We start from the raw sequence: 57,526 nt of genomic DNA, 5'->3' as shown, positions 1-57,526 counted from the left end.
CGTTAATCTCCGAGGGAGTACCGCCCGTGACGCGGGTGATCAGCCGCTCTACAGTGTCCACATTGCGAAACGTCACCGTGCGATCGCCCGGCGAAAACCGCTCGAAGCTGTGGAACAGGTTACCGCCCTGCTGCGTGCCGCCCGTAATCTCAAACTCGTTGCCCTGGCGCTGCACCTGGGTCGGTGTGGGCAGCGTGGTGTCGCCGCGCACCTGGGCAGTGGTGGGCAGGGCGGCGCTGAGCCATAGCCCAAGGCACAGCCCAAGGCGAAGCGGCTGAACCGCAGAGGATTTCAGGAAAGAGAAGAAACGTGACATGATCCCCGGCACTGAATCCAGCCCTGTCAGGGCGGACGTTCCACACCATAGTATGGCAAGAGGGAAGCGAGGATCAGGGTGGGAGTCGGAATTCGCTTGCCTCAGAAGCAGCACCGTGAGAAGGGCAGGACTTTACCCCTAGCTCCACTTCCGCTTGCGGCTAAAGGGGATGCCGTGGCTGCTGTGAAAATCGTCCTGCACTTTGTGGGTGAGGCGGCGAGAAACCTGGCGCACAATCTGGTTCAGCAGGCGATCGCCCGTCGTTTGCACCAGCGCCTTGGGAAGCGCCTGGATAAAGCGAGGGAACTGAATCGAAACCACCAGGTCAAGCTCCCACTCTACGCGGGTTAGCACGGGTTCCGCAAGATTGTCCGTCGCTGCATCTGCGGGCTGAACCATGTGCAGCGCGGCCTGAAAATCCACCTCATAGCCCGGTGCAACGTAGTCCGGAATGTCGATCGTCTCAATCCGATAGAAGCCGCGTTGATCCTGAGGCAGCAGGTTCAGGCCAATTTTGGGTTCCACCTCATAGCCAAATGCGCCAAAGCGACCGATCGTTAGGGCATAGCCATTGTCTCCCAGAGGAGCCGCGTCCATCGGCTGGGCACAGCGGCGAAACCAGGTGCGGTGATCATCCAGGTAAGCGACAACCGTCGGCGCGTCAGCCAGCATTTCCATGCAGCTTGCGTAATGCCCGCGAAAATGAGTCGGTTCCATCGTATCGAGCGTTTCTTCGGTCGCCGACAGGCTGGCGCTGTCCACGAAGGCAGATGTCATCCCTAAAAGAGGGTTAGAAGCGTCGATGGACTGGTTGGTGGACCTTGCCTGCATAACGTGTGCGGATTGGTGAAAAAGTTGGCGAGGATCTGCCTGGGCACCCTGAGGGCGGCAAGCCGACGAGTCTACGGCAACTGTGCCAACGATTTTGCGGTTGGCGCGATCGCCAGGGCTGTTACCAAACTTAACCTAAACTGACCTAAAGTGCCAAAGCGAAAGCTGGAAATTAACGCTGGCTCTATAGTTCTGATCTCTTTAGATCTTTAGATCTTTATTTAGATTTCTATATGCTTAGAAGCTGACCAGATATCTACGATGATGGACATTTGTTTGCTGTCTAGGCTCAGCATAGCGGAAGGTTTTCGATGGCTACCATGATTGATTTACGGAAAGGTGTGCCGCTTTTGGGGACAAAGACAGGGGCGATCGCCCGAAATGCGGCAAACTCCAGCGAATCTACGCAAAGCCCACATAACGTTGGTTTAACATGAGTTCGATCGCTTAGAAGGCTGCCGGAAGGTTTGGCAAAAGTCATCAAGGTCATAGAAAACAGGACTTACGCAGTTGGACAATTTCTCGCGGGCGTAGCCCGCGAGAAATTGTCCGAAACCCAGAAAGCTTATTGCAAGTGCGTAAGTCCTGGAAGATTTGAGTGATTCATAGAAGATTTGGGTGATATGGAGGCGCGATACGACGGAGGTGATAGCTGATCTGTTTTAACTTCTTTAACTTCAGATTTAACTTTTTTAACTTCAGATCCAGTCTCAGAGGGTGTTTGAAAAGGTATCGCCTGTAATGTTAAGCACTCAGAGATCCCCCCTAGCCCCCCTTAACAAGGGGGGAAACCGCCTTAAAGTCCCCCTTTTTAAGGGGGACCTAGGGGGATCTTGCACGCTTTGCTACAAACAGTAGGACTTTTCAAACATCCTCTCAGCTTTTCCTTATAGACTTTTTCACCTTGTCGAACTCAGTTTATTTATTCCCCGCCGCCAATCCCACAGCCCTACCATGTCCTACTTCCGCCAGCAGCAAAACGTATTCTCCGACGACTATCTCACCGAGTTGCGGGGGCAGATTTGCGCCTGCCGCTATTTTGCAGTGAATAATTTGAACCGGGATTTTGTCGGCACGAAGGGGTTCTCGGTCGTGTTTCGCGGCGAAGGGCGATCGCACGTCGAAGCACAGTTTCCCTATTTCAAACCCTATCTGGACATCGCGCTCCAGCCCGACTGCAACGCCTTTTATCTGAATCCGCTGCTGCTCAAGGGCGGCTCGCGGGTCGATCCGCATATTGACCGATCGCTGCGATCCTATTGCAAGACCATCGAGCCGCCCGTCTGCGTCAGCGTGCTATATGTGCAAGTGCCGGAGCCGCTGCAGGGCGGGGAGTTGGTGCTGCGAAACCACCGCCAGCAGGTGGGGCAGATTCGCCCACGGGTGAATAGGCTGGTGTGGTTTCAGGGCAACCTGACGCATTCTATCAACGGTCTGAAAACCGAGGGCGATCGCCTCAGTTTGGTCTGCGAGCAGTACGCGCTGGAGGCGGACGAACTGCACAATATTCCCAAATTCACCATCGAGTCGCGGGCAAAGCTGGTGAAGCAGGCCTAATCCCGTATCTAGAATCAGGAGCCTTGCTAAGGGGTAGCATTGGCCGGACGCGGCGTGTCTAGAAAGCGGATATCGAGGCGATCGCCCACCTGCAAGCCCAGTTCCGCCGCTCGTCCTCCGGCTAGTTCAATCACCTGGTTTACCCGCTGACTCGTCGGGCCGTAGGTCGGACAGGGCTGGCTTTCACAGGGCGGCGCACTGGCGACAATTTCCTTCACCTCGCCATCCAGCAAAAACACCATATCCAGCGGAATCAGCGTGTTCTGCATCCAAAACTGAACGGGCCGCGCAAACTCAAACGGAAACAGCATTCCCCGATCGGGCGGCAGTTCGGTGCGAAACATCAGCCCCATCGCCTGCTCTTGGGGCGTGCGGGCCACCTCTAGCTGAATCTGCTCATCGCCAATTTCCACTTCTGCCGAAATCGGCAAAACCTGCCCCCGAAAGGGTTGGGTCGCCGTTTCCTGTGGGCCACCGCCGGAGGGCACCTCTGGCATCGACACCTCCGATGGGCTAGGGCTACAGCCCAGCAGCAGGGCGCTCAATCCGACTGCACTTGTCATACAGATCACGCGAAATCCCCGCTTCAGCCAGCGATTCATATCACTCATTTCCAACCTTTCCAACCTTTCACGCTTCTCGTAAAACATAACCAACGCCGCGCACCGTCTGGATCAACCGTTTTTCGCCTTCGTCTTCGATCTTGAGCCGCAGATAGCGCACATACACCTCAATTACGTTCGACTCCCCCATAAAGTCGTAGCCCCAGACGTTTTCTAGAATTTGCTCCCGTGTTAACACTTCTCGCGGATGCTCCATGAGGTATTTCAGCAGTTCAAACTCTTTCATGGTGAGGTCAATCACCCGATCTCGCCGCAGGGCGCAGCGGGTAGACAGATCCAAGACCAGATCGGCAAACCGCAGCTGCTCGCTGCCGGAGGTGTCTGGCTTCAGGTAAAGCTGAACCAGGCGCAGAAAATCTTCACTGCGATAGGGCTTGAGAAAATAGTCGTCGGCTCCGGCCTCTAGACAGGCTACCCGATCATCCACCAGATCCCGCGCCATCAGCAGCACCACAGGAACTCGCGCTCCACTGGCCCGTAGCTGCTGGCAGAGCGATAGACCCGACTCGCCGCCCAGCATCCGGTCAATCACAATCAGCGATGGCTGAAATTCGGTGGCCTGGCGAATCCCCGTGGTGTAGTCGTGGGCGATGGCGGTTTCGTAGCCCGATTCGCGCAGGTCATTGCTCAAGCTGTGGGCCAGGATCTCATCTGGCTCGACGAGCAAGACGCGGGGAGTAGGAGTTTGAGCCATAGGTAGCGCTATTTAGGTTGAGAGATTTTGGTAGAAGACTAGATTGAAGCGTAAGTGTTAGTGCCTATGAAAACAGCGGCGATTCTCATCCGTTTTAGCATGTGGGGCGATTGCCCGGTGCGTTTGGGGGATTTGGGTCATCCTGGGGCGATCGCCCCAAACTTTTAGCATTTATCTAGCATTTTGCCGTCCGCAAACCCACCGTGACTGATTAGATTAGAGGAGAAAGTTTACATAGCCCGTTACACATCCTGTTACGCATCAGGTTCGTGCATCCTACTGGGCATCTATTGGGCATTCATCGAGAGCAGGGACGGAAGATGAAAATCATGACGAAGCGAGGTGTTTACCCTGCTGCCATTGGCGTTGTGCTGTTGGGGTTGACGGTTTGGTTCCTGAGTCAGTTCCAAATTTCCATTCAGTATGAAGGCGTGCCGTCTCCGGTCGTCCCGTCTCCGGCTGAAGACGAACCTAGCTCGTCCGCCGTGCCCAGCCCTGCCCCCGCTGCCTCCCCTAGTGCTGCCTCCCCTAGTGCTGCCCCCACAGCCACACCCATTGCTGCGCCCGCTGCCCCCGCTCCTCAGAATGCGATCGCCCAGGCAGGGGCCCTGCGAGTCGGCAACCAGACCGACCATCTCGTGCGGGTCGCGCTGCTCTCTCGCCAGACGAAGACCCGCAGCGCAGATGGCTCCGAGCGTTATCTTGACCCTATCCATTGGGACTTTGCGCCGCAAGAAGGCAGCACCAAAGGTCTGCTGCTGGCGCTGCCCGAAGGCGAAGCGGATTTGCGGGTGCAGCCGGGTGACGTGATCACCGCCTTTGCCCAGGATGGATCGCGCCGCTACTGGGGCCCCTATGTGGTAGGTGAAACAGTGGCTCCAGTGTGGAATGCCACCAGCCAGGAGTGGGAGCTAGTGCTGTCCAAGTAGGCTGGATTAGATTTAGATAAGGAATTACGAAGTGCAAACTACTTCTTGGGGAACACCCAAAATGCCACACTCGGATCAGCCAGATGACGTGAGGAACGAGGCATGGTCGAGGAAGTCAAAGAGGCACTAGTTCAGGATAAAACGATCCAGGATAAAACCGCTTTAGCCGTGTCTCTGGCGACGAGCCTGTGGATTTTGGGCGTGGGGCTGCCGCTGGCGGGCTTTGGGCTGCTGGGCTTTGGCGTTTGGAAATTGGGTAATTTTCTCTGGGATGAGCCGATTTTGCAGGCCGTTCATGCGGCTAGTACGCCTGCGCTCGATCGGATTGCCCAGGGGATGACGCGGTTGGGGTCGCCCTGGATCTTGCCGCCGCTGGCGGGGCTGATGGCCATCGCCCTAGTTCCGCTGCAACGCTGGCGATCGCTCCTCTACGTGGTGCTGTCCCTGGCTGGCAGCACCCTGATTAACATTAGCCTCAAGGACTTGTGGAAGCGCGCTCGCCCCTTTTTGTGGGAGTCTGGCGCACCCCGTCCGCATGATTTCTCGTTTCCCAGCGGCCACGCCATGACGAGCGTTGCCATCGGGGTCGTGCTGCTGATCTTGCTGGGGGCATCGCGCTGGCGGCCGTGGGCTGCGTTGTTTGGGGTGCTATTCGTCTTAGCAATCGGCTGGACGCGGCTCTATCTGGGCGTGCATTATCCCAGCGATATTCTGGGGGGCTGGCTGATGGCGATCGCCTGGACGGTTGGCCTATCCCTGCTGATCCAGCCGCAGCGCGAAAAGTAGTTTAATTCCTCAGCCAATTTCTCAGCCAATTTCTCGGCTTTTGAGTCAACACCGCAGATTTTTACACGATTGGACAACTTACAGCATTTCCTTACCGATGGAAGCACGCGCTACGCCAGAGGCATAGCAGTTTCCCGGTCGCTCGCGCGCCTCCCTGGCTTTGGAAACACTGCAACGCAATTTTTATTGGACAGAAATCAGAAACAACCCGGAAAGCGTCTATTTTCTTGCCTTGGGGGTGTAAAGCAGTCCCGTAGATTCGCAGAAAGTTCGCAGGATTTTACGTGTTCATGCGTAGACTTTCATTTTTTGTGCATCTTATAATGCAAGCAAATCGAGATTTACTACGTGTAAGTACTGCTGTAGCCCGCCGCTTGTTGTTGCTGTGTCGTAACTGTGGATTAGGGGCTAAAGCTCTGGAATCGCTATCAGCGCTGCCAAAAGTTTGGCCAGCAGGCCTTCTAGCATCTAAATCTGCCGTATTTCGGATAACACTGCCGGATTAAGGGTAACCATGTCAGGGATTTCCTCAGGGGCTTCTGGGCTAGATAAGGCGATCGCGGGTTATACTGAGAAAACTCAGATTAATCTGCGTTTGTTTGGTAAGGGTGCCTGCTTTCAGACCAGCGAGTCTGGGAGCGCTAAGTGGATCTACTGCTGGTTGCGGGTTAAACGTGTCGGTCTACGACGGCTTGCAGCTTGTGGTCAAGGAAGGCCGCTAAGAACTTTTCTCACTCGCGCTGGTATTTCGTTTACTAGCCTTGCTCATTCTGCTCTCTGTGGTTTGCATGGAGGGCATCAGGCTCCTAGCCGGAGGGCGCTGAACGGGTTAGCCACTTCTCAGCGTCAACCGTTTAGCCTCGGCATTCCGATCGGTCATGGTCGCCTTGTGGGTTGCGGCAAAGTCTGCATCCTTGAACATTCGCAAACCCAAGTTGTCTCTTCAGGGGCTTCCTCAAAGCGCCAGCCCTGGTCTATTTCAAATCCATTCTTGAATTAGCTTGCTTTTTGTACAGCGCTGCTTCCTGACTTAGCTGGCTAGATCTGAGCTAATAAGAGCTTGCCACCGCAGCGCAAACGCAGAACCGCCCCTAGACAACCCAAAGTCACCGCAGTTTACTCACCGCAGCTTAAATTACTGAAGACGTCATGAACATTTACCAAAACGCAATGGAGTCGCTGGTCGAGCAGGAGGTCGATCGTCAGCTCAAAGCTTTGCCGCCCAAGGTTGCCTCTTGTATCAATCGGCTGGAGCTGATCGCCTATGCGCTGAACCAACTGCCCGCCCTCTACGCTACATCTGAGCAAGGATTGCAGCATCAGATTCGTCGGGGCATGGCAACCCACGGCGCACAGGTTGCTCAGGCGGTGCAACGGGCGATCGCCGCGATTCGTCGTGATCCGTTGCGCTCCTATCGGCCGCTCCGGGCCAAGCAGTCCCCCATGCTGCAAGACGTACTCTGCCAACTGCGGCGCGTTCTGAAAAACGAGCGGCTCAGTTGGGAAACGCTGCCGATTGCTGTGGAGGAAGCGTTGACTGCACCGCAGGGCCGGTTTGCGCCCGGTGCGTATCGCGCTGCCTCCAGGGAAACTGTGACGGCTAGTGTTTCGGCCCATGCTCCAGCCCCTATTCCAGACAGCGCTCCGTCTTCGGTTGGAGCCAGCAGCTACGCTGCTCATCGTCTGCACGTTAGACCAGAGCGATCGCTCTCTCCATTTCCCGATCCCGCTGGAGTCTCTGTGCCACCCGCTGCGCCTTCGGCCCCGCCACCGCAAATGCCGCCCCGGCAGTCTGGCCGACCGGCCGTTCGTCCTGCTAGCCCGCCTGCTCCCCAGCCGACCAATCGCTTCCAAGGCGGCCGTCCGGCAGTCCAGCAGCGCCCGACACAGCCGCCTGCCCGTCAGTCAGAGCAGCGGTCTGAGAATATCGAACCGCCTTCGGGATGGGATAGCTGCTTTTTCCGCTAGGGGGCAGATGGTTTGGGAGCATTGCCCACAGCGGCGATCGCCACCCCCAGCAAAATCACCGCTGCCCCCAGCAGCACGGAGCGCCCTGGGTTTTCCTGAAAGACTAGAAATCCCAAAATGCTAGAACCAACGGGTTCTGCCAGAATCGTTAGTGTCACCAGCGTCGGCGACACCCAGCGGACTGCCCAGTTGAGGCTGGTATGCCCGATTGCCTGAGGAAACAGCGCCATCAGCAGCGTGTAGCCATACACCGCAGGCGGGTAGCCCATGTATCCCTGACCTGCCAGCAGCGGCAGCGGCAGCAGCACCAGCGCCGCCACGCTGTAGGCCAGGGCTGCGTGATGCCCAATGCCCAACCCTTTGCGCTGCGCCTCGCGCCCCAGCAAGAAATAGAAGCTCACGGCCCAAGACCCCACCAGCGCCAGCCCATTGCCCAGCAGCGGATCGCTACCCGCCGCGCTACCTGTGCTGCTTCCTAGCCCGATCAAGAGACTGCCTACGAGGGCGATCGCAATGCCCAGACTGGTTAGTCCAGAAGGCTTTTCCTTGAACCAGATCCACGACAGCAGCGCTACCCACACCGGATTCGTGGTTACGAGCGTCGTCGAGGCCGCAATCGACGTGTAGGACAGCGACGTAATCCAGGCGGCAAAATGCAGCGCCAGAAACACGCCTGCTCCGGCGGAATACAAGAGCGATCGCCATACGGTTTTGCCCTCCTTACCAGGGTTGCCCGTGCTGCTAGGGTTGCTAGTAGATTTCTCAGCGCTATCTCGTCGCAGCGCCTCCACTGGAAACCCACGCCACGCCGGTAGCAAAATCAGCGCCGCCATCAACAGCCGCGTCGCCGCCAAAAACAGGCTAAACCCCGCACCCTCTGCACCTGCCGCTTGCAGCGCCAGCCGAATAAACAGCGCTGCCGTGGACACCGAAAGAATTCCAATCGTGAGAATCAACCAGACAAGCCAGCCAGTCGGTCGAGAAGAAGCGTTTTGCAATTCAGGAGGGGGGGTAAGGGGCGACCTTGAAAGCGATTGTTAACGGGCTATCGCGAGCAATCGCTTTTCAATAAAGCCCTTAAATTCTATAGGACTTACTCAGTTGGACAATTTCTCGCGGGCGCGGCCCGCGAGAAATTGTCCAAAATCCAGAAAGCTTATTGCAAGTGCGTAAGTCCTGTTCTAATTTCACAGAGATGTGTTTGGGATGTCACTTTGTCGTCATAGCCTGCTCTTAAACTTTTAACTATGCATGCTCCTCACCTACCATCCCGGCCTCCCTGCCGGGATTTTTCATAGATTTCCTATAACGAATAGCGAAGAATGAAGAGCGAAGGGCGAAAAGCGAAGAACGAAGGAGGCTTTTCGCCCTTGGATTAGTGCTTGAAGATTGGAATGATCCAGGACAGGGCGATCGCCACTAGAATCAGCGCTTCCAGGAGCCTGACGCTGTGGACCCAGGCTAGCCAGCCGCGCAGCGTACTGAACTGACGCTGCTGCCAGGTCTGGGCAATGTGCCCTGGCCAGTGTCGGGGGTGATCTTTTGCTCGAAATCGCCAGTCCAGCATCGACAGCAGCAGCAGTTGCCCGCCGACCTTAGCCGACATCAGCAAATGCAGCCCCAAAGCAAGCACCAGCACCACCCAAGACACCAGATGCGTCAAATACCAGGCGTGGTGTGTTTCGCCGCGTGGTAGCCAGCCAGAGTCCATCATTTTGCCGGAAAACAGCGCAAACGTCATCGCCAGCAGCATAACGGTATTCGTGCAGCGATGCAGCGCGTACCACCACCCGGGTCGCGCTGGAGACATGCGAGTCAGCGTGGTCAGCGAATCGAGCTGGGCCAGGCGGCGATCGCCCTGACGAAAGGCATACAGCACCAGCAGCGGAAACGCCAGCAGTGCATATAGCCCAAAGGTGCCGTGAATGCCTTCAATGTCGGGCCAGTGCGGCAGGGGCAGGTCGATCCACCGGGCATCGTAGGTGTCGAACGTCCAGGCGGCGGTGAGGATGGCGGCGATCGCCGAAGCTCCGGTCACGCCGTGCAAAATGCGGAGCAGCAGGGGTTGATAAGGACGGGCAGGCATGGATAATTCAACATCCAAGAATCACAACGACGAATCACAACAGGCAAAATTTGGAACTGCGTTCCAAGGGCGATCGTAGCAAGCTGCTCAGGAGCATCAACAGACCCAAGCCATAGAAGATTTCAATGAACACCCTACAGAAACGTTCCTGAACGTAACATGCGACTTTCAATCTGTCCTCATCCCCCAACCGCTTCTCCCAACCTGGGAGAAGGAGAGCAAGAGAGGCTTGAAGTCCCTCTCCCGCTCCGTGGGAGGGCTGAAAGCCTTCGGCATACCAGAAAAGGGGGAAGGGGTCGGCAAAGTTGTACATTACGTCTTCTGAAATACTTCTTTCTGTCTTGTCAGTCCGTCGTGTGAGTCTGTCGTGTGAGTCTGTCGTTTGATTGATAGATATGCCGTGGGTCTGCTGTGCCCTGTCCCCTAACCTGTCAAGATAGAAAGAGTTGCTCTTAAAAGAATTGCCCGCAAAGAGCGACTGACTCCGTTCTGAAATTGCAGGAGGTACCCATGCGCTGGAACACTCGAATCGCAGCAGGACTGGGAATGGCGATCGCCCTCTTGATCGGCACCATTTTGGGCTGGAGTATGCCTGCCTATGCCCAGGCTGCAAAATATGCGCCGCCACCGTCCTATAGCAATGCGGAACTGCGGAAACACGATTTTTTAGGACAGGAACTCCGTTCCGCCGAGTTTTCCAACGCCAATCTCGATCAGGCAAATTTTACGGGTGCAAATGTGCGCGGTGGCGTGTTCAGCGCGTCGGTTCTTACGGATGCAATTTTGCATGGCGCAGACTTGAGCAATGCTATGCTCGATCAGGTGAAATTTAAAGGTGCCGATCTGAGCGATGCAGTGTTGACAGAAACGATCCTTTTGCGTTCCACCTTTCAGGATGTCAATATCACGGGCGCTGATTTTACCGATGCCATTTTGGATGGCGCTCAGGTGAAAGAACTGTGCAAAATTGCCGACGGGGTGAACCCTACAACGGGCGTGGAAACGCGATACTCGCTGGGGTGTCGAGATTAGGGCGATCGCACGTGAGCATAATACAGGAGGGCGAGCGCCCGTTAATCACCTAATCAACTGGCTTACCGAACCTGGAGGCGGAAGCTATAGTTAATGCGATTGCCGTCGGTCACGATTTTGGTGTAGTACGTGCCAGCCTTTAGCTTAATCGAAAAGCGATCAGATTCCAGCGGGGCCCGCAGCGTATCGGATACCTTGAGGGCCCGTTTTTTGTTGTCTAAAATAGCGCCCCGAATGTAGCGTCGGCTGATGAGTTCCTGAATGGTGACATTCAGAGACACTGTGCGCTGGCGAGTAATTTTGAACTTAAAGAAATCCGGGCTTTTTTTACCCACATTTCCCGCAGCCGATCGGCTACTGCCCGCGTTTAGCGTACCAAAGTTGCGTTCGCTGGAGGCTCGTACCGTCCGGGTGGAACGGAGGCTGTCGAACGTGGTCGCTGCTCGCAACCCGGAGGGCTGTACACCCCCAGCAGCGCGGAGTTCGGTTCCCAAAGCGGCTTGGTTCAAAGAACTAGTATCAGAAAAAATATATTAAATGACAGAGAGGATAAGGCAGTATAGACCAACTGCTGCCGAATTCTCGGTTTGCCGGGCTGCTCTGGTTGCAAAACGTATCATGGCTTAACAGGCGGCGATCGCCCCAGCCCATCGCTCGCTCCCAGTGTTACTTCGATGGCTCCAGACGATGCAACAATCGCGTGATTGCGTCCTAAGTACAGGACAAAAGTTGTAGGGATTGCAGAAAGTTGGGCGCATTGGACGGGGACGGATTGAGCACCAAATGGCGCAAGTAATCGAGACCAAGGCAAAACAGACTTTTGGCCCGACGACCGTGCTTTTAATCTCGATAGGTTGCCATTGATGTAACCATAACCCGGTTCACATGGTCCAACATAACGCCAAGGTCAACAAAGCAAACAACTTACTCAAACGCTCAGGCTCAGTGAAGTGAGTGGATTCTAGACAGAATCCACGAGTTTTGAAAATGCCAAACAAGGTTTCGATGCCCCAACGTAAAGCATAATCTTGAACTAATCCCTGCGCCTTCACAGGGGCAATCACCACCAGCAACTCGCCATCGTCAAGGCGCAACGCTTCCACCGCAACCGGGTAGCCCCAGATCCGGCAAGTCCCCGTCAGTCGCTCGGATTGACCGACTTGCAGATGGGCAAAGACGACTTGCGCTGCCAACACTTTGCCATCGTGTTCAATCTGGTCACTGCTGCGAATCCGTAGGCGAAAGGCGGCTGATGGTTCGAGCAGGAGATAGCGCACCCAAGCTTGCCCAATGAACTCTCGGTCGGCACACAAGTAGTTCACCTTAGCTGTGAGAAACCGTTTGTGGAATTCCTCCATCAACCGCATTCGCTCGTCGCTGTTGGAATTCCCTTTCTTGTCCAGCAGCCACCACACAACCAGGAAAGCCACCCCCTCATGCACAATCCCTAAAGTCAGAATGTTGTACCACTGAGTGCCAAATTTCCAGGTGGTGCGATCTAGGCTCAACACCCACTCCCCCTAATTTGCATCCAACTGATGACGAGAGTGGCGAGTTGGGTGTAATCCAGGTCAATCTCCCGAAAAAAGCGCTGCAATCGCTTGTAGCTCGATTGGGGCAATGCTCTGCCACCAAACCCTAAACATAGCTCACTTAGGTTCACTGTTTTGACTTTCAGCAGCGCCAGCAGAAACAACGCTAGAAATGAAATTCTCGCTCCATGCCAGCTTAAATGCGCTTGGGGGACTCGCCTTAATTCGCTATATTGGCTCGTAGGGTTTCTCAAGAGTGGGGTAATTCTGATGAAACCCTACTCGCCTCTTCTTTTCAAGCTTTTTGTCCCGTACTGAGCAACAGCCCAGCTTTCGGTTACGCCCCACCGATAATTCAGCGGCATAACGACTCAAATCAGCGGCGGCAGACAACCTTAAACTCAGCACCGATAGCTCTTAGTCGTCCGCACCAACGAAGTTATGGGGAGACAGAACCGCAACAGAGAGGAGACGACCATGCAGTGAGCGACAGTCAGATGTCTACTAACATATCGCTTCGCTCCTCTCATAGAGATCGCTAAGAGCCAGAGAAATGGTAATAGGAAAAGGGACTGGGCTAGGGATTGAGGACGACCATCCAACGTCAGACATCTCGATGTCTACTAACATATTGCATCGCCTCAACCTTGACCAGCTTCCTTCAACGAATTCTCAGGGAGTGGTGACAGACACCTTCCATAATCTCTTCGCTCAGAAGCAGGCAGCCCAGTTCCAGACAACAAACTATCCCCAACTTAGCTGATGGAAAGAACCTTTGTCGCCTACATCGGCATTGACTGGTCAGATCGCAAACACGACATCTGTCTGTACGACCCCGAGAGCGCACAGCGAGAATACAGCGTGATTGGCGCTCAACCGCAAGAGATTGCCAACTGGGTTGCGACCTTGCAACAGCGATACGGCAACAGCCCAATTGCCATCTGCCTGGAGCAAAAGCGAGGACCCCTGATTTACGCGCTGTGCCAGTACGACAACCTAGTGCTGTTTCCCATCAATCCGCGCACGGTTTCTAACTATCGACGAGCCTTTCAGCCCTCACGAGCAAAATCAGACCCCGTAGATGCCCAGATTTTGATTGAGCTGCTGCTCAAGCACCCAGACAAGATCCCCCCGTGGCAAGCCGCATCTTGTGAACTGCGAGCGTTGCGGCAGTGGAGTGAATCCCGCCGCATGCTGGTGGGAGAGAAGGTACGACTGACCAATCGCATCACCGCTGCTTTGAAGAACTTTTATCCTCAAGTGCTGGAGTGGTTTGAGGATAAAGATACTCAAGTGTTTTGTGACTTTATCACTCAATACCCTGACCTCCACTCTGCCCAAGCGGTTTCGGCTGAGGAATTGACTCTGTTCTTCCAGTCTCATCGAGTCATCCGCCGGAGCGCCATTGAGCGGCGCATTCACCAAATCCAAACCGCTGGCATCCCCCTGACAGAAGACCCAGGGATTGTTGAACCGATGCAATGGCTGGTGCAAACGCTGGTGATTCAGCTCAAGGCGCTGTTGCATCGACTCGATGAGTTAAATCAAACGATTGAGCAATTGTTTCAGTCTTTGCCAGATGCGGCGTTTTTCGATGCTTTACCCGGAGCAGGACCCCATCTTGCGCCCCGGCTACTGATTGCGTTTGGCGATGACCGCAGTCGCTTCGGCAGCGCCCAGGCGTTTATGAGCTATATCGGCATTGCACCCGTCAAAGAGGAGAGTGGCAAGAAACGTTGGACGCATTGGCGCTGGAGTTGTCCAAAGTTCTTGCGGCAGTCCTTTGTAGAGTGGGCTGACCAGTCGCGGCGGCACTCATCGTGGGCCAATGCGTTCTATCAGCAGCAGCGGCGATCCGGCAAAAGTCATCCCAAAGCGATTCGCGCTCTGGCGTATAAGTGGGGACGGATTCTCTGGCGCTGCTGGCAAGACCGAGTGCCCTATGACGAAGACCGCTATCTGGCGGCGCTCCAGCGGAAGAGGTCGCCGCTAGCGGCGATGCTAGTCCAAAGTCCGCTTGAGGGGATGACGAGTGCAGGAGGTGAGTGCGGTAATTCTAGGGTTCAAGTTACGCTAAAAGACACATGACAGTTCAACAAATGGAACGTATTTAGGAATGAAACATTTAATGCAATGTAGCCAACCTCGGGCTGGCTTATGGTTTGCTGCGTTTAGAGTCTGTGCATCAATTTACTCAGTACCTTTTCACGGTTGACTGTTGACTCCGTCTCCCTCAGGGCCTATGTTAGCCGACCGCGGGTTTGCTAACCATGACCTGCTGGAGTGGCTAAGCCAAAGTCGCTGGCACTATTGTTTACGCTTGCCCAGTGACGTAGTGGTGCAGGGTCCGCGCCGTCATCCTGTTAAGGTAGGCTATCTGTGGCCTCCCAAAGGTGAAGCTCGACTCTATGAAGGGGTGGGAATCTGGAGCGAGGGGCGCTGGCGCTGCAATTTGGTGCTGGCTCATGTCAAAGGCGTCGAGGAACCCTGGGCGGTCATCACTGATGAGTCTCCCTCCCTCAATACCCTGTGGCAATATGCTCTCCGCTTTCGAGTCGAGGAGCTTTTCCTCGATTCTAAATCTGGTGTCTTTGAGTTAGAAGCTTCCGGCATCCGCTCCGCTCCGGCTCTCGAACGCCTCTATCTGGTCGCGGCGATCGCTATCCTTGATGGCACGACCCAGGGCATGGCGGTGCAACTCGATGGGCTACGCTGCCAGGTTGACCCGCACTGGAGGCGAGGGATTAGCTATCTCAACATAGGTTTGCGCTGGCTCAAGGGTGCCGTCAATAAAGGGCGAACACTGCTTCAGCTGATTGCCCTATTTACCGTTGACCCTGAACCCTGTTTTGCCTCTAAAAAAGCTGAAGCCCACTATTATGACCGCATTTGGTTTTCTAGAATTCAATCCTTGTGCTGCCAGCCGACACCCGGGCAGTCCGCATAAAAAGATGTGTCAGGCAGTCAGGTTACAGGTGTAATGTTGAACTGTTTCCGAATGTCATCTAAATGATCCTTCCTGAAATAGTAATAAATTTGATTCCCAATAGGAATGGTGTGATCGGGGATTAACTTTCCGGTCTGCACCCAGTTCTTCACCACGTTATCGCCAACGCCTAATTCAGACTCTAGCTCACGAGTTTGATATAGCCCTACGCAGTCACGTTAGGGCATTCTCTAAAAGCAGCATCAACACAATCGCGAAAGTTATCAAACTCATCCCAGCGTTGCCGCATCCAATTCTTCAGCACAAACCACCAATGCTCAATCTCGTTCAAGTCTGGGGAATAAGGGGGTAAATACCAAATCTCACACCCTGCTTGAGCCACGATCTCTTCAATGGTTTGAGAATGATGGAAACTGGCATTGTCAATCACAATCACATCTCCCGCTCGCAGTTGGGGGACTAAGCACTCCTCCAACCCCCTCTCCACTAAATCCCGGTTGCACGAGCCAGCAAAGGTCATTGGCGCAAAGAGGCTGTTCTCTCGTAAGGCCGCAATCCAACTGACTCGTTCGGTGCGTTTTCCTGATTTAAGCCCATAGAAGCGGTCTCCAACCTCGCAGTAGCCGTAGGGATAAACGTCTCGATGATCAATGCCTGCTTCATCGACATAGACAACCTGATGTGGCAGCTTACTCCTCAAGCGCTCTTGAAACTCTTGTCGCTTCAGGTCGTCTCGTTCCCGATAGCCATAGGTCTTTTTTTTCGACTAAACCCAATCTTTCGCAAGGCTCGACTGATGTCCTGCTGTGTCACATTATCCCCCCACAGGGTTGCCAGTCTCGCTTGGGTCTGATCCCCATGCTGCTTGACAAACTCACGAAAGCGCGACCAGTCGGTAATCTTATGCCGATTTCCTCGCTGAAACCCAGTCATCGCTCGGCAATCTCCCGTTTCTTTTTCCCGTTTCAACCACAGGTCTAAGGTATTGCGACTGATGTTGAACATTCGACAGACATCAACTTTGCGGTGACCTTGTTTCACGGCTTCAATCGCTTTGCAACGCAAGTCGTAGCTGTAAGGGGGCGGGCATAGGTGTTCCTAAACTCTCCTGATGGCTCTATGATAACGTCCTAACCCAAATACGTAGTGCTATACATCTCCTTCACTTCGTCTTGCCAACGGAAGATATCGATCGCCTCATACTTATCAACCCAGAGATGTAGCCCTAAAACCGCCGACGGCTTTTCTCCTCTCGCGTAAGTGGCCTCCTCTTCTGCCAAAAGGTCAGAGGGAGCGGCAACCAGCCCTCCAGGTCGATAGTGAGGATTTTTGAACAGGCGATGAGTACTGAGGGATTGAGTGTATCGGCTGGCGTTATCAATAAAGTCAAAAACAAGTAAGTATTCTTTACCCGGAGCCGTGCGAGTACCCCGTCCTAACTGCTGGACGTACACCACTTTGCTGAGGGTCGGACGCGCCATTAATAGGACTTCTGTTTCGGGTGAGTCCCAGCCTTCGTTAAGAATGTCACAGGCACAAAGGACGTGAGTTTTGCCCGCTTGATAGTCTGCTAAAACCTGGTCTTTTTGCTTATCGGACATCCGCCCAGAAACATGAGCGGCTGCCACATTATTCTGCCGAAACAACTCTGCCATTCGTTCAGCATGATTCACATCAATGCAAAAGCAAACGGCTCGTTTACCAGAAGCGTGATTCACGTAGGTTTCTACAATCAGGCGATCGCGATCAGGTACCTGTAACGCTTTACCAAGATCACTGCTGCGATAATCAACCCCATTAAATCGAACCTTTGTTAGAGCTGATTTATAAAGTAGCTAAGCTGCCAAGCGCTTGAGCATCAATTGAATCATGGCACCGTAGATCATGGCTTCACTCATTTCGCAATACAATTCGTAGTCTTTGCTCAAGCGTCGATAGCGATTCAACCAGCCAAAAGTTCGCTCCACAATCCAGCGCTTAGGCAGAATTTCAAACGACTTGGAGGTTCGTTTGATGACTTCTACGCGGACAGGTTCCCCACAGACCTGTTGGACTGCATGGGCAAACTTCTTGCTGCTATACCCCTGGTCTACCCACACCACCTCAAGCCGGGAGAGTTTATCGCTGGCTTCATCGAGCGTGACCACGGCTCCAAGCCGTTCTGAGGCATTCGCTTCGGTGACTAATACCCCAATTAAAAGCCCTTGGGAGTCTACAACGAGGTGGCGCTTACGCCCCTTAACCTTTTTGCCACCGTCGAAACCGTAGATGCCCCCCTTTTTTCGGTGGTCTTGACCGATTGGGAATCAGCAATTGCCACACTGGAGTCTATGGTTCTGCCCATTTTCTGCCGCAGGTCTGCTCGGCGTTGGTCGTGCATCTGCTGCCAAATCCCCTTGCGATGCCATTTGCAAAAGTAGAAGTACACCGTTGTATACGGGGGAAGGTCATGCGGTAGCATTTCCCACTGGCATCCAGTACGCTGCACGTAGAAGATTGCGTTGAGGATTTCTCGAAAGTCCACTTCACGGGGACGACCAAAGCCTTTACCGGCAGGTATCAGCGGTTGCAAAACGCTCCATTCTGCATCTCTCATATCACTGGGATAGGCTTTGCGCTTGGGATTGGCGATTTCCGGTAGGCGACTCATAGGCGGGCTTCAGAAGCATCTCTTTCAGACTAAAGTTCACCCTCAGGTTCGCCTGCCTCTATTTAGATTTTCTTTATAAATTAGCTCTCAAAGGTCGGTTTCAGTCTTTTTTCCAACCTCCACTCCATAAACTTCCCCCATCTGCTTCTGAATTCACGCCAGGTTGGAAAATTGCTTTTGGGTCAATCGAGTCCTTGCCCAAAAAACCAGACTGGCAAGATGGCAACATTGCATTCTTTGCGCCTCCACTTTCTGCTTCATCCTTGCCGGCCGTAGTTCCGGCCTTCAGTCCTTCAAGGCGTTGGGTTCTGATGGGCAACCCCTGGCTGTGTCAACCCGCATTGCTAGGGGAGTACCTTGGACTGACCAAGCAGTGGGAGAGTGACCTACACCTGATTGCCCATCTGTGGGAGCACCTTGGCATGGAAGACACCCTTGCTCCGTGGCAGCAGCTTGTGGGAACCTTTGCTATTGCGGTCTACGATCGCGATCGCCAAACGTTGACCCTCGGCCGTGACCCTGCTGGTGGGCAGACTCTTTATTACACAACCGATGGAGCCACCCGCTGGATTGCCCCCCGAATGCGATCGCTCCTGCCCCACCACCACCGAGAGATGGATGAGATTGCCCTGCGGGACTATCTCTGCTGCGCCTTTGTGCCTGGCGAGCGCACCCTCTGGAAAGGGGTACGAAAGCTGCTCCCTGGCACAACCCTGCAACTGCCTAGCGACCAAATTCAACCCTATTGGACGTTGCAGGAGCAGATTGTGGGAGCAACAGAGCCGATTGAATGGCACAGTCAGCGATTGCGACATCTATTAGAAGAGACGGTGAAAGATGCCCTGCCTAACCATGAACCCGTTGGCTGCTTTCTATCAGGGGGGATTGACTCAAGCTGTGTGACAGCACTCGCCCGTCAACTTCACAATGCACCTGTGCATACCTTTTCTATTCACTTTGGTAAGCCATATCCGAATGAGTTAGAGTTCTCTTCACTGGTCGCCCAACATTGTCAAACTCATCATCATATCCTTGAAATTTCTCTGTCTGACCTGTGGGCATTTTTGCCTGAAGCGATGGTTCATTTGGATAATCCCATTGGCGATCCGCTGACGGTTCCAAATCTCTTGCTGGGACGTGTGGCAAAGCAGTTCGTGAACGTAGCTTTAAATGGTGAAGGCGGTGATCCGTGCTTTGGCGGCCCAAAAAATCAGCCGATGCTGATCCAAAGTGTATATGGCAGTTTTAACCAACAAGATGCGGTTCATGCCTACCTCGTCAGCTTCCAAAAGTGCGCTACTGATTTGCCGCAACTGCTTAAGCCAGAAATATGGCAAGCGATACGGTCAGAACCCTACTACCTTGAGGGCTGGCTCAATTCAGACCTGCATTATAGCGTTTTTCATTCTGGCGAGGCATAGTAACAGCAATGGGAGAACCAATTCTGTAGGTCATTCAATGACACTTGGGAGAAGGACTCCTCAATGGCTTTGTCTAGATCAAGATAGCTCCGTGCCCCAAGGGAGCGCAGAATACTCTTAATCTTTGAAAAGCAATTCTCGATGGGTGAAAAGTCCGGCGAGTACGGCGGTAGAAACATCAGTTTAGCACCTGCATCCTCAATCAACCTCCTAACTTCTTCACCAAGATGAATCGAGCAGTTATCCATGATGACACATGCCCCTTTCCACAACTTAGGAACGAGTCTCTGGGAAATGAAGGCTTCAAAGGTAAGTCCATCGACTGAACCGATGAGATTGGAATAGGTAATTACCTTTTTAAGGCTAATTGCACCAAGAATCGAGACCCGTTTCCCTCGTTTGCTGGGACGCTTACCATGGGCTCGTTTTCCTTTCGGGGCACGTGCCCGGAGTCGAGTCAAAGCCAGGTTCACTCCTGATTCGTCAATAAAGATTAAGTCTTGAGCCAGGAATCCTCGAACCAGTTGCCAAAATTTGACTCGTTCGATTTGCACCCGTTCAGTTTCCTTTTTGTCGGGATACAGCGTTTTTTTTAAGGGTTAAGTTCAGTTTCTCTAACATACGAAACATCGTCGAAACGCCAATCCGAACACCGACCCTTTGTTCCAGCAAGTCACACAACTCTGCCAATGTCGCGTCATGATTTGATTCAGCAATCGTTTTTAGGATCTCTAGTTGCTCATTACTTAATTTGGTTGGCGTTTGCTCAGTGCGGCGTTTGGGGGCAATCTCACCTGTTTCCCGATATTGTTTGATCAGCTTTCGCACGAAACTGTAAGCAACTCGAAATTGTTGAGCGATTTGACGTTGCGACGTATTCCCTTCAATGTAGACATCAATAATTTTTTGTCTAAGATCTAGTGAGTAGGGTCGCATTTGAGTTAAGGGTAAAGTAAATTCACTGAATAGATTATATCAAAATACGCCTCACTAGGCTAGAAATTGCTATATCTGAACCGACTGATGGCAATTAATATCCGCTTCAAGGGGACAGACCACATTTTGACGAAGGTCAGCAACTTAACGCGAGCAGTCGGTTTAGAAGGGCGATCGCCCCTGTTTGATCCGCGCATGGTTGATCTAAGTATGCAAATTCCGCCAGAACACAAGCTCTCCGGCGTTCAGGAAAAAGCCGTCCTCAAGCAAGCGGTGGCGGATTTATTACCGGATGTCATTGTGAACCGCCCCAAAAGCGGGATGATGGTGCCGGTGCAGATTGGGTTTCAAAAACACTGGCAGCCAGAGGCAAGAGCATTGCTGCTAAATCGGCAAGCGGCGATCGCTCCTTACCTCAATCAGTCCTTGATTCGAGATTGGCTTGCCTACCGCGGCGACACTTGGCGGCGCTATGGTGTCAAACTCTGGCTGCTGGCAAGTCTGGAGAGTTGGCTCCAGGTTCATCAATGCTAGCAGAACATCAAGCCCTGCCAAGCAACATCGTCACTCTTGGTATTGACTCTAGTATTGACTCTCCAGATTGCCGATCTTTATTGTCCCTGCTCCGGCAACATACACTTGTCGCTGTCGCAGCCAGCGGGCCCAGCTTCCACCAGTTCCCCGGAATCGTAGCGGGCTAGGGCTGCGTAAAAGTCGGCCGTGCGCTGTCGCTCTTGGACTTCGCGCTGGAGCTTCAGGTATGTAGCCCGATCGATCTTCTCGAAGGGCAGCCGGGGGAAGGGCGCGTTGAACCGGGCTAGCAGGGCAGCGCTGATGTAGCCCTGATCCTGGGCGATCGCCCCATGAATGGCCTGGGCCAGCGGCTCGATCTCGTCTTCGTTTAGCTCGATGGTGGCGCTGGTGTTGTGGGCGGTGTAATGCTGCTGCACCTGCATGTAGAAATCGAACTGGGCCAGGGCGCTGAATTTCTCAATTTCGATTTCGTCGGCTCCTGGCAGGTTGGCCCAGGGAACCTCGACGGGAATTTCCACCAGCCATTCGGTGCAGCGCGGGTCAAACGGGTCGTTCAGCAGGTTGCCGTCGTCGTCTTTGTCGGATTGCGACGGCACGATGCTGTAGCCGTAGTCGAGGCAGGCCAGCGCCACGGGATCATTCTTGCGGAAGGTGATGCGGCGGATGAAGCGCTGGGCCTTGGGCGGGTGCCAGCCGGGAGATGCGCCTGTCAGCAGGGATTTTGTGCCCGCAGGCTGGACGGTAGTGCAGCGGTTGGGGCGGCGAAGCTGATGGCGATCGCAGTAGTCCCACACCACGCGATGCACAATCTCTTTCCAGTAGCTCAGGTATTGCCGCTCCTTCTCCTTAAACTCTAGCCCTTTCACCGTGTCGGGGCGGCCCTGGGCCCACCAGCGCAGCCACTCTACGCCAAAGGCCTGCACAAAGAAATCAAACAACCCAGTGAAGGATACGCCCACGATTGGGTCTTCTTCTCGCGACTGCTGGTAGCGCAGCTCGGTAAAGCGGTGGTTGAGCAGCGCTGCAACGGAGAGCGCTCCGGCAGTGAAGGCATCTTCTTGCTGTTTGAAATCAAACGGATCGAGCTGATTCAGGTGAACTTCCGCCAAGTTGCAGTGGAAGTTTTCGCCAATGATTTCTCCACAGTTGTGGGCAACCAACCCGTTAGCATCGAAGCAGGCCGGGCCGGGCACGGTGCAGTCATACACTGCTTCTGTCCCGTCTGCTTCCAGCGCAGCGACCGTCACCGCAAACCGCTCACGGTTAAGCTGACGCTTGTAGCCCTTGAGCGCCTCCTCCAGCTTTTGGGCTTTTCGGGGTTCCTGAAACCCGACCAACTGCTGGAACTGGTGTAAGTTGTCTTTGGCAATGACCAATTCGTGCTGGGCTTTGCAGGCGTAGGGTGCAGGTTGGCGATTTTCGTACAGAGTCGCAATGATGCCGAGTCGAGCCAGCATCCGCTGCACTGCTTTCAGGGTGTTCAGATTGCTCTGCGCCAGCCGCACACTGACTCCTTCCATCTGATCGCCTTGGACGCTGCCATCGGCATCAAATAGCCCCCGCAGAAAGCCTCGATGAAATTCGCAGCTTGTGGCTTCCAAAGCAGCAGTCATCTGCTTTTGTCCTGGCTTCATGCCAAACTGGGCCGCGAGTTTCGCCAGTCCGGTGGAGTTAATCACCCGGTGCTTAAGCTGGGCGTGATAGCGAGCTTCGGGCGTTATCGGTTCATAGCCAACGGCGATCTTCAGAAGCTGGATTGCGTGCTGGCTCATCTCTGCTTGCGATTCTTGCCAGTAGCGCAGCACGGCGGTGTCATTCCACTGGGTTGTGGACAGGCTGCCGTCGCCCAGCAGGTTGCCCAAAAGCCAGCCCTCTTCCCAGGCTCCTGCACCATCCCACGGGTTAAGGTCGCGGTGGTTGTGCAACAAAATGCGATCGCCCGGTTGCAGGTCTTCTGCCGCAACCCATTCGGTGTATTGCGCCTTCTGGGTCTGGGCAGTGACCTTGAGCAATCGATGGTTGCCCGTCAGCCGCAGCGCAAAGCCCTCCTGGGTGGAAAGTTTGAATACAGGCTTCGTGCCAGAGTAGAAAAATCCCTCTGGTGTAGTGCTGAATAGCTCACCGTTGACATAGGTGCTGTGCTGCTTGCCGATCAGGTCTTTGACCTGGCGCGGCCCGTCGCCTGTGTGAACCCAGGTTTCGGCAGTCACACAGGGATTCAGCCCATAGCGGCCCTCGCCCTGGGCGCGACGTTCCGCTTCTCCCGCCCACTGGATCGCACCTTCACCAGAGTAGTATTGCTTGCGGACGGCTTCGGTGCATTCCTTCAGCGTCGGCTTGCGGTGAAAGACGCGGGTGTGGTTCGCCATGCGGAGCGCGTCGCGTTCGGGGTCGATGCGCCAGTTTCCCTCAGTATCCTGCATCCAGAGGTTGTCCTTGGCCGTTTTGGCCAACTCATCTTCGCTGTCGAACTGGCGCATCCCAGCAGAGCGGCGGATGTTTCCGGCGACAACGCAGGCGGCGGCCTCGTCGATTAGCAGGCAGCACTCAATGGAATTGAGCTGGCGGCCGAGAGCTTTGTTCAAAATCGCCGCGCACCGTTCATAAAGCTGGGGCAGCCGGATGGGATTTGCCACGCCGCCAAAGCCCTTCAGCCGTTCGCCCGCCGGACGCACGTCGCTGAGGTCGATGGTGACAGTGACTTCGCCGTTAAACCGCTCGTCGGTGGAGAGTTCCAGCACGGTTTGATAGGACTTGACCCAGCCCTGGCGACTGTCGCCCACGCGAATCGAGACGCGATCGCCCTCCCAGGTCACCGTCGTCTCATCCTGCCGCTGCTCCGCCGGGGTGCTGCCGATTTCGCCCTGCATGATGATGTGGAGGCGGTTGCGAATGGCGGGCAGTTGGTTGATGTACTTTGGTTCCAGCACCGCGCCCGTGCCGCAGCCCATCATGGCCAGATCCATCATCAGCCCAAAGGCCCGCCAGTCTACAACGTTGGTGCTGGTGCAGTTGTAAGCGCCGGAAAAGTTTTCGGGGCGATCGGCCCAGGCCGTGCCGCCTACCCACAGCCAGCGGCCGGAGGGCAAGCTCTTGACCTGGTGCTGCATCCGGCGGAGCAGATCGGCTTCGCTGTCGGTCAGCTTGCCCAGCTTGATGATGCCGCTGAGGGTGCGATCGCACACATCGTCCCAGGTTTCGCGCCGCCCTTCTGCCTTTTCTCCCCGGCGGCTGTAGGTGCGGTAGAACACGGGGTTGGCAGCGGGCGCAGACGCAGGGAAGGGGCTGGTTTGGCTGGGCCGTTCGATGTTTTGAACCATAGTGCGATCGCTCGTATGTGTCGTGGACTGGGGTTGTGGAATCGTTGCGTAAAGCGGTGTAAAAAATTCTTGCAAAGGCACTGGAAAACCCAGCGGGCACCCCCTTAATTTCACTGTCTGAATATCACACCCTCAATATGTAGTGCCATTATAGCGGGTTGCTTCTAGGCATTACACTATATACGCTCAGGTTTGAAAATTCAAGATTTTTCTGACGGTGGCTTTCCAGGGGCGATCGCCCTTGGGCACAATCTGCAACCCAGTACCCACAGGGGGAATCTTTGGCATCTCAGTTATTAATTCTCCGAAAAGAGTCATTGCTGCGTAGTATTCACACTACAGCGCAATACGCGCCTCATCTGAGCCAAACGCCGGGTGAGCGACCAAACCTGAGGAGATCAAGATGCGAAAGTTCATTTCTACGGCGATCGCCCTGACGCTGGCAGGCAGTGTGGCCACTCCGGCGATCGCCGCCAACTGGGAATATCAGGGCGTTGCCGTGACTGGAGAAGACGTTTACCTGGATTTAGATTCTATCCAGTCCCACGGACGAAGCGGCTACTTCTTCCGATATCAAATCGGTCGAGATCAACTCTCTGCATACACCCCTTGCGATGGGCGTTGGCAGGTGTTTAATCGGAATGGCGATGCTGAACCCCTGATACGGCCACAGTCGCAAGCCACGCGCAACATGCTGAATCGAGTCTGCAATTCTGTCGCCACGAACTGGGAATATCTCGGTGAAGCGGTGGGCGGACAGGCAGTGTATCTCGACTTGAGTTCCATTCGACTGGTTCAGCAAGGGAGCTATGTCTTCGACTATCGGCTGGGGCAGGAGCTACGCCGAGCCATGACGGCCTGCGATGGAAGCTGGCGGGTTGCAGATGCAAGGGGCAGCTTTGGCGCGGCCCAGCGGCCCCAGTCGCAAGCGACAAGAACCATGCTAAGTCGGGTCTGCAATGCGGGTCGATAAGCCTGTTCTAGGGAAACTTGGCATAGCAGCCCGTGGGTCAGCACAAGGTTCTGAATAACCCTGAATAGCCCTGAATACTTGGATTTCAGTTGGGAAGGCGCGACCGACCCAACTGATTTTTTTGCAGTCGCTCTGGCAATATTTCCTAGCTATGGCCGCAACGGGCGATTTGAGAAGCGTTCGCGCAAGTGGTGCGGCACACGTTCCCTACAGGAATTGCCCTCCTGACCAATAGCGCACCAAAATGCGGATCACTTCGCCCTCCACCGGCGATGGCAGCGGCGGCGACCATTCGCCCGCTTCAGCAAAGCGCCGGACATGAAGCTGATGCACAATATTGCACAATATTATTCACACCGGGCAGCACGCCACAAATCAGAATGCGAACGGGCTGCTGACCGTTTGGCACAGCAGAAACAGGCACCCGAAGCAAATCGGGTACAGACTTTGGAGTTATCATGATGTCACCTGAAATAAGGTAGGGCGATCGCAGGTTATCTGGGTGCTTTGGTCATGGCATGGCACGTCGGTAGATCCCCCCTAGCCCCCCTTGAACAAGGGGGGAATCAAACCGACCCGGAAGTCGGCCTTAAGCAAAGGGAAAGCCGCACTGCTCCGGAAGTCCCCCTTGCTCAAGGGGGATTTAGGGGGATCTAACGTCATGGCTTCTAACCAAACGGTTTCAAGATAACCGTACAGGACTCAACTGAGTCCATCTGTCTAAGCATCATTAAAGGACTCATCTGAGTCTTTGTCAACTGTACATGGGGCTAATTCGGCTGAGAATTCGAGAATTTGCAGAGCAGCGGGGCTGGACGCTCCGAGAAGTTGCCGAACGCGCCGGACTGAACTACAGCACTGTCAAAAACTACGTGCAGCGCGACGCAATGACCATGACTGATTACACGGCAATTCGCAGACTGGCGATCGCCTTCGACGTGTCGATCGAAGATTTAGTTGAAATACTAGAAGAGTAGGAGCAGCGCATTCATCCTCAATCCCTCATCCTCCATCCCTCTCCCAATGGTTGCCACCTCCCATCGTGCCGATCGCGTTTTGCTACACAACATTAGCTGGGAGCAGTTTGAGCGGCTGCTGGAAGACCTAGGCGATCGCCGTTCTGCCCGTATCGCCTACGACAACGGCACGCTGGAGATCATGACCCCGCTACCGGAACACGAATATTTCAAAGAGGTGATTGGCAACGCGGTGAAAGACATGGCCGACGAGCTAGCGCTGAACTACGAAAGCTATGGCTCTACCACATGGCGCGATCGCCTCCAGAGGGCCGGGCTGGAACCTGACAACTGCTTTTACTTTCAAAACGAACCCGCCGTGCGCGGCAGAACCAATCTAGACTTGCGCCAAGACCCACCACCCGACCTGGCGCTAGAGATTGACATTACCAACAAATCCCTTGATCGCTTCCCCATCTACGCCCGGCTGCGCGTGCCCGAACTCTGGTGCTACGACGACGGCAACTTGAAGATCTACCACCTTCAATCGGGGGACTATGCGGAAGCAGAGCGGAGTCTGGCGCTACCCCAACTGCCCATCCGTGAACTGCCGCAGATCATCGAAGTGCATCGGTCAGAAGGACGACGCGCCCTGCGCCAAGCCATCCGCCAGTGGGCACGCCGTCATGCAACTCGCTAATCCCCTTGTAAGATACCGTCCGCGTGGCATGACGGGTATAGCCGTAAGCGCCGCCTAGTAGAACTTTGATACGTTGCGCTGGCACTCATCTCGTTTGCAAATAGCGCTGTCTAGAAGCCATTCCGGGAAGACCAGTGCTAGAACGGGTATCAGAACAGCTTGAGGGTAGCAGAACAGCATGGCGAATCCGGTTTCGCAGCGGCGGGGTAACTGGTTGAACGGCAAAGCGCTTTGGGCGCAGATGCAGCGGCGGCTTGGCGATTTAGATTCCTCGGAGCCGCCGGAAGATTCGCTGCCGCTGCGGGTGCTGGTGCAGGCGATGGTGATTGTCGGCATTATTGCGGTAGATGTGTCAGCGGCAGATACGACCGATGCATTGGGCGTAAGTCTTTGGGCCGTGCCGATGAGCGCGGTGGGCGGAGCGTGGAGCTGGTCGCGTCGCCGCAGCCGCAATATCCCGGTGAAATTTTGTATTGCGATCGCCATGCTGATTGCCCTGGCGGTCTTTTTTGTGCGGCTGGTGGCAGAGCGCAACGACACGCGCATGGCCCTGGCGGAACTGCTGATCCAGCTTCAGGTCTTTCACAGCTTTGACCTGCCGCGCCGCAAAGACCTGGGCTATTCCATTGTGATCGGGCTGATCTTGATGGGCGTGGCGGCCACTCTCAGCCAGACCTTCTGGTTTGCGCCGCTGCTGATTGCCTTTGTGGCTTTGGGCATTCCGGCGCTAGTGCTAGACTATCGCTCTCAGCTTGGGGTTGCTCCCAAGACGATGCGGCGCATTCGCCAGAGTTTGCCGCTGCGGCCGCTGGTAGGCGTGCTGGGCATTACGCTGGCGCTGGGGCTGGTGATTTTTGCCTTTTTGCCCCGCCTTCCGGGTTATCAACTGCGGGCGTTTCCGGTCAGTGCGCCCATCCAGTTTGAAGGCCAGTTTGACGGCGGCACGATTATCAACCCTGGCTATGTGCGCGACGGTCGCGCCAGCACGGGCAGCGGCATGGGCGCAAACGGCAATGTGCAGGGCGGGCCGGGCGAAGTGGATGCAGATTTTTACTATGGCTTTAATCGCCAGATGAACCAAAATCTGCGCGGCTCGCTGACCCCAAAGGTGGTGATGCGCGTGCGATCGCAGTCCGAGGGCTTTTGGCGCGTGATGGCGTTCGACCGCTATACGGGGCAGGGCTGGGAAGTGTCGCGGGATGGGGAAAACGATGTGCAGGTGCTAGAGCGATCGCCCTGGACCTATCGCCAAATTCTGCCCTGGTCGGTGACGCTGAACCAGACGCGGGAAGTGATTCAGACCTTTACTGTAGTTGCAGATTTGCCCAACCTAGTGCCCGCCCTCTACGAAGCCAAGGAGCTTTACTTTCCCACGCGGCAAATTGCCATCGATCCCGAAGGTGCGCTGCGATCGCCCATTCCGCTGTCGCAGGGTTTGACCTATACCGTGGTGTCGGAAGTGCCCTTTCGCGATCGCACCCAGTTGCGGAATGCCACGACCGTCACCCCGTCCAACATCACTGACTATTATCTAGGCGTGCCAGCGGCGATCGCCCCCCGCATCCGTCAGACCGCAGAAGAGGCGCTGGCCAAGTCGCCCACGCCGATCACCGCGCCCTACGAAAAAGCCCTCTACCTGGCGCAATATCTCAAGCAAAACTATCGCATTTTGCCCGATCTGCCGTTTTTAGAAGAAAACGAGGATTTGGTCGAGGCATTTCTCTACAAGTACCAGGGCGGCTATCCCGACCACTTTTCTACGGTGCTAACCATCATGCTGCGCTCCCTTGGCATTCCGGCGCGACTGGTGGTGGGCTTTGGCGCAGGCGAGTTTAATCCTTTCACGGGCTATTACGTGGTGCGAAACACCGATGCCTTTGCCATGACGGAGGTATATTTCCACAAATATGGCTGGTTTGCCTTTAACCCGATTCCCGGCGGAGACGTGATCCCCACCTCGGTCGAAGAGTCGCAGGTGTTCGCCGCGCTGAAGAAATTCTGGGAATGGATCGCGGGCTGGCTGCCCTCTCCGGTGTCGGGCTTCTTGAACGGTCTGCTAGAGGCGATCGCCCAGGGCTTTGGTTGGGCCATGTCTACCCTAACTCGCTGGTTCACGCAGGGCTGGGTGGGGCTGCTGACGGGGCTGATGGGCCTCACGGTGGCGGCATTTTTGGGCTGGCTGGGCTGGAGCGGCTGGGCTGCCTGGCGCGATCGCCGCTGGTTGAAGTCTCTGGCTCCGGCGGAGGCGCTCTATCAAGAAATGCTGCGCTGGCTCGCCGAACAGCACATCCGCAAGGCCCCCAGCGATACTCCCCTAGAGTTTGCCCGCACCGCCCAGCAGCAGCAGCCCGCCCACGGGGAACTCATCCACCAGATTGCTCAGTCCTATGTAACGTGGCGCTATGGCGGCCAGGTGGGTGATCTATCTCGCTTGCGCCAGCGGTTGCACCAGGTGAAACAAAAGGGGCGATCGCTCCCCGCCCGCTTCCGAGGCCCATCGCGCAGGAAAGTTCCGTCCTAGACTCTGTCCTAGACATTGCCAGGGTCACTTCCTTGAAGCATTCCCCTCGAAACTGGCACGTCTCAGGTCATTTAACCCACCCGTTCCGATAAACTGAAAAGCCCCTATCCAAAACGGAAACGGAGATTAAAGATTTGAAACATGCAATTCCCGGTGGAGAATGAGGAATTATAATGTGCAATGCGATATTCAATCTGTGATATTCTCCTCAGATAGCCTCTTGCATAGCCCCCTGTCCGCGATCGCCCTTGCACCTCGGTTCTTCTTGCCAAGTGCCTCTGAGTCATTACGCTTCCTGCATTCACGGCTGCTGGCACAGCATTCTCTATCCCGTCTTTTCAGTTCCATCCTACGTTAGAGAGGTCGTTTCCCTTGTCCCGTCGCTATCTATTCACATCAGAATCTGTTACCGAAGGCCACCCCGATAAAATCTGTGACCAGATCTCGGACTCGATCCTCGATGCCTTGTTGACCCAAGATCCCAGCAGCCGAGTCGCCGCAGAAGTCGTCGTCAATACGGGTCTGGTGCTGATCACCGGAGAAATTTCCTCCAAAGGCACCGTGAACTACGTTGATCTCGTCCGCCAAAAGATCGCAGAAATTGGCTACACCGATTCGGTCAATGGTTTTTCGTCCAATAGCTGCGCGGTGCTGGTGGCGCTCGATGCCCAATCGCCCGACATCGCCCAGGGCGTAGACAAGGCCCATGAGCAGCGATCGCAGCGCAGTGAAGAAGAACTCGACGCAATCGGCGCGGGCGACCAGGGATTGATGTTTGGCTTTGCCTGCAACGAAACGCCGGAACTCATGCCATTGCCAATCAGCCTGGCCCACCGCATCTCGCGCCGCCTCGCTGCTGTGCGAAAGTCGGGTCAGCTCCCCTACCTGCGCCCCGACGGCAAAACCCAGGTCACAGTCATTTACGAAGACGGTCGCCCTGTTGGCATTGACACGATTCTCGTCTCTACGCAGCATACGGAAACCATCGACGACATTACCGACCCAGCAGCGGTTCAGGCCAAGATTCGGGAAGACCTCTGGCAAATCGTCGTGCAGCCCATCTTTTCGGACATCGCTATCAAGCCAGACAGCGGTACGCGCTTTTTGGTGAACCCCACGGGTAAATTTGTGATTGGCGGGCCCCAGGGCGATTCGGGGCTGACGGGTCGCAAAATCATCGTGGACACCTACGGCGGCTATTCTCGCCACGGCGGCGGCGCGTTTTCTGGCAAGGACCCCACCAAGGTCGATCGCAGCGCTGCCTACGCCGCCCGCCACGCCGCCAAAAATATCGTCGCAGCCGGACTCGCAGACAAGTGCGAAGTGCAGTTGAGTTATGCGATTGGCGTGGCGCGTCCCGTTAGCATCATGGTAGACACCTTTGGCACGGGCAAGATCGACGATGAGCGTCTGCTGGAACTGGTGAAACAGCACTTTGAACTGCGTCCGGCGGGCATCATCCAGACCTATAACCTGAGCCGACTGCCTGCCGAACGGGGCGGACGGTTCTACCAGAATGTCGCGGCCTACGGTCACTTTGGCCGCACGGATCTAGATTTGCCGTGGGAACAGCTTGACAAAGTAGACGCGCTAAAGCACTCAGCCGGGGCACTGCTGTCTGGCATGTTGAGCTAAGTCTTGCGGCAAGCAGTTCCTTCAGGGCTGACGCTTTTCGTCCTGTGCTCGATAGGGTAAAGTGGCATCCTGCCTAGTCAGGTTGTTCTTACGCTATCGGGTTTTCTACTGATGCCGAAATCGCTGTCAAAGTCGTCGCCAACGTCCTCTCAAAACCCCTCTCAAAACCATCGCGCTGCGTTTCTGTCCCTGCTCGTGCTGACGATGATCTGGGGCTATAACTGGGTCGTGATGAAAATTGGCATTGCCTATGCGTCGGCGCTCGACTTTGCGGCAATGCGCCTGGTGTTGGGGGCGCTGAGTCTATTTCTGGCATTAATTGCCCTGCGAAAGCCGCTAAGGCCCAAGGCCGTACCGGGGACAATTTTGCTGGGACTTATGCAAAACACTGCAACCGTAGGGCTAATTACCTGGGCGTTGGTGAATGGGGGCGCGGGCAAAACGGCCGTGCTGAACTATACCATGCCGTTTTGGCTGCTGCTGTTTTCGTGGATTTTCCTGAAAGAAACCCTGAGGCGATCGCAGTGGTTGAGTGTCGGCATGGCCGTGACGGGGCTGCTGCTGGTGCTGATGCCGCTGGATTTGTCGAGCGGGTTGGGCAGCAAGATCATTGCGGTGGGCGCGGGTATTTGCTGGGCCATTAGCGCTGTGCTGGCGCGGGTGTTGCAACGGGATCAACAGCTAGACCTGCTCTCGATGTCGGCATGGCAAATGCTGTTTGGCAGCATTCCACTGGCGATCGCCGCCTGGATGCTTCCCACTCAGCCGATTGTCTGGTCGCCCACGTTCATCGCAGCGCTGCTCTATAACGCCGTACCCGCAGCGGCGATCGCCTGGCTCCTGTGGTTCTATGCGCTAAACAACTTACCCGTGGGCACGGCGGGATTATCTACGCTGGCGGCTCCGGTGATTGGCGTGTTGGCGGCGTGGCTGCAACTGGGCGAGCGCCCCAGCGGTGTAGAAGGACTGGGCATGGTGCTAATTTTGGTCGCGCTGACGATAAACGCAGTGCAAACCATTCAGACTGAGCGACAAGCTAAGAATCAGGCAAAACTGAGCGCCTAATGGACTGATGTCGATTCACTGATGTCGATTCACTGATGTCGATTCACTGATATCGAGTCTCAGATGCCCATCGCGTTCCGTCTTGTATCCGCTTCTACGGAACCCCCTGCCCAAATCCGCTAAGGTCAAAGCAACTTAGGGATAATGTTATTTGAATTACATTTACTGAGTCACATTTACTCCCAAAGACCGCGACGAATATCGCGAATCGTTAACGCAAATCGTTAAACCAATCTGGGGCAGAGTGCAAGGGGCAAAAAGCAATGCGCCTAGAGCAGTTGAAAGCATTTTTGGCAGTGGCAGAAACGGGTAGTTTTCAGCAGGCGGCGCTGCGCTGTGGCGTGACGCAATCCACCGTGAGCCGCCAGATTCAATCTCTGGAATCTGATTTGGGAATGTCGTTGTTTCACCGCAGCACCCAGGCCAAGCTGACGGTAGCGGGCGATCGCCTGTTGCCTCGGGTTCGCAAAATCTGCCAGGAATGGGCGAACGCCACCCAAGAACTCGGAGAACTGCGGGCGGGCAAACAGCCAGAACTCTGCGTAGCAGCGATTCACTCCCTCTGCGCCTATTCGCTGCCGCCTGTCTTGCAACAGTTTTGTCAGGATTATCCAGAGGTGCAACTGCGGGTAACGGCCTTGGGGAGCGATCGCGCATTGAAAGTGCTGCGTGATGGACTGGTGGATCTGGCGATTGTGATGAACAACCGCTTTGTGGCCAGCAGTCCAGAAATCGTGGTGGAAGTTCTCTATGACGAACCGATTAAGCTGCTGATGGCGGCCGATCATCCCCTGGCAGGCTGCGACGCAGTGCCCTGGGCCGACCTGGCCCGCTATCCGCAAGTCGTGTTCAAGGACGGCTACGGGATGCAGCGGCTTGTGCAGGAGCAGTTTACCCGCCGGGGAACGCCGCTGCGGGCTGCGCTGGAGCTAAATACGCCCGATGCCTTTCGCGGTGTGGTGCGCCAGGGCGACATGCTGGCCCTCTTGCCCGAATCGGCGCTGATCGAGGCTTACGACGATCCGGCGCTGGCCATTCGCCCGATTGCGCCCGATGCGAACGCTGCCCTGACCGACCCCCCCCTGACGCGCCAGGTGGTGATGGTGACGACGAGCGATCGCCTGCAAATTCCACCAATCCGCCATTTCTACAACCTGATCCTGTCCCAACTCCCCCAGCGCATCCGCCAGCACCCCCTGGCCGCGACGACCCCCTTAATCCCATCTCCCTCCTCTTTGGCATGAGCCACGCCTTTAGAACGCTGCTGCGAAAGGTCGGCAGCGGCCCCCACACCAGCCAAGACCTGACCCGCGAAGAATCTGCCGCCGCCACGCGCATGATGCTGCTGCAAGAGGCAACGCCCGCTCAGATTGGTGCGTTCATGATTGCTCACCGCATCAAGCGCCCCACGGGGACAGAACTGGCAGGAATGCTGGATGCCTATGATGAGTTGGGCCCAAAGCTGCAATCGATTGGCGATCGCCCTGTGTTCATCCTCAATGCCCCCTACGACGGGCGCGATCGCACGCTGCCACTGAGCCTGGTCACGGCGCTGATTCTACTCGCCGCAGACCTGCCCGTCATTCAGCACGGCGGCGACATTATGCCCACCAAAGAAGGCGTGCCCTTGGTGACGCTGTGGGCTGGGCTGGGCGTAGACTGGTCGCGCCTGTCCCTTAGCCAGGTTCAGGACGTTTTGGAACGCACAGGCATGGGCTTCGTCTACATGCCCGCCCACTTTCCACTGGCGCAGGCGCTAGTGGAATATCGCGATCAGATTGGCAAGCGCCCGCCCTTTGCCACGCTGGAACTCATCTGGTCGCCCTATGCGGGGCAGAGCCATGTTGTCGTGGGCTTTGTGCATCCCCCCACCGAAGGCATGGCGCAGGCAGCCTTTGTGCTGCGAAACACGCCGCTCTACACCACGGTTAAGGGGCTGGAAGGAAGCTGCGACCTGCCGCGAGAGCGCACTGCCATCCTCGGCTTTAGCACCCCGTTGCCAGACTCGCTGGAGCGGCTGCACCTGCACCCCTACGATTACGGCATGGGCGGCAAAAATGTCCCCTTGACCAGCCCCGCCGCCGCAGTCGAAGCCATGCTCCAGGTGTTGCAGGGCAAACCGTCTGAACTGCGCGAGTCGGTGCTGTGGAACGCGGGCTTTTATCTATGGCGCGGTGGCAAAGCAGAAACGTTGACAGAGGCGATCGCCCTTGCAGGACAACTGCTCGACCAGGGTTCTGCATGGCAAGCCCTCACTCGTCTGCGACAGGCCACCAGCGCCCCCTGCCCCGTTTAGGGTCGGGGTTTTCACGGCTTCCTCAGATTCTTGCCCCCAGATTCTCACCCTCAGGATTCTTGGCCCAAATGAGGGGTTAGACTCTCGTGCGGGTTGCAGCGCAATCGGCCTATGCTCAGAATGCGGTTTTCTGGTGTTTTGAGTGCGATCGCCCAGGCTCTTGCGTCAGTGTTTTCACGCAAGCTTCTCGGTCGAAAACCCTGCTGCTGGGTTTACTAAACCCTCTCACTAAAACACCAGATCGCCAACAGCAACACGAGGAGTGACCCGTAGGATTGAAGATGCCAAAACTACAACCCATTCAGCTTGAAGACGGCAGCATTTTGTATGTCGAAGCCACAGACGATATCCAGGCAATTGATTCACCCACGAACGGTGGCGGAACCGGAAATGGATACCCCAATGAACCCTCTGAGGAAGTATCTCGTACCTCAAAAGGATGGAATCGAGGCAACCCAAATACTCAAATAGCGCAGAGCTTCCAAGCCATCGAAAGCACAATTAAGACCTATACGCAGCATACCCTCAACGCTTTTCGAGGGGCTGCAATGGCAGATGTGAAAAAGGTGACGCTGGAATTTGGGGTGAACGTCAGCGGCGTGGGGGGTGTGCCCTATATCGCCACAGGAACAGCCGGTTGCAACATCAAGATCGTGGTCGAGTGTGCTTTTCCCGAACGCACGACCCCGGAACCCCAAACTCAGGCATCCCAGTTGCCTAGAGAAATACCCCCCTCAGCGAGGATGTCGCCTGCTCGCGAAGCCAATGGAGTTGGTAACGGAGCTAGCCCTAGCCATGCAGGTAGACCAACACCGCCGCCGCGCCCAATTTCCTAGCCATCTACCTAGCGATCTAAGTAGATAGACCAGATTAAAAAACAGATTCTGAACCCTGCGCCGCCCGCGCAGCGAGCGGCGCAGGGTCTTTGGGTTTTATATCTATGTAATGTCCACCTACTTACTACCTTTAGTTTGGACTAATGGTGAAGAGGAAGGCAGTCAATGAGAAGCACCGACTGCCGTAAGGTCAATGAAGTACAACCAACATTGACCCCATGATTTTCAACGAACTTCAGCAATTTCGCCAAACGTTGTATGCCAGCTTGGGAAACGCCAGAGATGCCCTGTTTGATCTGATGGATGCCGTGTTAGTGAGTGCGTGCATCGTGTCGTTTGTGAGGCTATCGCAGAGTCCTGTCTTTCGTCGCCAGTGGTCGAGCACCTATGAAGCGTTGCGCGATAGCCGCCTACCCCGATCAAAGGTGCTGAAGCTGTTGGTGCAGCAGATACCGACTCAGCAGCAACCGTTGTTGGCAGGTGATGCGAGTCGGTGGAACCGTCCTGCTGCCAGGCGTTTGAAAGACCGCACCTTATCAGGCAGAACAGGACATGCCCCGATAGCCGGACAAAACTACAGTACCTTAGCCTGGATTGCTGAAGACAGGGGCAGTTGGGCATTACCATTGCGGCATGAGCGCATCACCAGCTTTGAAACACCCGCCAGTAAAGCGGCATTCCAACTCAAACAAGTGACTCGGCAGTTAGCGGTGCGTCCGTTGGCGATCTACGACCGAGGGTACGGCAATGCCAGTTTTGTCAACCAAACGGCAGGGATTGAGGCAGACTTGCTGCTGCGGGTTACATCCAATCGATGTGTCTATGGCGCGCCCCCAGCGTATCGAGGGCGAGGCGCACCTGCCAAGCATGGACATAAGATGAAACTCAATGACCCTGACACTTGGAGTGTCCCGGTCGAAACCGTTGAAGTCGATGATCCCAACTGGGGACGAGTGCGGGTCAGTCGTTGGAGTGCATACCATTTCCGCAAATCCCCCAAACGGGCAATGGAAGTGTTGCGCGTGGAGGTGCTGGAGACACAGAGCAGCACGCGACGCTTGGCTCCTTTGTGGTTAGTTTGGCTGGGTGAGCAGATGCCTCCGTTAGAAACCCTGTGGTTGCACTACCTCCGTCGCTTTGCCATTGAACACTGGTATCGCTTTGCCAAGCAGAGGCTATATTGGACACATCCCCAGTTCAGTTCTGTATCGGCAACCGAACAGTGGAGCAGCCTGATGCCGTTGCTCAGTTGGCAGTTGTGGTTAGCGCGAAAGGACTGTACTGACCACCCCTTGCCCTGGCAGGCACCGCAAGAAACGTTGACTCCGGGTCGGGTCGCACAAGCGTTTGCAGGCATTTTGGCAGCGATTGGCACCCCTGCTCCTGCGCCTAAACCTCGTGGTAAATCGCCAGGACGAGGCAAGGGGCACAAGCCAACTCCTCGTCCCTGCTATCCGATGGTCAAAAAACGAGCCTCGAAACGCAAGACATCCGAACAATCCCTGAACAGTCCGGTTGCAACAGCAGCTTAACTGCGAGCAGGATTGTATCCAATTCCTTAAGTTCAACTGTTATGAACGGTTGAGCAGATTCTTTATGGCATCCTGTTGAGCATTATTGTGATGCCAGTTAGTCCAAACTAAAGTACTACGAGATGAGCATGAGGCTGGTGCGAAATTGATTCGTGCTGAAAAAGGAACTCCCGCACCACCAGTCTCCATTCAACCTGACGGATCAAACCTGACAGATCAACCCCAACGGATCAAACCTGACGGATCAAACCTGACAAGAATGTAGCGCCCGTGCGATTAGCCTGGCCAAGAAAAACCCCCTGGACTCCAGGGGGTCGTTCACTCTTCGACACAAACCAATGTTTTGTGATTAGACCATGTGACGACTTCAGAAAGACACACCCTAATGCTTTGAAAGACTCAGGACTGACGCACTCGCGATCAGTTTTCTGGGTTTCGGACGATTTCTCGTGGGCGCAGCCCACGAGAAATCGTCCAACTGCGTCAGCCCTAAGACTGTTCCTGAAATCTTGTGAAACCTATAGAATTGTGCAAAGCGCCTATGCAATGTCCGTCTTGGATACGCTGGACGGGCGTTACGAGCATCGCTTGTGCCAGTGCAGGGCGACTTGCAGGCCGTGCCGCTTGCGCTGCATCATTCAGGCCGCTTACTGCTCGTAGGTTACGCCACGATACTTCAGGTTATGGACACCACGCTTCTGTGAGGTTGCGGCGTGGATAGCAGTCTGGACTTTGATGCCGCGATACATCCTTTCACCAGGCATAGAAGCTATCGAGCCTTGGAGCTTTTCAGGGCTGTATTCGTAGCTGGCAAAGCGATAGGTAAGTTGCATAATGACCTCTGTGAGCCGAAGCGTTGATGGTAGACGATTAACGTAAAACGAGCTAGGCTGCGTGCTTGAACCGTAAGTATCAGGTATCAATCAGGCGTCAATCAGGTGTCAATCAGGTCGGCAAACAGACTATTTAAGTAAGCTAACCAGATAAGCTGATAAGTACGCTAAAATACGCTACGTGTGCGAATGCTGTCGATTGCTGTCGATATCCGGGAGCGGGAAGGAGTTTTAAGAAAAAAGCAAACCTGAAACATGGGGGCATTGCGCTGAGGGGGGCTTACTCAATGCGCGTTCAACGGGACGGGTTTAGGTTTGCTGGAAATTTTGCGGATCAGTTCTGGGGCTAGTTTTGGAGATGAAGCGGTGGGGTTGCGCTAACCGCCTAGCTGCCGTAAGCGACACCGCGATATTTCAAGGGGAATCCAGGCGAGCGTGTGGCGGAGGGGGCTGCTGGGTGAACCTTTGCGCCGCGATGGGTCAGATCCATCGATGCCAGGTTGGCCTGGCGGGATGCCTCAAGCTGGGCAGCGGTGTAGGCATAGTTGACAGAGCGGTAAGTGAGTTGCATGGTTGTGTCTCCTTGAGAGTGAGCCAGGAAAGATGCGGTGGGGGCTATCTGGCGTGTTGCTTTATGTCCTAGTTTTATGCTGTTTCCCTGGGCGGGTCGATACAGAAAAGTTAGGGAGTTTTGGCAGAGATGATCCTTAACTTTTGGGCGATCGCCCCACACACGCCTTAACTTTCCTCAATGGCACTTCCTTCGCACGGGGCCAAAGAGGGGTGGAAATCGGTGGCAATAGGCAGAAATTAAATTTAGCTAAATCTTGACATTTCCTTCAAACGGTAGCTTAAAATACAGATTGAAAGGCTATAGCTATGTTGCAGAGCAAACAGTTAGACCGCAAATTTGGTTAATAGACTCGAACGGAATCTCTCGAACGGAATCTTGACAAGAGGGCGATCGTCCCTCTGGGTCTGGCTTCCCCCAGCACCCTCAAGTGGTTCAGCGGCGTACTAATACACACTCTCATACAGACTCTCAGTTAATCCAGCCAGTAATTCAGCCAGTACAGATTTCCTAAGGGTCACTGGCAGCCCAAAGCTTGACAAACATTCGACAAAATTCTTTAGGAGGAACAGATGAGATTAACGTATCGGGGTCACGACTATGAGCAGGAGCCTGTCCCTCCTATGCAGATGCGAGACTCTGGCTCCGTCGGACTCTACCGTGGACGGGAGCTTCACTTTAGCTATCCCCGTCATGTGCCTGTGCCCCAGCCCGTCAATCGGTTGCAGTATCGTGGCGTAGCCTATCAAACAACCGAGACGGGCGAAGTAAATTCGATGGGGCGGGTGGTGCGTCCGGCTGCCCATCCTCAGGCACACCACGCGATCGCCCATGCTCACGCCCGCCTGATCGATCAGCAAGAATTGGCAAAGGTGCATCACCAATACCTGATGGAGCGGTTGCAGCGTCGTCTGGAAGTGGCACGGGCTAAGGGGGACGACACGCTAGTTCGCCAGCTTGAGCAAGAGCAGCATCAGTTGGTGTAGCGCTCGGCGTTGCGATATGGCGTGAGTTCTTCGTTGCACCATGCCGCGCTACCACACGTCGTCGTCTGGATCAGGCTGAGGCTCTGCTTGATAGGAACCCGACGGCTCTGCGGCTTTGCGCGTGGGCTGGAGAAACTTTTCGTAGGGTGAGACTGGGGGCGACGCGGGGGGCAATAGCTCCAACTGGGGCGATCGCCCCTGACCCGTTTGGGCACGGCGGCGGCGCGATACGCCTTCTTCCGTCGTTTCCTCTGCCACTACTTCGTAAAGAATTGCCTGCTTGTCGCCGTCGCCCCGGCGCAGCACCCGCCCCAGCCGCTGGATATACTCCCGGCTCGACCCCGTGCCCGACAGGATAATGGCCACGCGGGCATCGGGCACATCTACGCCTTCATTCAGCACATGGGACACGGCTAGCGCCTGATACGTGCCCTCGCGGAACTTTTGCAAGATGCCGTGGCGTTCTTTCACGGGGGTCTGGTGCGTCAGCGCCGGAATCAGAAATTCCCTGGAAATTCGGTAAACCGTGGCGTTGTCGTTGGTAAAGACAATCGTGCGGTCGGGGTAGTGCTGTGCTAGCAGATCGGTGAGAACCCGCAGTTTACCCTCTGTGCCGAGCGCGATCGCCCTTGCCTCCCGGTGTGCCAGCATGGCCCGCCGCCCCGCCTGCGACTGGGCACTCAGCCGCACAAACTGCTGCCAGCCCGACAGGCTGCCCAAAAACACCCTATGCCGCTCCAGAAATGCATTGCGGGTTGCAATCAGCGCCGTGTAGCGATCGCGCTCCTGCTGCGACAGCTTTACCTTCACCTGCACGATTTCATGGTGCGCCAGCGCGTGACCCGACAGTTCCTCCGCCGTGCGGCGATAGACCACTGGCCCCAACAGCGTGTCCAAATCAGCGTGGCGGCCGTCGCTGCGGTCGGGCGTAGCGGTCAGGCCCAGGCGATAAGGGGCGATCGCATATTCTGCAATGACCCGGTTAAAGTCGCTGGGCAAATGGTGGCACTCATCGCAAATCAGCAGCCCATAGCGATTGCCCAGAGACTCTGCATGAATCGCCGCGCTGTCATAGGTGGCAACTAGGACAGACGTGCGATCGCGCGATCCTCCCCCCAGCAAGCCTACCTCTGCATCGGGAAACGCCGCCAGCAAATGAGCATACCACTGGTGCATCAAGTCCAGCGTCGGCACTGTGATCAGCGTGCTGCGCGGAGTTGCCTGCATCGCCATCTGCGCCAGATAGGTCTTGCCCGCTGCGGTCGGCAGCACCACCACCCCCCGTCGCCCGGCCGCCTGCCACGCGGCCAGTGCCTCCTGCTGGTGTGGATAGGGCTGCCGCTCAAAGGCCGCATTCAGGGCGATCGGCTCAAACGCTTTTGCCTCATCGTCAAACGTCGTGCCCTCCGCCCGCAGCCGCTCCACCAAAGGACGATACTGCATAGCAGGAATCCGAAATCGCTCCACCCGGTCATCCCAGGTCGCAAAATCCACCCAGGCTTTGCCCCTGGGCGGCGGATGCAAAATCAAAGTGCCCCGGTCAAACTTGAGGGTTGGCGTGCGGGCCATGCAGTACGTTCGTTTTCCCCTGAGTGATCTGCCCGTATTGTACGCCAGGGATACCATTCCGTTTTAGACTGGAGAATGCTCGGATTTGATGTGCTGTTTTCAAGAAGACCCCTGTGCGAAAAAAGGTTATTGCTGGCAACTGGAAAATGTACAAAACTCAGGCAGAAGCGCAAGAGTTTCTGCAAGGGTTTTTGAAGCATCTGACGGAAACGCCCGACGATCGGGAGGTCGTGCTTTGCGTCCCTTATACCGATCTCTGGCTCTTGTCCAAAAACCTGCACGGGAGTCGGATTCGCCTTGGAGCGCAAAACATTCATTGGGCTGCCGAAGGAGCCTACACGGGGGAAATCTCTGGGCCGATGTTAGCAGAAGCAGGTGTGCGTTACGTCGTCGTTGGCCACAGCGAGCGACGGCAGTATTTTGGCGAAACAGACGACACGGTGAACCTGCGCCTGAAAGCCGCTCAAGAGTTTGGCATTACGCCGATTCTGTGTGTGGGGGAAACCAAGCAGCAGCGGTCTACGGGGCAAACCGAGCCGTTTATTTTTAACCAGCTTGAGAATGATCTGGTGGATGTGGATCAGTCCAACCTGGTGATTGCCTACGAGCCGATTTGGGCGATTGGCACGGGCGACACCTGCGAACCCGACGAAGCGAACCGCGTGATTGGGCTAATCCGTGAGCAAATCGATAACCCCGACGTGCCGATTCAATATGGCGGCTCGGTCAAGCCAGATAATATTGATGTCATCATGGCTCAGCCAGAAATTGACGGCGTTCTGGTGGGTGGGGCTAGCCTGACACCTGACAGCTTTGGGCGCATCGTGAATTTTGGGCTGTGAGTTTTGGGCTGTGGGTTTTGGGCTGTGAATTTTGCTCTGAGAATTTTGCTCTGAGAATTTGGCAATCCAAAATCGAAAATCCTAAATCGCCAGTCTCAAATCGCGAATCGCGATTAACCGATATCAAAGAGCAAGTTCTCAAACAGAAAGCCCCGCATTGCGGGGCTTTACCAATGGGATCTCGTGTAGTCAATCGTTCATCAACAGGGAACAGTGAACGGTCATTTAGGCTTCTTGCTTTTTGCGGCGACGAGCGTACATCAACCCAGCGGCGATCGCCGTTCCGGCCATTGTCGTCGGTTCGGGCACAGCGGTAGACCCCGCCATCACGATGCCGTCGTTGCCGCACTCTGCAAACAGGCTCGCGATGAAGTCGCCTACGGGCAGCAGGCTCCGATCCACGCTGAAACCGAAGGTGTAGTTACCCGTTGCATTGAACTGACCAAAGTTTAGCCCCAGCCCCGTTAGGTCAGCCGCCGCCAGCATGTTGATGCCACCCAAGTAGTTGCCAGACTTCATGTTGGTCTGGGCCGCAGTGTTGTAGCCAAAGTAGGAATTGTTCGCTGCCAAGTCGCCTAGAGACGCAAATCCACCCACCTTCGCTACTTCGGTTGCGTGCTGCTGGTGGCTGCTAAAGCCAGAGTTAACGCTGGTCAGGCTAGTCGTGGTCACGCCGCCGTACAGGCCCAAGGGGCTGATTTGCGTGGTTCTCGTTGTTCTGACCCGGCCTCTGCTGTCTACGGTTTGGGTTTCGGTTACCACCCTCACATTCGTGTCGTTAGTGCTGTCAAACCGAATCGCGAACAGGTTGCTCTGGGCAGCATTGAAGCTTGCGGTGTTGGTGAAGTTCAGCACCAGATCGCCGTAGCTGATCTTGTTGTTCCGTGCGCCGTTGAGGTCGTAGCCATTGAGAGACAGGTTCGAGTTGATGGCAAAGACCACGCGATCTTCTAGAACCCGAAACGCCATGCCAAAGAACTCGAAATCGCTGTTTTGCCCAACGACCAAGCGCCTGTTTTGGGCATCCCACTCGGTGCCATCGTTGAATGAGTCAATCGTGTAATTCCAGCCGCCAACCTGGAAGGCTTGGGCCTGCGACCCAGTGAAGGCTAGAACGCCGAGCGTTGCCGCAGTGCAGAGAAATGTTTTAAACGCTTTCAGTTTCATAGGTTAAAGAATGCTCTTGTGCGCTAGTGAGTTCGTTGCAGCTTGCTTCGCTGCGTGCTTAGGCGAACCAATTCTGCAAAATTGATCCTTCGCACCCCTTGTATTAGTAGGATGCACTTCGACCCATAAAGAAAGGACACTATGTAAAGCGATTTTTAACGAAGAAGGGATTTTGTTTTAGCGGTCTTTTTGAGGCTTCTATCAGCAGATTCATTAGCTTAAATACGGAGCGATCGCCCTTAATTAAATACAAACGTTTATTCCACAGAATTTACGTAGAGCAGTAAGAGGAAACTACTGAGTGGGAAGCCTTTTGTCACTTTCGGCCTTGATTCTGGGAGGGCTGGCTCTCGTAGCTATGCGGATCTGATGGGCGATCGCCTCTGTAAAGTCCGCTTTGTACCTATCCTCCAACCCGGTAAGGAAAGACGATCCTCTACCGTCTTGAAAACCGAACTCACTCAAATTTTGAATTCGATAGATTAGGAGTGTCAGTAAGTCCCGCAAGAAACCAGAATGAGGGACTGAAGAAACACCCGTACTCTGACAATACTCTGAGGGAGATGAGCAATATGGCATTAGTTCATTGGGTTCCTTTCCGTGAATTAGAAACCCTGCAAAGAGACATGAACGAACTGCTGGATGTGTTTAATCTGGAGGGCGATCGCAAAGCGGGACTCCGCATCGCGCCCGCAATCGAGCTACAAGAAACGCCCGACGCACTGGTGCTAAAGGCCGAAATTCCGGGTGTAGATTCCAAAGATCTGGACATTCAGGTGACTGCTGATGCGGTTGCGATTAAAGGCGAACGCAAGTCGGAAACCCACACTGAAGAAAACGGCATTAAGCGCTCTGAGTTCCGCTATGGCTCGTTTAGCCGCGTCGTGCCGCTGCCCAGCCGCATCCAGAACGACAAGGTATCTGCGGAATACAAAGACGGTATTTTGCACCTGACCCTGCCCAAGGTGGAAGCCGAAAAGAACAAGGTCGTGAAAGTGACGCTGGGATAACGAGACTACGTTCAGTTGTATTAGTTCTGCCGATTAATCCTTGCAAGATAGCTTGAGTTGATTCGTCCTGCTCCGCCACTCTCCCTTTTGAGGATGGCGGAGTTTTTTGTACGTTCTGGCAATTTTTCCCAGTGCCTCCACCAACGACATGGCTGGAAACGCCGCAACTGCTTGACGGCAAGCCAAAATCGCCAATCTAAAATCCAAAATCGACACGCCCTGCCTTCTGCGTACAATCGAAGGGAGTGTTGCATGGAAACGCCTCATGAAACCGAACATTTCGAGCTGGGCTGGGGCCCTCTTGGCGATCGCCCTCCCATCCGGATTCGCCCTGTCCACCCCACTCGCCGCAACAGCAGTGCAACTGGCAGACGGCACAGTATATTTCGAGCAGCCGCCCAGCCTGACCGACTATGGCACAACCCGCACGACGACCTTTGCGCCAAACCCGACCTACTATTTCACCGTGACGCTGCCGCCAAATGCAGGCGAACCCCTGCAACGAGTCACGATTGAGCAGCGCGACAGCGGCACCTTTGCCCGCCGGGTTGATTATCGACTTTAGTTTGGACTAACTGGCATCACAATAATGCTCAACAGGATGCCATAAAGAATCTGCTCAACCGTTCATAACAGTTGAACTTAAGGAATTGGATACAATCCTGCTCGCAGTTAAGCTGCTGTTGCAACCGGACTGTTCAGGGATTGTTCGGATGTCTTGCGTTTCGAGGCTCGTTTTTTGACCATCGGATAGCAGGGACGAGGAGTTGGCTTGTGCCCCTTGCCTCGTCCTGGCGATTTACCACGAGGTTTAGGCGCAGGAGCAGGGGTGCCAATCGCTGCCAAAATGCCTGCAAACGCTTGTGCGACCCGACCCGGAGTCAACGTTTCTTGCGGTGCCTGCCAGGGCAAGGGGTGGTCAGTACAGTCCTTTCGCGCTAACCACAACTGCCAACTGAGCAACGGCATCAGGCTGCTCCACTGTTCGGTTGCCGATACAGAACTGAACTGGGGATGTGTCCAATATAGCCTCTGCTTGGCAAAGCGATACCAGTGTTCAATGGCAAAGCGACGGAGGTAGTGCAACCACAGGGTTTCTAACGGAGGCATCTGCTCACCCAGCCAAACTAACCACAAAGGAGCCAAGCGTCGCGTGCTGCTCTGTGTCTCCAGCACCTCCACGCGCAACACTTCCATTGCCCGTTTGGGGGATTTGCGGAAATGGTATGCACTCCAACGACTGACCCGCACTCGTCCCCAGTTGGGATCATCGACTTCAACGGTTTCGACCGGGACACTCCAAGTGTCAGGGTCATTGAGTTTCATCTTATGTCCATGCTTGGCAGGTGCGCCTCGCCCTCGATACGCTGGGGGCGCGCCATAGACACATCGATTGGATGTAACCCGCAGCAGCAAGTCTGCCTCAATCCCTGCCGTTTGGTTGACAAAACTGGCATTGCCGTACCCTCGGTCGTAGATCGCCAACGGACGCACCGCTAACTGCCGAGTCACTTGTTTGAGTTGGAATGCCGCTTTACTGGCGGGTGTTTCAAAGCTGGTGATGCGCTCATGCCGCAATGGTAATGCCCAACTGCCCCTGTCTTCAGCAATCCAGGCTAAGGTACTGTAGTTTTGTCCGGCTATCGGGGCATGTCCTGTTCTGCCTGATAAGGTGCGGTCTTTCAAACGCCTGGCAGCAGGACGGTTCCACCGACTCGCATCACCTGCCAACAACGGTTGCTGCTGAGTCGGTATCTGCTGCACCAACAGCTTCAGCACCTTTGATCGGGGTAGGCGGCTATCGCGCAACGCTTCATAGGTGCTCGACCACTGGCGACGAAAGACAGGACTCTGCGATAGCCTCACAAACGACACGATGCACGCACTCACTAACACGGCATCCATCAGATCAAACAGGGCATCTCTGGCGTTTCCCAAGCTGGCATACAACGTTTGGCGAAATTGCTGAAGTTCGTTGAAAATCATGGGGTCAATGTTGGTTGTACTTCATTGACCTTACGGCAGTCGGTGCTTCTCATTGACTGCCTTCCTCTTCACCATTAGTCCAAACTAAAGTTATCGACTGGAGGCGACTAGTGCGTTTGTGGGCACGCGAAACCGGAGGGGCGATCGCCTATCCCTTGGTTCCGTGGCCTATGACCGCGATACCCAGACCCTTGCGGTCGTCTTCGATCCGCCCCTGCCGCCAGGAACCACTGCTACCCTGGCCCTGCGCCCCAGGCGAAATCCCCAGCTAGACGGCACCTATCTGTTCCGCGTGGTCGCCTTTCCGCCAGAACCAGACGGCGGCAGCGCCCACGGACAGTTTCTCGGCTTTGGTCGGTTCCACTTCGATCGCCCAGAGTTTTTCCGCTGGGGCGATCGCTGGTGGTAGCCTGAGCGCTTCTCTGGTCGCAAAGCCCCTACTCAATCGCGCCGCCGCAGGAGCTGCCTGCCCCGGCTGTGCAGCCAAAGCAATGTCTCGCCGTCACAATTTCTCGCTGCGCCAGCAAGTCGGGATGAAAGTCGTGAACCGTGGCGGGGCGATCGCCCGCTAGCTGTACGGGCAACTCCAGCATTTGGTTAAAGTCGCAATCAAACAGGCGGCCATCCCAGGAAATCGACAGCGTATTGCGACACATCAGCCCGGAAATCGTCGCTGGGTTAAACGCATTCACCAGCACTTCCAGATAGCGCTTCAGATTGCCCGACTGCTCTAGCCACTCCAGATAGCGAGAAATGGGCATATTGTTCAACGCGATCAGGCGATCGAAGGTTACGCCGTGATTCTTTAGCAAGCCAGCCTTCCATTCCTGCTCCATCTTGACCTGGCTGCCCGCCAAAAACGCTCCAACCGGATTAGACATCAGCGTCAGCCGCCGCTTGGCATCCCCCTGGCCATAGCCCGCTGCATTCAGCCGCCGCAGCGCCTCGATGGATTTCTCGAAGGTGCCGTCGCCGCGCTGGCTGTCGGTGTTGAACTGGCGATAGTGGGGCAGCGAACAGACCACCTCTACGCCCCGTTCCGCCAGCCATTCGGGCAAATCTTGCAGGCTGGGAATCAGCAGCACGGTGAGGTTGCAGCGGTCGATGACATGCTTGCCCCGCTGCACGCATTCCTCTACTAAGTAACGAAAGTGTGGGTTTAATTCCGGTGCGCCGCCCGTGATGTCTACCGTGTGGGCGGTGGTTTGGTCGAGGGCGCGGAGGCAGACCTCGATCGTATCGCGGGACATCACCTCGTGGCGGTCGGGGCCCGCATCGACGTGGCAATGGCGACAGGTCATGTTGCACAGCTTGCCGACGTTAATTTGAAAAATTTCCAAAGTCGCCGGCCGGAGCGAGGGCCAGCCGTGCTGCTGCAATCGGGCGGCAAAGTCAGCGCGATTCGCGAAGCGATCCCTACGGGAATCGCCCTCTAGGGGTACAGACTCTAGCGTCTGTAGCTGCTGCTGAGGGTTAGCCAAGGGCGATCGCCGCCTTAGCAAAGAGGTCGTGGGCTTTGGGCCAGCGCTGTTATTCTCCAGATCCAGCGCTTGCGAAATCCGAGCGGCGATTGCCCCCGATGCGCCCGCAGGGGTCAATTCAGCATCATCAAACATGGTCAAACTTCCCTTTTCAAACTTGCCCTACATGGCCAACTGCTTAACGTGGTCGAGCATCTGCATTCCATGTACGAGCGATGCGCCGCCCCGGATTGCCGTCGCCACGTGCAGTGCCTCCGTCATCTGTTCCAGATCTGCGCCCTGCTGGAGGCTTTCTTTGCTGTAGGCATCAATGCAGTAGGGGCATTGCACAGCATGGGCCACCGCCAGCGCGATCAGCGCCTTTTCCCGTGCCGACAGCGCCCCATCTGCAAATACTGCGCCGTAATAGTCAAAAAACTTTTTCGCTAGCTCAGGGCTACCCTCTGCCACCTGACCAAAATTGGGCAAATGTTCGGCTTGATAGTAATCACTCATGGGGAAATGTTCAATTAAAAAGCTTGAATGGTTAACCAAAACGGCTAGACAAATAAGCCGCCACCCCGCCCGCACGCTGCGGACAAGCTGACAGCACTAGATGAACTGTGAGCATTCTATCGAGTCCTGGCAGGTCTTGCACGAATCTAGCTAGCCCACCTGAGATCTGACTGAAATCTGGCTAAGAGATATCTGAATCCTTGGAGAGCATCCGCTTCGACGTGGCTCTCCCAAAGTAGCCCCAGGGGGAATGCGATCGCCCACTTCCCGTTTCCAGAATGGACTTAAGAATGGACTGAACGCGGGATGCATTTTTGCCAGCGCCATGCCTGAATTCGCGATCGTCACACGTCCTGTCGAGTTCAACAGACTTTTATGGCACATCCTTCTCCACAAGAGCCGACCCCAGACCGCGCCAATATGACCGCGACGGGTGGAAAAAACGTCACCCAAGTCGGCGGCAACATGACCACCACCACGACGACCAACTACAATTTCGTCTTTTTTCTGATTGGGCTGCTGGCTCTGGGCGGACTCGCCTGGGGGCTGAATGTGGTCTTTGGCAACAACGAAGGCGGCAACCCGTCCCAGCAGCAGGTTCAGCCCGCCTCCCCATCCGCCGAACCGTCTCCCCTGCCGTCTCCCTAGTCGTCCCCTTAGAAACCCGCCAGACGCGACTGTTTCCCGCAACCATTGCCCCAACGGGAGGAAACGCTCATGCAAACCAAACCCCCAGCGCCCGATCCCGCCGCTGCCCAGGTTGCCCATGCAGGCAAAAATCTGATCCAGGTGGGCGGGGATTACATTCGCTACATTCACTTCAACTTCAAAACGGGAAACTGGGGCGTGGCGATCGCCAACCTCGCTATTCTGGGCCTCATTTTTTACGGACTGGCAGAAGGCGTGACCCGCGCCACCGCCGCCGCCACGGCCCTGGTGTCGCCGCCGCCCGACCCAGACCAGTTTTGCAACAGCGCTACCCAGCAAATCGACACGCTCAACCAGGAACTCGACCAACTGCGGCAAGATATCCGCGCCCTTCCTGCCGTGCCCGGCCCGCCGGGGCCCCAAGGGCCACAGGGCATTCCCGGTGAATCTGGGCCCATCGGCCCTGTCGGCCCGCCTGGCCCTAGAGGCGAACGAGGAGTCCCTGGCGAACCCGGCCCCCAAGGAGAGCGCGGCCCCCAGGGACTCCCCGGTGAACCCGGCCCCCAGGGCCCGCGTGGCGAACCCGGTTCCCCAGGAGAGCGCGGGCCGCAAGAGTTGCCTGGTGAACGGGATTCGTCGCCCATCGTGCGCTAAAGCGGCCTAGTGACGCACTTGTTTCAAGTGAGCCAAAGCCAGTTTTGCTCCTGCCCGTTCGGAAACATTGCAAGGACGACCGCCGGGTTTGGCTGGCGGAATCAGGCTTTCTAAGTAGGTGGACATTAATAAATATAAAACCCAAAGACCCTGCGCCGCCCGCTGCGCGGGCGGCGCAGGGTTCAGGATCTGTTTTTTAATCTGGTCTATTTACTTAATACGTGATGTGCAGCTACGTGGTGTGCAGCTACGTGATGTGCAGCGTTCAATCTGCCCTCATTCCCCAAACCCTTCTCCCCGACGTAAGAGAAGGAGAGCAAGCAAGAGAGGCTTCCTTGTTTATTCAGGCTTATCTAACTTGGTTTGCTGACTCGATTTTCTAACTCAGATTGCCTGACTGCACTTGGTGGCTTTGAGGCTGCCAATATTTGGCTTTTCTGTTTGTTTCAAACCATTGGCAAAAACTCAGCTTATCTTCAGAAATCTGAAAACCTTCCAGGCTATAACGTCGTACAACGGGTTGTACCGCTTGTAGAATCAGACCCGTTCGAGTACCCATGAGGCGATCGCCCATTCGGAAATCCAGATATTGGCTGCTGGCGATGCTGGGGCTGAGTTTGTCTGCTGCATTGGCGATCGCCACTCAGCACGTTAACCTCCCCGTTTTGCTAGCCAATTTCTTGCTATGGGTCAAAAATCTAGGGACTACGGGCATTCTCGCCTTTATCCTGATTTACAATCTGGCGACGCTGCTGTTCATTCCGGCATCGCTGCTGACCCTGGGGGGTGGGGCGCTGTATGGCATTGTGTGGGGCACGGTATATGTGCTGCTTGCCTCAACGCTGGGCGCGGTGTTTGCCTTCATGATTGGGCGCTATGTCGCTAGGGGCTGGATCTGCCAGTGGATTCAGGCGCATCCTCAGTTCCAAGCAATCGATGCGGCGATCGCCCAGCAGGGGCTAAAGATTGTGTTTTTAACGCGCCTCTCGCCTCTGTTTCCGTTTAACTTGCTGAATTATCTGTTCGGAATCACTTGTGTCTCTCTTAAGGATTACGTGATCGGTTCCCTGGGGATGATCCCAGGCACCTTCCTGTATGTTTATTTTGGATCGTTGGTTGGCGACGTTGCGGCGCTGCATATGCCCCTTGATATGCCCCTTGATATGCCTGAAGAGGTCAGTCTTTCCATGCGGGTAGCGTATGGGAGCGTCAGGCTTTTGGGCCTGTTTGCCACGATTGCGGTCACGGTTCAGATTACGCGCATTGCTCGGCGATCGCTCCGTCAAAGCCTTGCACAAAGCCTCTCACAAAGCCTCCCACAAAGCCCGTCCTCCTCTCCCTTTCCTGCACCTAGAGATTCTAGCCATGACTCAATTCATTAGCCAGGAACCCGCGCTTCAGCCGCTGGATGAATATAATCAGTCGCTCCTGTCCTACGTCCATCCGCCCGACTGGATGAACCCAATGCCCGCCGCCATGTATGACCTGGTGGTGATTGGCGCGGGAACGGCAGGGCTAGTGGTGGCCGCAGGGGCCGCAGGGCTGGGGCTGGGGCTGAAGGTGGCGCTGATCGAGCGCAGCCTGATGGGGGGAGATTGTTTGAATGTGGGCTGTGTTCCGTCGAAGTGCATCATTCGTTCCTCGCGGGCAGCGGCTGACATCCGGGATGCGATGTCGTTTGGTGTTCATCCGCCTGAGCAAGTTGAGGTGGACTTTGCGGCGGTGATGCGGCGGATGCGAAAGATTCGTGCGGGGATTAGCCATCATGACTCGGCGGATCGCTTTCGTAAACTCGGTATCGACGTGTTTTTGGGAAGCGCAGAATTTGTGAATGAGGGGGCGATCGCCGTCAATGGCGTGCAGCTCCGGTTCAAAAAAGCCGTCATTGCGACGGGGGCGCGGGCTGTTCGTCCCAAAGTGCCTGGATTGGCCGAAGCGGGCCACCTGACAAATGAAACCGTTTTTTCGCTCACCGAACGCCCCAATCGGCTAGCGGTGATCGGCGGCGGCCCCATTGGCTGTGAGCTGGCGCAGGCGTTTCACCGACTGGGCAGCCAAGTGACAATTTTGCACAAAAACTCGCATCTGCTGGATCGCGAAGATGCCGATGCTGCCGAAATCGTGCAGCAGCAGTTTCTTCGAGAAAAGATGCAGCTAATTCTGGATTGCAAGCTGGAGCAGGTGGAGCAAACCAGCGCGGGTAAGGTGATCCAATACAGCCAAAACGGAACAGTGCATAAGGTTGTGGTGGACGAAATTCTGGTGGGGGCGGGTCGTGCGCCCAATGTGGAAGGGCTGAACTTGGAGGCGGTGGGCGTGAAGTATGACCCACGCAGGGGCATTCAGGTCAACGACTATTTGCAAACCACAAACCCGCGCATCTACGCCGCTGGCGACATTTGTATGGACTGGAAGTTTACCCACGCCGCCGATGCCGCCGCCCGCATTGTGATTAAAAACACGCTGTTTGCCCCGTTTGGACTGGGGCGCGGCAAGCTCAGCAGTTTGGTGATGCCGTGGGTGACCTACACTGATCCCGAAATTGCTCACGTTGGATTGTACGAGCGGGAGGCGCAGGCCAAAGGATTTGACACCAACACCCTGAAAATTCCCTTTTCCTCGGTCGATCGGGCCCTGGCAGATGGCGAAACCGATGGATTTGTGAAAATTATGCACAAGCGCGGCTCCGATCAAATCCTGGGGGCGACGATTGTGGCGCGTCATGCTGGGGAAATGATTAGCGAAGTGACGCTGGCGATCGCCACCAAACAGGGACTCAGCGCCCTCTCTGGCGTGATTCATCCTTATCCCACGCAGGCCGAAGGCATCAAAAAAGCCGCCGATGCCTATCGCCGCACGCTGCTCACGCCCCGCACGCAGGCATTCTTGAAGCTGTTGACGAAGTTTAGCTAGGAAAATACGTCGATTTTGGATTTTAGATTGGCGATTTTAGAGGATATTTGAAAAGTCCTACTGTTTGTAGCAAAGCGTGCAAGATCCCCCTAAATCCCCCTTAAAAAGGGGGACTTTAAGGCGGTTTCCCCCCTTGTTAAGGGGGACTAGGGGGGATCTCTGAGGGCTTAACATTACAGGCGATACCTTTTCAAACACCCTCTTAGATTGGTAGACTGCTCACCCAAAATCCAAAATCGAAAATCCACTCCCCGATGCTCCTCTCCTCCACTCGCCTGCTAAGGCAAAAGGACACCCTATGATGGTTTTACGATCAGTCCGACGAAATCGAGCGTTGCAACGGATGGTTTGGTTTGTCATGAGCGCGATCGCCCCTTTTCTGCTCAGTTTGCCAGTGCTTGCCCAAGACGCGGCGAATTCTGGCGGTTTTCATCCCCAGGAGTTGCTAAGAAATGCTTTGCAGTGGATCGACGGGCTGGGCGTGGTGGGCGGACTGGTGTTTGTTGCCATTTATATTGTCGCGACGGTGGCTTTTTTACCCGGTTCTATTCTGACGCTGGGTGCGGGTGTGGTGTTTGGTGTGGTGCTGGGGTCGGTGTATGTGTTGATTGGCGCAACCCTGGGGGCGATCGCCGCTTTTCTGGTGGGTCGCTATCTGGCACGGGGCTGGATTAGCCAGAAAATTGCAGGAAACCAGAAATTTGCCGCAATTGATGGTGCCGTTGCCCGTGAGGGCTTCAAGATCGTGCTTTTGACCCGGCTTTCGCCTGTGTTTCCCTTCAATCTGCTGAACTATGCCTTTGGCGTGACGGGGGTTTCGCTGCGGGACTACGCGCTGGGGTCGATTGGAATGATCCCTGGCACTATTATGTATGTCTACCTCGGCTCGCTGGCGGGTGACTTGGCGCGAATCGGCAGCGAAGGTCAGCCCACAAATGCGGCGGTGCAGTGGGCAATTCGGATAATTGGCTTTATCGCAACGGCAGCGGTGACGGTATATGTGACCCGCGTCGCCCGCCAAGCCCTAGCCGAAAAGGTGAGCGAACCCGTGGGCGATCAGGAAGTGCGGCTGTAGGCCGAAGCCGTAGCCTATTACGCAGCAGCCTATTCCGCAGTCGGGGATTGACCCGTCGTGCGATCGCCCTTTCGATCTCCCAGAGTCTTTACAGATAGGGCCTACGCAGTTGGACAATTTCTCGCGGGCGCAGCCCGCGAGAAATTGTCCAAAACCCAAAGAGATTATCGCAAGTGCGTAAGTCCTGACAGAATCGGGAATGAACAGCCGACACCGACCATCCAAAATCGGCAATCCAAAATCCAAAATCCCTATCCCCTTCTCTGCTGAGAATGATGCAAGATTGTAGAGAATCATTCCCTTTACGTATCTCTGGCATTCATGTTTGCATCCTTCAAAGCTCTTCCGGGTTGGCTGCGGCTGTGGATTTTGTTTCCTCTGGGGTTTCTCAATCTCTGGCTATTGCTGTTGCTGCTGGACTATCTCAGCCCGTTTGTGGGTGTGTTGGGTTCGGCAGCAATTTTTGCATTTCTGCTGGATATTCCGGTTCAGGAGTTGCAGAAGCGGGGGGTGCTGCGTGGCTGGGCGATCGCCCTTGTTCTCAGTGTTTCGCTGCTGGTGCTGACGCTGGTGGCGGTGACGCTTGGCCCGCTGCTGCTGCAACAGTTGAGCGCTCTAGTAGCCAGCCTGCCGCAACTGATCGACTCTGGCAAGCTGCAACTGCGGGCGTTGCAGGAATGGGCGATCGCCCAAAACTTGCCGATCCAGCTTTCTGACCTGCTGAATCAGACAATCAACCAATTGGGCAGCGTGTTTCAAATTGCGGGCAGCAAGCTGCTGGGCATTTTGACTGAAACCATCACCAGCCTGATCAATGTGCTGTTCTTTATCGTGCTGACGATTTTCATCCTTGTAGGTGGTGAGGCGGCCTGGGACGGCATCTTTAGCTGGCTGCCCGCACCTTGGAACGAAACGCTGCAAGACTCCATCCAGACCACCTTTCGCCGCTACTTTGGCACGCAGGCGATTTTGGCGGGCATTCTTAGCGTGGCGCAGACCGTGGGGCTGCTGGTGTGGGGGGTGCCCTACGCGGTTCTGTTTGGCGTGACGATGGGGGTTGCAACGCTGATTCCCTACGGCGGTGCGGTGGCCACGGTGGTGATTAGTATCATTGTGGCGCTGCAAGACTTTGGGCAGGGCGTGCGGGTGCTGATTACGGCGATTGCCATTGGCCAGATTAACGACACTCTCCTGTCGCCCCGACTGATGGGCGAAACCATTGGGCTAAACCCCATCTGGCTGATTGCAGCACTGTTTCTCGGCGGCAAGGTTGGCGGCGTGCTGGGGCTGCTGGTGGCCGTGCCCATTGCCAGCGTAATCAAAAGCACTGCCGATCAAATCCGTCAGCCAAAGCCTATGATTCCGTCCAGGCTGTGAAGACACTTTCTGGCATATACGCGTTTTCGTAATTGCTCAACTAGGTTGACCTGAGCAGGGCCATAGCAGAAGATGATAAGCTTTTGCCATGAAGGAACTGCCCTCCCTCGATGGACTGAGCCATAGCGAAAAGGATGCCCTGATAGGCGGGCTGTGGCAGGAGTTGCAAACGTTGCGAGCGGAGGTGGAAAGGCTGAAGCAAAAACGGGTCAAGAAAACGTCAAAGAATTCGAGTCTGCCTCCATCTCAAGGCTTTAAGCCCAATCAGAGCCGTGTTCAATCAACTTCCGTCAAGGGTGAGGAAACGAGGCATCACCGCAACGGTGGGCGGACATTGAGCCAACAACCAGATCAAGTGGTGATAGCCCAAGCTAAAAGCTGTCCCCACTGTGGGGTCGAAGTTGACTTATCAATGCAGCGATTGAGTGGGATTTACGAGCGCATTGAATTGCCCCGATTGACCCCTCACATCACCCGAGTTGAACGCTACGGTGGGACTTGTCAGTGTTGCCAAAAGGCGTATGAGGCTCCGGTTCCAGTCGGATTAGAGCCAGGGTCTCCCTTTGGTACGAGTGTTGCGAGTCTAGTCACCTATCTACGCTACAGCCATGCGATCAGCTACCAACGGTTGAGCCACTTGATGGGCGACCTTTACGGTCTAAAGCTGTCGGAAGGAGCCATTGCCAATCTCTTGCAACGGGTGCAGGGGCAGCTAGAAACTCCAATTGCCAAGATCGTGGAACGTTTACGCAGTGCTCGGCTAGTTGGTAGGGATGAAACCGGGGCGCGGGTGAATGGGAAAAACCAGTGGGAATGGGTGTTTCAAAACGACCAGGTGTGTCTGCATGGGATTCGTCCCACTCGTGGCAAAACGGTCATTGATACCGTGATGGCTGGGCATCAACCGCAGATTTGGGTGTCTGACTTATTCAGTGCTCAGGCAGCCCATCCGGCCCAAGACTGGCAAGTATGTCTAGCGCATCAACTGCGTGATTGTCAGTATGCGATTGATGCAGGGGATGATTTGTTTGCGCCCCGGATGAAACGGCTGTTGCTCAAAGCCATCGCCTTGCAACGGCGACGACAGATCCTTGCCACCTCGACCGTCGAACAGTATTGCGCTCGATTGCGTGGGTCACTCCGAGAGCTTCTCAACTTGCAGCCCAAATCAGTCGAGGGACAAAGGTTGCTCAAACGCTATCAGAAGATTCGCGCTCATCTGTTACTGTTTCTGACCGATGAGGCAATCCCGCCGACTAATAATGCGAGTGAACAGGCGTTGCGCTGGAGTGTAATCTTTCGCAAGGTGACCAACGGATTCCGCTCAGACTGGGGAGCAGAGTTATTCGCTCAGGTGCGTTCGCTGGTCAATACTGCAAAGCGTCAGGGCATTTCTGCCTTTGATGCCATTTCTCGTGCCCTTACCTCACATCAGTTCGATTGGCTATTGGGTTGAGTAATTACAAGAAACGATTAAGATGGACTATTCAAGGGCGATCGCCCATTTGCAAGCGGCTGATCCCATCCTGGCAGCGACAATCGAGCGCAGCGGCCCCTGCACCCTCTGGCACGATCGGCAGACAGGCGATTTGCTGGAATCTCTAGCGGAATCCATCATTTACCAGCAGCTTTCCGGCAAAGCCGCAGGCACCATTCACCGCCGCTTTTTGGCACTCTATCCCCACACGCCGCACCCCACGGCTGCCGAAATTCTGGCTACGCCGGACGAGGTGTTGCGGGGTGCGGGGCTATCTCGCGCCAAGACGCTGTACGTCAAAGACCTGGCGCAAAAAGTGCTGGACGGGCTGCCCAGCCTAGAGGATCTGGAGCAACTGGAGGCTGATGCAATTATCCGCACGCTGACCCAAGTCAAGGGCATTGGCAAATGGACTGCGGAAATGCTGTTGATCTTTCGGCTGCACCGCTGGGACGTGCTGCCTGTAGACGACTTGGGCATTCGCAACGGAATGCGCTTGCTCTACAGCCTGCCCGACCTGCCCAACAAGAACACCATGCTGCAAATCGCCGAACCGTGGCGACCCTACCGCACGATCGCCGCTTGGTATCTGTGGCGCAGCGTGGATATCAAAGCGATGGGAAAAGAGGGGTAACGGGGTGTGGAGATGAAGAAGCACAGAGCGGGAGAGGGACTTCAACCCTCTCTTGCTCTCCTTCTCCCAAGTCGGGAGAAGGGGGCAGGGGATGAGGGCAGATTGAAAGTTGCACATCGCGTCTCGTAACGTTCTTCCATCACGCTCCTACACGCCCAGCGTCTCCTTCACCACGGCCTCCGCCGCCTTGAATCCCACCATCACGGCCTTGCCGTCTTTCACAAACAGCGGTCGCTTTAGCAGCATGGCATCTGCGGCAAAGGCTTTGGCCCAGTCTGCGTCGTCCCAGGTGTCTTTTTTCTCGCCCAGCGCCCGGTAGGACTGCCCTGAAGTGTTTCGCATCGGCTTTGACCCCAGCGCCGCGATCCAGTCCTCAATTTGCGCTTGGGTGGGTGGGGTTTCTTTGGTGTTGATGAACTCGTACTCGACTGCGTTGCGATCGAGCCAGGCGATCGCCTTTTTGCAAGTTCCGCAGTTAGGAATTCCGTAGACCTGGAGTGCCATTGCTGATTGACTTTCTGAGTGCCTTTGGTATCGATTTTAGATTTTGGATTTTAGATTTTGGATTTGCGATGTTGGGCTGCCAATTCAGCGGCTTTAGGACTGCGGCAAATTGCATCTACAGCGGCCTTCAGGCACGCTGACCCTTCAGGCACGCTGATACAGTGCCCAAGATTTTAGATTAGCAGGCTCTGGCTGGCAGTCCTCTGCAAAACACCAGATTCAAAAGCTTCAGACCATTAAGAACATTCAAAACATCAAATCCGTATCCATTTCCTTCAGGTTGAGCAAATGAAGTTGGGATTGGGCTTCGGTCTGGGTTGCCAGGAGGATGCCTGTGGTAGCAAACAGGGCGATCGCCACAGGTGAGGCAGGGCCCTGAAACCGCCCAACGGGTTGTCCCAGGTCGTCCAGCAGCAGCAGATCGCCCGCAGCGCTGGCCAGCACATAGCCCCAGTTCGCCGCCGCAAGCAACTTCGGCACAATTTCCACACCCAGCCGCACCACCCGAAATGGCTTCAGGTCAATCATCAGCAGCGCGTTGGGGTCGTCTGCATCGCAAGCGACTAGGCGATAGGGGTCGGAGGCGGCGGTGATATGGCCCAAACGCACAGGTAGCGTCAGGCAGCCC

53 protein-coding genes and 2 pseudogenes (2 of these 55 running past the window's edge) are annotated in these 57,526 nt (G+C 55.4%); 32 read left to right on the top strand and 23 right to left on the bottom strand.

The annotated features are described in order from the left end of the window. Both HPC62_RS16760 and HPC62_RS16755 read right to left on the bottom strand, forming a co-directional pair. Positions 1-316, bottom strand: the beginning of a protein-coding gene (locus tag HPC62_RS16760) for a beta strand repeat-containing protein (RefSeq protein WP_172357538.1). Its footprint begins 2,402 nt before the window's first position; the window shows 316 of its 2,718 coding nt (coding positions 1-316); it begins with the start codon at positions 314-316; its stop codon lies beyond the left edge, outside the window. 138 nt (positions 317-454) lie between these two features. Next, the gene (locus tag HPC62_RS16755; RefSeq protein ID WP_225910563.1) at positions 455-1,093 is read right to left on the bottom strand and encodes a DUF1997 domain-containing protein; all 639 of its coding nucleotides are present in this window, start codon (positions 1,091-1,093) and stop codon (positions 455-457) included. 1,008 nt (positions 1,094-2,101) lie between these two features. On the opposite strand from HPC62_RS16755, the gene HPC62_RS16750 reads away from it, so the two are divergent. After that, positions 2,102-2,704, top strand: a complete 603-nt coding sequence (locus tag HPC62_RS16750) for a 2OG-Fe(II) oxygenase (RefSeq protein WP_172357534.1) — start codon at positions 2,102-2,104, stop codon at positions 2,702-2,704. Between the two features lie 26 nt (positions 2,705-2,730). Here the strand turns inward: HPC62_RS16750 and HPC62_RS16745 are convergent, their stop codons facing one another. Then, a complete protein-coding gene (locus HPC62_RS16745; protein WP_172357532.1) occupies positions 2,731-3,267 on the bottom strand; it encodes a DUF192 domain-containing protein in 537 nt (178 codons plus the stop codon). A 67-nt stretch (positions 3,268-3,334) separates the two neighbouring features. Beyond that, positions 3,335-4,021, bottom strand: a complete 687-nt coding sequence (gene nblR / locus HPC62_RS16740) for a response regulator transcription factor NblR (protein ID WP_172357530.1) — start codon at positions 4,019-4,021, stop codon at positions 3,335-3,337. Positions 4,022-4,290: 269 nt separating this feature from the next. On the opposite strand from nblR, the gene HPC62_RS16735 reads away from it, so the two are divergent. From HPC62_RS16735 to HPC62_RS16725, 3 genes are all read left to right on the top strand, one after another. Then, a complete protein-coding gene (locus HPC62_RS16735) occupies positions 4,291-4,950 on the top strand; it encodes a hypothetical protein (protein ID WP_216655277.1) in 660 nt (219 codons plus the stop codon). Positions 4,951-5,052: 102 nt separating this feature from the next. After that, the gene (locus tag HPC62_RS16730; RefSeq protein WP_172357526.1) at positions 5,053-5,736 is read left to right on the top strand and encodes a phosphatase PAP2 family protein; all 684 of its coding nucleotides are present in this window, start codon (positions 5,053-5,055) and stop codon (positions 5,734-5,736) included. 1,149 nt (positions 5,737-6,885) lie between these two features. Next, a complete protein-coding gene (locus HPC62_RS16725) occupies positions 6,886-7,704 on the top strand; it encodes a late competence development ComFB family protein (RefSeq protein ID WP_172357524.1) in 819 nt (272 codons plus the stop codon). Here HPC62_RS16725 and HPC62_RS16720 read toward each other — a convergent pair. Beyond that, a complete protein-coding gene (locus tag HPC62_RS16720; RefSeq protein WP_172357522.1) occupies positions 7,701-8,702 on the bottom strand; it encodes a DMT family transporter in 1,002 nt (333 codons plus the stop codon). The genes HPC62_RS16725 and HPC62_RS16720 overlap by 4 nt on opposite strands. A 377-nt stretch (positions 8,703-9,079) precedes the next feature. Then, on the bottom strand, positions 9,080-9,790 hold the full coding sequence (locus HPC62_RS16715; protein WP_172357520.1) for a cytochrome b/b6 domain-containing protein: 711 nt from the start codon (positions 9,788-9,790) through the stop codon (positions 9,080-9,082). 510 nt (positions 9,791-10,300) lie between these two features. Between HPC62_RS16715 and HPC62_RS16710 the strand changes: the two genes are divergently transcribed. Beyond that, on the top strand, positions 10,301-10,822 hold the full coding sequence (locus HPC62_RS16710; protein ID WP_228721638.1) for a pentapeptide repeat-containing protein: 522 nt from the start codon (positions 10,301-10,303) through the stop codon (positions 10,820-10,822). A gap of 62 nt (positions 10,823-10,884) precedes the next feature. Here the strand turns inward: HPC62_RS16710 and HPC62_RS16705 are convergent, their stop codons facing one another. Together HPC62_RS16705 and HPC62_RS16700 are read right to left on the bottom strand one after the other, a co-directional pair. Continuing rightward, positions 10,885-11,331 (bottom strand): hypothetical protein, encoded by a 447-nt coding sequence (locus HPC62_RS16705; protein ID WP_172357518.1) that lies wholly within the window; start codon positions 11,329-11,331, stop codon positions 10,885-10,887. A gap of 202 nt (positions 11,332-11,533) precedes the next feature. Continuing rightward, positions 11,534-12,608, bottom strand: a pseudogene (locus HPC62_RS16700) (IS4 family transposase). A gap of 508 nt (positions 12,609-13,116) precedes the next feature. Between HPC62_RS16700 and HPC62_RS16695 the strand changes: the two are divergent. Together HPC62_RS16695 and HPC62_RS16690 are read left to right on the top strand one after the other, a co-directional pair. Beyond that, a complete protein-coding gene (locus HPC62_RS16695; protein ID WP_225910562.1) occupies positions 13,117-14,442 on the top strand; it encodes an IS110 family RNA-guided transposase in 1,326 nt (441 codons plus the stop codon). Between the two features lie 154 nt (positions 14,443-14,596). Next, positions 14,597-15,301: a transposase gene (locus tag HPC62_RS16690; RefSeq protein WP_225906652.1), complete on the top strand. Its 705-nt coding sequence runs from the start codon at positions 14,597-14,599 to the stop codon at positions 15,299-15,301. Positions 15,302-15,506: 205 nt separating this feature from the next. On the opposite strand, the gene HPC62_RS16685 is transcribed toward HPC62_RS16690, so the two are convergent. The 3 genes from HPC62_RS16685 to HPC62_RS16675 all read right to left on the bottom strand — a co-directional run bounded on the left by HPC62_RS16685 (position 15,507) and on the right by HPC62_RS16675 (position 17,951). After that, a protein-coding gene (locus HPC62_RS16685) for an IS630 family transposase (RefSeq protein ID WP_205370793.1) occupies positions 15,507-16,366 on the bottom strand; the annotation gives its coding sequence in 2 pieces (ribosomal slippage) (positions 15,507-16,061 and positions 16,064-16,366; 858 coding nt in all). 65 nt (positions 16,367-16,431) lie between these two features. Next, positions 16,432-16,974 (bottom strand): DEAD/DEAH box helicase, encoded by a 543-nt coding sequence (locus tag HPC62_RS16680; RefSeq protein ID WP_255548916.1) that lies wholly within the window; start codon positions 16,972-16,974, stop codon positions 16,432-16,434. Positions 16,975-17,136: 162 nt separating this feature from the next. Next, positions 17,137-17,951 (bottom strand): IS5 family transposase gene (locus tag HPC62_RS16675; protein WP_172354373.1). Its coding sequence is split into 2 segments (ribosomal slippage): positions 17,137-17,573 and positions 17,573-17,951, totalling 816 coding nucleotides; the frame shifts between segments, so codons are not numbered across the junction. Positions 17,952-18,262: 311 nt separating this feature from the next. On the opposite strand from HPC62_RS16675, the gene HPC62_RS16670 reads away from it, so the two are divergent. Further along, complete coding sequence (locus tag HPC62_RS16670; protein ID WP_172357514.1) at positions 18,263-19,372, top strand: asparagine synthetase B family protein; 1,110 nt, start codon at positions 18,263-18,265, stop codon at positions 19,370-19,372. On the opposite strand, the gene HPC62_RS16665 is transcribed toward HPC62_RS16670, so the two are convergent. Continuing rightward, positions 19,354-20,308 (bottom strand): IS630 family transposase gene (locus HPC62_RS16665; protein ID WP_205370770.1). Its coding sequence is split into 2 segments (ribosomal slippage): positions 19,354-19,966 and positions 19,965-20,308, totalling 957 coding nucleotides; the frame shifts between segments, so codons are not numbered across the junction. The genes HPC62_RS16670 and HPC62_RS16665 overlap by 19 nt on opposite strands. 72 nt (positions 20,309-20,380) lie before the next feature. Here HPC62_RS16665 and HPC62_RS16660 point away from each other — a divergent pair. Then, positions 20,381-20,842, top strand: a pseudogene (locus HPC62_RS16660) (asparagine synthase-related protein); the annotation flags it as partial. Between the two features lie 77 nt (positions 20,843-20,919). On the opposite strand, the gene nrdJ reads toward HPC62_RS16660, so the two are convergent. Further along, on the bottom strand, positions 20,920-24,162 hold the full coding sequence (gene nrdJ, locus HPC62_RS16655) for a ribonucleoside-triphosphate reductase, adenosylcobalamin-dependent (RefSeq protein WP_172357512.1): 3,243 nt from the start codon (positions 24,160-24,162) through the stop codon (positions 20,920-20,922). Positions 24,163-24,565: 403 nt separating this feature from the next. Between nrdJ and HPC62_RS16650 the strand changes: the two genes are divergently transcribed. Then, on the top strand, positions 24,566-25,135 hold the full coding sequence (locus tag HPC62_RS16650; RefSeq protein WP_172357510.1) for a hypothetical protein: 570 nt from the start codon (positions 24,566-24,568) through the stop codon (positions 25,133-25,135). 207 nt (positions 25,136-25,342) lie between these two features. On the opposite strand, the gene HPC62_RS23990 is transcribed toward HPC62_RS16650, so the two are convergent. After that, positions 25,343-25,468, bottom strand: a complete 126-nt coding sequence (locus HPC62_RS23990; RefSeq protein WP_255548882.1) for a hypothetical protein — start codon at positions 25,466-25,468, stop codon at positions 25,343-25,345. Positions 25,469-25,899: 431 nt separating this feature from the next. Here HPC62_RS23990 and HPC62_RS16640 point away from each other — a divergent pair, with 431 nt between their 5' ends. The 9 genes from HPC62_RS16640 to HPC62_RS16600 all read left to right on the top strand — a co-directional run bounded on the left by HPC62_RS16640 (position 25,900) and on the right by HPC62_RS16600 (position 36,676). Further along, complete coding sequence (locus tag HPC62_RS16640; protein ID WP_172357508.1) at positions 25,900-26,112, top strand: helix-turn-helix domain-containing protein; 213 nt, start codon at positions 25,900-25,902, stop codon at positions 26,110-26,112. A gap of 46 nt (positions 26,113-26,158) precedes the next feature. Further along, a complete protein-coding gene (locus tag HPC62_RS16635; RefSeq protein ID WP_172357506.1) occupies positions 26,159-26,791 on the top strand; it encodes a Uma2 family endonuclease in 633 nt (210 codons plus the stop codon). Between the two features lie 178 nt (positions 26,792-26,969). Further along, entirely contained in the window at positions 26,970-29,312 is a 2,343-nt protein-coding gene (locus tag HPC62_RS16630) for a transglutaminase TgpA family protein (RefSeq protein WP_216655274.1), read from the top strand. A 372-nt stretch (positions 29,313-29,684) separates the two neighbouring features. Continuing rightward, the gene (gene metK / locus HPC62_RS16625; protein WP_172357504.1) at positions 29,685-30,947 is read left to right on the top strand and encodes a methionine adenosyltransferase; all 1,263 of its coding nucleotides are present in this window, start codon (positions 29,685-29,687) and stop codon (positions 30,945-30,947) included. 111 nt (positions 30,948-31,058) lie between these two features. Continuing rightward, entirely contained in the window at positions 31,059-32,012 is a 954-nt protein-coding gene (locus HPC62_RS16620; RefSeq protein WP_172357502.1) for a DMT family transporter, read from the top strand. Positions 32,013-32,275: 263 nt separating this feature from the next. Then, on the top strand, positions 32,276-33,256 hold the full coding sequence (locus HPC62_RS16615; RefSeq protein WP_172357500.1) for a LysR family transcriptional regulator: 981 nt from the start codon (positions 32,276-32,278) through the stop codon (positions 33,254-33,256). Next, positions 33,253-34,308, top strand: a complete 1,056-nt coding sequence (locus HPC62_RS16610) for an anthranilate phosphoribosyltransferase family protein (protein ID WP_172357498.1) — start codon at positions 33,253-33,255, stop codon at positions 34,306-34,308. Before HPC62_RS16615 ends, HPC62_RS16610 begins: the two co-directional genes overlap by 4 nt. Before the next feature lie 281 nt (positions 34,309-34,589). Further along, positions 34,590-35,144 carry a CU044_2847 family protein gene (locus tag HPC62_RS16605; RefSeq protein ID WP_205370804.1) on the top strand — a complete coding sequence of 185 codons (555 nt, stop codon included), beginning with the start codon at positions 34,590-34,592 and terminating at the stop codon, positions 35,142-35,144. A gap of 218 nt (positions 35,145-35,362) precedes the next feature. Further along, positions 35,363-36,676: an NF041680 family putative transposase gene (locus HPC62_RS16600; RefSeq protein ID WP_172353244.1), complete on the top strand. Its 1,314-nt coding sequence runs from the start codon at positions 35,363-35,365 to the stop codon at positions 36,674-36,676. A 647-nt stretch (positions 36,677-37,323) separates the two neighbouring features. Here HPC62_RS16600 and HPC62_RS16595 read toward each other — a convergent pair. Together HPC62_RS16595 and HPC62_RS16590 are read right to left on the bottom strand one after the other, a co-directional pair. Then, positions 37,324-37,509 (bottom strand): DUF4278 domain-containing protein, encoded by a 186-nt coding sequence (locus HPC62_RS16595; RefSeq protein ID WP_172357496.1) that lies wholly within the window; start codon positions 37,507-37,509, stop codon positions 37,324-37,326. Positions 37,510-37,894: 385 nt separating this feature from the next. Continuing rightward, positions 37,895-38,080, bottom strand: coding sequence for a DUF4278 domain-containing protein (locus HPC62_RS16590; RefSeq protein ID WP_172357494.1), 186 nt, complete (start codon positions 38,078-38,080; stop codon positions 37,895-37,897). A 572-nt stretch (positions 38,081-38,652) separates the two neighbouring features. On the opposite strand from HPC62_RS16590, the gene pirA reads away from it, so the two are divergent. Further along, a complete protein-coding gene (pirA, locus tag HPC62_RS16585; RefSeq protein ID WP_172357492.1) occupies positions 38,653-39,066 on the top strand; it encodes an arginine synthesis PII-interacting regulator PirA in 414 nt (137 codons plus the stop codon). A 48-nt stretch (positions 39,067-39,114) separates the two neighbouring features. On the opposite strand, the gene HPC62_RS16580 is transcribed toward pirA, so the two are convergent. After that, positions 39,115-40,635 (bottom strand): DEAD/DEAH box helicase, encoded by a 1,521-nt coding sequence (locus tag HPC62_RS16580; RefSeq protein WP_172357490.1) that lies wholly within the window; start codon positions 40,633-40,635, stop codon positions 39,115-39,117. 113 nt (positions 40,636-40,748) lie between these two features. Here HPC62_RS16580 and tpiA point away from each other — a divergent pair, with 113 nt between their 5' ends. After that, positions 40,749-41,477: a triose-phosphate isomerase gene (gene tpiA, locus HPC62_RS16575; RefSeq protein ID WP_172357488.1), complete on the top strand. Its 729-nt coding sequence runs from the start codon at positions 40,749-40,751 to the stop codon at positions 41,475-41,477. A gap of 225 nt (positions 41,478-41,702) precedes the next feature. Here tpiA and HPC62_RS16570 read toward each other — a convergent pair whose 3' ends face one another. Continuing rightward, entirely contained in the window at positions 41,703-42,644 is a 942-nt protein-coding gene (locus HPC62_RS16570; RefSeq protein WP_172357486.1) for a PEP-CTERM sorting domain-containing protein, read from the bottom strand. A gap of 572 nt (positions 42,645-43,216) precedes the next feature. Between HPC62_RS16570 and HPC62_RS16565 the strand changes: the two genes are divergently transcribed. Together HPC62_RS16565 and HPC62_RS16560 are read left to right on the top strand one after the other, a co-directional pair. After that, entirely contained in the window at positions 43,217-43,654 is a 438-nt protein-coding gene (locus tag HPC62_RS16565) for an Hsp20/alpha crystallin family protein (protein WP_172357484.1), read from the top strand. A 265-nt stretch (positions 43,655-43,919) separates the two neighbouring features. Further along, on the top strand, positions 43,920-44,219 hold the full coding sequence (locus HPC62_RS16560) for a DUF2808 domain-containing protein (protein ID WP_172357482.1): 300 nt from the start codon (positions 43,920-43,922) through the stop codon (positions 44,217-44,219). Between the two features lie 107 nt (positions 44,220-44,326). Here the strand turns inward: HPC62_RS16560 and HPC62_RS16555 are convergent, their stop codons facing one another. Beyond that, a complete protein-coding gene (locus HPC62_RS16555; protein WP_172353244.1) occupies positions 44,327-45,640 on the bottom strand; it encodes an NF041680 family putative transposase in 1,314 nt (437 codons plus the stop codon). Between the two features lie 118 nt (positions 45,641-45,758). On the opposite strand from HPC62_RS16555, the gene HPC62_RS16550 reads away from it, so the two are divergent. Further along, the gene (locus tag HPC62_RS16550; protein ID WP_216655273.1) at positions 45,759-46,049 is read left to right on the top strand and encodes a DUF2808 domain-containing protein; all 291 of its coding nucleotides are present in this window, start codon (positions 45,759-45,761) and stop codon (positions 46,047-46,049) included. 28 nt (positions 46,050-46,077) lie between these two features. Here the strand turns inward: HPC62_RS16550 and arsS are convergent, their stop codons facing one another. Together arsS and HPC62_RS16540 are read right to left on the bottom strand one after the other, a co-directional pair. Then, on the bottom strand, positions 46,078-47,256 hold the full coding sequence (arsS, locus tag HPC62_RS16545; RefSeq protein WP_172357480.1) for an arsenosugar biosynthesis radical SAM (seleno)protein ArsS: 1,179 nt from the start codon (positions 47,254-47,256) through the stop codon (positions 46,078-46,080). 27 nt (positions 47,257-47,283) lie between these two features. Further along, complete coding sequence (locus HPC62_RS16540) at positions 47,284-47,616, bottom strand: arsenosugar biosynthesis-associated peroxidase-like protein (protein WP_172357478.1); 333 nt, start codon at positions 47,614-47,616, stop codon at positions 47,284-47,286. Positions 47,617-47,991: 375 nt separating this feature from the next. On the opposite strand from HPC62_RS16540, the gene HPC62_RS16535 reads away from it, so the two are divergent. The 8 genes from HPC62_RS16535 to HPC62_RS16500 all read left to right on the top strand — a co-directional run bounded on the left by HPC62_RS16535 (position 47,992) and on the right by HPC62_RS16500 (position 56,394). Then, complete coding sequence (locus HPC62_RS16535) at positions 47,992-48,264, top strand: hypothetical protein (protein WP_172357476.1); 273 nt, start codon at positions 47,992-47,994, stop codon at positions 48,262-48,264. A gap of 69 nt (positions 48,265-48,333) precedes the next feature. Further along, the gene (locus tag HPC62_RS16530) at positions 48,334-48,918 is read left to right on the top strand and encodes a collagen-like protein (protein WP_172357474.1); all 585 of its coding nucleotides are present in this window, start codon (positions 48,334-48,336) and stop codon (positions 48,916-48,918) included. Positions 48,919-49,475: 557 nt separating this feature from the next. Continuing rightward, positions 49,476-50,300 (top strand): TVP38/TMEM64 family protein, encoded by an 825-nt coding sequence (locus HPC62_RS16525; RefSeq protein WP_172357472.1) that lies wholly within the window; start codon positions 49,476-49,478, stop codon positions 50,298-50,300. Then, positions 50,284-51,831, top strand: coding sequence for a mercuric reductase (locus tag HPC62_RS16520; RefSeq protein WP_172357470.1), 1,548 nt, complete (start codon positions 50,284-50,286; stop codon positions 51,829-51,831). Before HPC62_RS16525 ends, HPC62_RS16520 begins: the two co-directional genes overlap by 17 nt. Positions 51,832-52,189: 358 nt before the next feature. Then, a complete protein-coding gene (locus HPC62_RS16515; protein WP_390820378.1) occupies positions 52,190-52,906 on the top strand; it encodes a TVP38/TMEM64 family protein in 717 nt (238 codons plus the stop codon). A gap of 321 nt (positions 52,907-53,227) precedes the next feature. Further along, positions 53,228-54,283: an AI-2E family transporter gene (locus tag HPC62_RS16510; RefSeq protein WP_172357468.1), complete on the top strand. Its 1,056-nt coding sequence runs from the start codon at positions 53,228-53,230 to the stop codon at positions 54,281-54,283. An 88-nt stretch (positions 54,284-54,371) separates the two neighbouring features. Next, a complete protein-coding gene (tnpC, locus tag HPC62_RS16505) occupies positions 54,372-55,739 on the top strand; it encodes an IS66 family transposase (RefSeq protein WP_172357466.1) in 1,368 nt (455 codons plus the stop codon). A gap of 22 nt (positions 55,740-55,761) precedes the next feature. Then, a complete protein-coding gene (locus HPC62_RS16500) occupies positions 55,762-56,394 on the top strand; it encodes a DNA-3-methyladenine glycosylase family protein (RefSeq protein WP_172355171.1) in 633 nt (210 codons plus the stop codon). A 147-nt stretch (positions 56,395-56,541) separates the two neighbouring features. Here the strand turns inward: HPC62_RS16500 and HPC62_RS16495 are convergent, their stop codons facing one another. Both HPC62_RS16495 and HPC62_RS16490 read right to left on the bottom strand, forming a co-directional pair. Continuing rightward, the gene (locus HPC62_RS16495) at positions 56,542-56,898 is read right to left on the bottom strand and encodes a Spx/MgsR family RNA polymerase-binding regulatory protein (protein ID WP_172357464.1); all 357 of its coding nucleotides are present in this window, start codon (positions 56,896-56,898) and stop codon (positions 56,542-56,544) included. Between the two features lie 246 nt (positions 56,899-57,144). After that, positions 57,145-57,526, bottom strand: partial view of a serine/threonine-protein kinase gene (locus tag HPC62_RS16490; RefSeq protein ID WP_172357462.1) — the 3' portion only. Its footprint extends 1,586 nt past the window's final position; the window shows 382 of its 1,968 coding nt (coding positions 1,587-1,968); its start codon lies beyond the right edge, outside the window; it ends in the stop codon at positions 57,145-57,147.

Source organism: Thermoleptolyngbya sichuanensis A183 (assembly GCF_013177315.1).
GTDB classification, from domain to species: Bacteria; Cyanobacteriota; Cyanobacteriia; order Elainellales; family Elainellaceae; genus Thermoleptolyngbya; species Thermoleptolyngbya sichuanensis.
This window is presented reverse-complemented; position numbering and strand designations above follow the sequence as displayed.

Coding starts and splice junctions, on each gene's coding strand:
- HPC62_RS16510 (WP_172357468.1), top strand. CDS start 53,228: ATGTTTGCATCCTTCAAAGCTCTTCCGGGTTGGCTGCGGCTGTGGATT.
- HPC62_RS16690 (WP_225906652.1), top strand. CDS start 14,597: ATGTTAGCCGACCGCGGGTTTGCTAACCATGACCTGCTGGAGTGGCTA.
- nrdJ (WP_172357512.1), bottom strand. CDS start 24,162: ATGGTTCAAAACATCGAACGGCCCAGCCAAACCAGCCCCTTCCCTGCG.
- pirA (WP_172357492.1), top strand. CDS start 38,653: ATGAGATTAACGTATCGGGGTCACGACTATGAGCAGGAGCCTGTCCCT.
- tnpC (WP_172357466.1), top strand. CDS start 54,372: ATGAAGGAACTGCCCTCCCTCGATGGACTGAGCCATAGCGAAAAGGAT.
- HPC62_RS16715 (WP_172357520.1), bottom strand. CDS start 9,790: ATGCCTGCCCGTCCTTATCAACCCCTGCTGCTCCGCATTTTGCACGGC.
- HPC62_RS16535 (WP_172357476.1), top strand. CDS start 47,992: ATGGCACATCCTTCTCCACAAGAGCCGACCCCAGACCGCGCCAATATG.
- HPC62_RS16520 (WP_172357470.1), top strand. CDS start 50,284: ATGACTCAATTCATTAGCCAGGAACCCGCGCTTCAGCCGCTGGATGAA.
- HPC62_RS16745 (WP_172357532.1), bottom strand. CDS start 3,267: ATGACAAGTGCAGTCGGATTGAGCGCCCTGCTGCTGGGCTGTAGCCCT.
- HPC62_RS16635 (WP_172357506.1), top strand. CDS start 26,159: ATGGTTGCCACCTCCCATCGTGCCGATCGCGTTTTGCTACACAACATT.
- HPC62_RS16755 (WP_225910563.1), bottom strand. CDS start 1,093: ATGACATCTGCCTTCGTGGACAGCGCCAGCCTGTCGGCGACCGAAGAA.
- HPC62_RS16525 (WP_172357472.1), top strand. CDS start 49,476: ATGAGGCGATCGCCCATTCGGAAATCCAGATATTGGCTGCTGGCGATG.
- HPC62_RS16650 (WP_172357510.1), top strand. CDS start 24,566: ATGCGAAAGTTCATTTCTACGGCGATCGCCCTGACGCTGGCAGGCAGT.
- HPC62_RS16500 (WP_172355171.1), top strand. CDS start 55,762: ATGGACTATTCAAGGGCGATCGCCCATTTGCAAGCGGCTGATCCCATC.
- HPC62_RS16640 (WP_172357508.1), top strand. CDS start 25,900: ATGGGGCTAATTCGGCTGAGAATTCGAGAATTTGCAGAGCAGCGGGGC.
- HPC62_RS16595 (WP_172357496.1), bottom strand. CDS start 37,509: ATGCAACTTACCTATCGCTTTGCCAGCTACGAATACAGCCCTGAAAAG.
- HPC62_RS16630 (WP_216655274.1), top strand. CDS start 26,970: ATGGCGAATCCGGTTTCGCAGCGGCGGGGTAACTGGTTGAACGGCAAA.
- HPC62_RS16730 (WP_172357526.1), top strand. CDS start 5,053: ATGGTCGAGGAAGTCAAAGAGGCACTAGTTCAGGATAAAACGATCCAG.
- HPC62_RS16750 (WP_172357534.1), top strand. CDS start 2,102: ATGTCCTACTTCCGCCAGCAGCAAAACGTATTCTCCGACGACTATCTC.
- HPC62_RS16620 (WP_172357502.1), top strand. CDS start 31,059: ATGCCGAAATCGCTGTCAAAGTCGTCGCCAACGTCCTCTCAAAACCCC.
- HPC62_RS16605 (WP_205370804.1), top strand. CDS start 34,590: ATGCCAAAACTACAACCCATTCAGCTTGAAGACGGCAGCATTTTGTAT.
- HPC62_RS16540 (WP_172357478.1), bottom strand. CDS start 47,616: ATGAGTGATTACTATCAAGCCGAACATTTGCCCAATTTTGGTCAGGTG.
- HPC62_RS16565 (WP_172357484.1), top strand. CDS start 43,217: ATGGCATTAGTTCATTGGGTTCCTTTCCGTGAATTAGAAACCCTGCAA.
- HPC62_RS16570 (WP_172357486.1), bottom strand. CDS start 42,644: ATGAAACTGAAAGCGTTTAAAACATTTCTCTGCACTGCGGCAACGCTC.
- HPC62_RS16560 (WP_172357482.1), top strand. CDS start 43,920: ATGAAACCGAACATTTCGAGCTGGGCTGGGGCCCTCTTGGCGATCGCC.
- HPC62_RS16710 (WP_228721638.1), top strand. CDS start 10,301: ATGCGCTGGAACACTCGAATCGCAGCAGGACTGGGAATGGCGATCGCC.
- HPC62_RS16580 (WP_172357490.1), bottom strand. CDS start 40,635: ATGGCCCGCACGCCAACCCTCAAGTTTGACCGGGGCACTTTGATTTTG.
- arsS (WP_172357480.1), bottom strand. CDS start 47,256: ATGTTTGATGATGCTGAATTGACCCCTGCGGGCGCATCGGGGGCAATC.
- HPC62_RS16725 (WP_172357524.1), top strand. CDS start 6,886: ATGAACATTTACCAAAACGCAATGGAGTCGCTGGTCGAGCAGGAGGTC.
- HPC62_RS16555 (WP_172353244.1), bottom strand. CDS start 45,640: ATGATTTTCAACGAACTTCAGCAATTTCGCCAAACGTTGTATGCCAGC.
- HPC62_RS16515 (WP_390820378.1), top strand. CDS start 52,190: ATGAGCGCGATCGCCCCTTTTCTGCTCAGTTTGCCAGTGCTTGCCCAA.
- HPC62_RS16610 (WP_172357498.1), top strand. CDS start 33,253: ATGAGCCACGCCTTTAGAACGCTGCTGCGAAAGGTCGGCAGCGGCCCC.
- HPC62_RS16670 (WP_172357514.1), top strand. CDS start 18,263: ATGGGCAACCCCTGGCTGTGTCAACCCGCATTGCTAGGGGAGTACCTT.
- HPC62_RS16615 (WP_172357500.1), top strand. CDS start 32,276: ATGCGCCTAGAGCAGTTGAAAGCATTTTTGGCAGTGGCAGAAACGGGT.
- HPC62_RS16590 (WP_172357494.1), bottom strand. CDS start 38,080: ATGCAACTCACTTACCGCTCTGTCAACTATGCCTACACCGCTGCCCAG.
- HPC62_RS16530 (WP_172357474.1), top strand. CDS start 48,334: ATGCAAACCAAACCCCCAGCGCCCGATCCCGCCGCTGCCCAGGTTGCC.
- nblR (WP_172357530.1), bottom strand. CDS start 4,021: ATGGCTCAAACTCCTACTCCCCGCGTCTTGCTCGTCGAGCCAGATGAG.
- HPC62_RS16600 (WP_172353244.1), top strand. CDS start 35,363: ATGATTTTCAACGAACTTCAGCAATTTCGCCAAACGTTGTATGCCAGC.
- HPC62_RS16495 (WP_172357464.1), bottom strand. CDS start 56,898: ATGGCACTCCAGGTCTACGGAATTCCTAACTGCGGAACTTGCAAAAAG.
- HPC62_RS16695 (WP_225910562.1), top strand. CDS start 13,117: ATGGAAAGAACCTTTGTCGCCTACATCGGCATTGACTGGTCAGATCGC.